General features: G+C 69.5%; 47 protein-coding genes and 1 pseudogene (2 of these 48 cut by a window edge). 21 read left to right on the top strand and 27 right to left on the bottom strand.

Going from position 1 to position 57671, the window contains the following annotated elements:
• Together HWX00_RS12405 and HWX00_RS12410 are read right to left on the bottom strand one after the other, a co-directional pair.
• Positions 1-428 carry the 5' end (the start) of a YadA family autotransporter adhesin gene (locus HWX00_RS12405; RefSeq protein WP_175028281.1) on the bottom strand. 3166 nt of this gene lie to the left of the window's left edge, so 428 of the gene's 3594 nt are visible here — the first part of the coding sequence; it begins with the start codon at positions 426-428; its stop codon lies beyond the left edge, outside the window.
• A 663-nt stretch (positions 429-1091) separates the two neighbouring features.
• Entirely contained in the window at positions 1092-1490 is a 399-nt protein-coding gene (locus tag HWX00_RS12410) for a hypothetical protein (RefSeq protein WP_175028282.1), read from the bottom strand.
• Between the two features lie 70 nt (positions 1491-1560).
• Between HWX00_RS12410 and HWX00_RS12415 the strand changes: the two genes are divergently transcribed.
• Complete coding sequence (locus tag HWX00_RS12415) at positions 1561-2376, top strand: response regulator transcription factor (RefSeq protein WP_034192077.1); 816 nt, start codon at positions 1561-1563, stop codon at positions 2374-2376.
• A 21-nt stretch (positions 2377-2397) separates the two neighbouring features.
• Here the strand turns inward: HWX00_RS12415 and HWX00_RS12420 are convergent, their stop codons facing one another.
• The gene (locus HWX00_RS12420) at positions 2398-4587 is read right to left on the bottom strand and encodes a TonB-dependent siderophore receptor (protein WP_175028283.1); all 2190 of its coding nucleotides are present in this window, start codon (positions 4585-4587) and stop codon (positions 2398-2400) included.
• Positions 4588-4902: 315 nt separating this feature from the next.
• Positions 4903-5808, bottom strand: a complete 906-nt coding sequence (locus tag HWX00_RS12425; RefSeq protein ID WP_059560878.1) for a helix-turn-helix transcriptional regulator — start codon at positions 5806-5808, stop codon at positions 4903-4905.
• Positions 5809-5926: 118 nt separating this feature from the next.
• Here HWX00_RS12425 and HWX00_RS12430 point away from each other — a divergent pair, with 118 nt between their 5' ends.
• From HWX00_RS12430 to HWX00_RS12440, 3 genes are all read left to right on the top strand, one after another.
• Entirely contained in the window at positions 5927-6847 is a 921-nt protein-coding gene (locus HWX00_RS12430; RefSeq protein WP_049033807.1) for a LysR family transcriptional regulator, read from the top strand.
• A gap of 275 nt (positions 6848-7122) precedes the next feature.
• Positions 7123-8997 (top strand): amidohydrolase, encoded by a 1875-nt coding sequence (locus HWX00_RS12435; RefSeq protein ID WP_175028284.1) that lies wholly within the window; start codon positions 7123-7125, stop codon positions 8995-8997.
• 199 nt (positions 8998-9196) lie between these two features.
• The gene (locus tag HWX00_RS12440; protein WP_034192072.1) at positions 9197-9850 is read left to right on the top strand and encodes a hydrolase; all 654 of its coding nucleotides are present in this window, start codon (positions 9197-9199) and stop codon (positions 9848-9850) included.
• Positions 9851-10344: 494 nt separating this feature from the next.
• Here HWX00_RS12440 and HWX00_RS12445 read toward each other — a convergent pair whose 3' ends face one another.
• The 3 genes from HWX00_RS12445 to HWX00_RS12455 form a co-directional block, all read right to left on the bottom strand.
• Positions 10345-10758, bottom strand: coding sequence for a DoxX family protein (locus tag HWX00_RS12445; RefSeq protein ID WP_034192071.1), 414 nt, complete (start codon positions 10756-10758; stop codon positions 10345-10347).
• 259 nt (positions 10759-11017) lie between these two features.
• Positions 11018-12775, bottom strand: a complete 1758-nt coding sequence (locus HWX00_RS12450; protein ID WP_034192070.1) for an ATP-binding protein — start codon at positions 12773-12775, stop codon at positions 11018-11020.
• A 393-nt stretch (positions 12776-13168) separates the two neighbouring features.
• On the bottom strand, positions 13169-13570 hold the full coding sequence (locus HWX00_RS12455; protein ID WP_049028920.1) for a DUF3331 domain-containing protein: 402 nt from the start codon (positions 13568-13570) through the stop codon (positions 13169-13171).
• Positions 13571-13989: 419 nt separating this feature from the next.
• On the opposite strand from HWX00_RS12455, the gene HWX00_RS12460 reads away from it, so the two are divergent.
• Complete coding sequence (locus HWX00_RS12460; RefSeq protein WP_069706162.1) at positions 13990-14970, top strand: alpha/beta fold hydrolase; 981 nt, start codon at positions 13990-13992, stop codon at positions 14968-14970.
• Between the two features lie 100 nt (positions 14971-15070).
• On the opposite strand, the gene HWX00_RS12465 is transcribed toward HWX00_RS12460, so the two are convergent.
• Entirely contained in the window at positions 15071-16651 is a 1581-nt protein-coding gene (locus tag HWX00_RS12465; protein ID WP_175028285.1) for an MFS transporter, read from the bottom strand.
• A gap of 83 nt (positions 16652-16734) precedes the next feature.
• Here HWX00_RS12465 and HWX00_RS12470 point away from each other — a divergent pair, with 83 nt between their 5' ends.
• A complete protein-coding gene (locus tag HWX00_RS12470) occupies positions 16735-17769 on the top strand; it encodes an HlyD family secretion protein (protein ID WP_034192067.1) in 1035 nt (344 codons plus the stop codon).
• The gene (locus HWX00_RS12475; RefSeq protein WP_175028286.1) at positions 17766-19202 is read left to right on the top strand and encodes an efflux transporter outer membrane subunit; all 1437 of its coding nucleotides are present in this window, start codon (positions 17766-17768) and stop codon (positions 19200-19202) included. Before HWX00_RS12470 ends, HWX00_RS12475 begins: the two co-directional genes overlap by 4 nt.
• A gap of 25 nt (positions 19203-19227) precedes the next feature.
• On the opposite strand, the gene HWX00_RS12480 is transcribed toward HWX00_RS12475, so the two are convergent.
• Entirely contained in the window at positions 19228-20499 is a 1272-nt protein-coding gene (locus HWX00_RS12480; RefSeq protein ID WP_034192065.1) for an NAD(P)/FAD-dependent oxidoreductase, read from the bottom strand.
• 232 nt (positions 20500-20731) lie between these two features.
• On the opposite strand from HWX00_RS12480, the gene HWX00_RS12485 reads away from it, so the two are divergent.
• The 7 genes from HWX00_RS12485 (at position 20732) to HWX00_RS12515 (ending at position 28889) form a co-directional block, all read left to right on the top strand.
• Positions 20732-21004, top strand: coding sequence for a UBP-type zinc finger domain-containing protein (locus HWX00_RS12485; RefSeq protein ID WP_175028287.1), 273 nt, complete (start codon positions 20732-20734; stop codon positions 21002-21004).
• 288 nt (positions 21005-21292) lie between these two features.
• The gene (locus HWX00_RS12490) at positions 21293-22573 is read left to right on the top strand and encodes a c-type cytochrome (RefSeq protein WP_175028288.1); all 1281 of its coding nucleotides are present in this window, start codon (positions 21293-21295) and stop codon (positions 22571-22573) included.
• Complete coding sequence (locus HWX00_RS12495; protein WP_034192062.1) at positions 22570-23070, top strand: (2Fe-2S)-binding protein; 501 nt, start codon at positions 22570-22572, stop codon at positions 23068-23070. Before HWX00_RS12490 ends, HWX00_RS12495 begins: the two co-directional genes overlap by 4 nt.
• Positions 23070-25331 carry a xanthine dehydrogenase family protein molybdopterin-binding subunit gene (locus tag HWX00_RS12500; protein ID WP_175028289.1) on the top strand — a complete coding sequence of 754 codons (2262 nt, stop codon included), beginning with the start codon at positions 23070-23072 and terminating at the stop codon, positions 25329-25331. Before HWX00_RS12495 ends, HWX00_RS12500 begins: the two co-directional genes overlap by 1 nt.
• A 69-nt stretch (positions 25332-25400) precedes the next feature.
• On the top strand, positions 25401-26318 hold the full coding sequence (locus HWX00_RS12505) for a LysR family transcriptional regulator (protein WP_034192060.1): 918 nt from the start codon (positions 25401-25403) through the stop codon (positions 26316-26318).
• 141 nt (positions 26319-26459) lie between these two features.
• Positions 26460-27677, top strand: coding sequence for an MFS transporter (locus HWX00_RS12510; RefSeq protein ID WP_175028290.1), 1218 nt, complete (start codon positions 26460-26462; stop codon positions 27675-27677).
• 99 nt (positions 27678-27776) lie between these two features.
• Positions 27777-28889, top strand: a complete 1113-nt coding sequence (locus HWX00_RS12515; protein ID WP_175028291.1) for an alkene reductase — start codon at positions 27777-27779, stop codon at positions 28887-28889.
• 70 nt (positions 28890-28959) lie between these two features.
• On the opposite strand, the gene HWX00_RS12520 is transcribed toward HWX00_RS12515, so the two are convergent.
• The 3 genes from HWX00_RS12520 to HWX00_RS12530 form a co-directional block, all read right to left on the bottom strand.
• Positions 28960-29634: a hypothetical protein gene (locus HWX00_RS12520; protein ID WP_059560844.1), complete on the bottom strand. Its 675-nt coding sequence runs from the start codon at positions 29632-29634 to the stop codon at positions 28960-28962.
• A gap of 94 nt (positions 29635-29728) precedes the next feature.
• Entirely contained in the window at positions 29729-31609 is a 1881-nt protein-coding gene (locus HWX00_RS12525) for an amidohydrolase (protein ID WP_069706153.1), read from the bottom strand.
• A 186-nt stretch (positions 31610-31795) separates the two neighbouring features.
• The gene (locus HWX00_RS12530; protein WP_175868113.1) at positions 31796-34693 is read right to left on the bottom strand and encodes an ATP-binding protein; all 2898 of its coding nucleotides are present in this window, start codon (positions 34691-34693) and stop codon (positions 31796-31798) included.
• Positions 34694-35075: 382 nt separating this feature from the next.
• On the opposite strand from HWX00_RS12530, the pseudogene HWX00_RS12535 reads away from it, so the two are divergent.
• Together HWX00_RS12535 and HWX00_RS12540 are read left to right on the top strand one after the other, a co-directional pair.
• Positions 35076-35994: pseudogene (locus tag HWX00_RS12535) on the top strand (helix-turn-helix domain-containing protein).
• 147 nt (positions 35995-36141) lie between these two features.
• A complete protein-coding gene (locus HWX00_RS12540) occupies positions 36142-37047 on the top strand; it encodes a LysR family transcriptional regulator (protein ID WP_175029199.1) in 906 nt (301 codons plus the stop codon).
• A 23-nt stretch (positions 37048-37070) separates the two neighbouring features.
• On the opposite strand, the gene HWX00_RS12545 is transcribed toward HWX00_RS12540, so the two are convergent.
• From HWX00_RS12545 to HWX00_RS12565, 5 genes are all read right to left on the bottom strand, one after another.
• A complete protein-coding gene (locus HWX00_RS12545) occupies positions 37071-38528 on the bottom strand; it encodes an alginate export family protein (RefSeq protein WP_175029200.1) in 1458 nt (485 codons plus the stop codon).
• On the bottom strand, positions 38525-39478 hold the full coding sequence (locus HWX00_RS12550; RefSeq protein WP_175029201.1) for a VOC family protein: 954 nt from the start codon (positions 39476-39478) through the stop codon (positions 38525-38527). The genes HWX00_RS12545 and HWX00_RS12550 overlap by 4 nt, the downstream gene beginning before the upstream one ends.
• Before the next feature lie 65 nt (positions 39479-39543).
• On the bottom strand, positions 39544-40275 hold the full coding sequence (locus tag HWX00_RS12555; protein WP_069245800.1) for a YoaK family protein: 732 nt from the start codon (positions 40273-40275) through the stop codon (positions 39544-39546).
• Entirely contained in the window at positions 40257-40493 is a 237-nt protein-coding gene (locus HWX00_RS12560) for a DUF1427 family protein (RefSeq protein WP_034191750.1), read from the bottom strand. The genes HWX00_RS12555 and HWX00_RS12560 overlap by 19 nt, the downstream gene beginning before the upstream one ends.
• Before the next feature lie 530 nt (positions 40494-41023).
• Positions 41024-42049, bottom strand: a complete 1026-nt coding sequence (locus HWX00_RS12565; protein ID WP_059560825.1) for an AraC family transcriptional regulator — start codon at positions 42047-42049, stop codon at positions 41024-41026.
• 352 nt (positions 42050-42401) lie between these two features.
• On the opposite strand from HWX00_RS12565, the gene HWX00_RS12570 reads away from it, so the two are divergent.
• From HWX00_RS12570 to HWX00_RS12590, 5 genes are all read left to right on the top strand, one after another.
• The gene (locus HWX00_RS12570; protein WP_175029202.1) at positions 42402-43649 is read left to right on the top strand and encodes a dienelactone hydrolase family protein; all 1248 of its coding nucleotides are present in this window, start codon (positions 42402-42404) and stop codon (positions 43647-43649) included.
• Between the two features lie 44 nt (positions 43650-43693).
• Positions 43694-44482, top strand: coding sequence for an SDR family oxidoreductase (locus tag HWX00_RS12575; RefSeq protein WP_059560820.1), 789 nt, complete (start codon positions 43694-43696; stop codon positions 44480-44482).
• A gap of 62 nt (positions 44483-44544) precedes the next feature.
• Positions 44545-45783 (top strand): styrene monooxygenase/indole monooxygenase family protein, encoded by a 1239-nt coding sequence (locus tag HWX00_RS12580; protein ID WP_059560817.1) that lies wholly within the window; start codon positions 44545-44547, stop codon positions 45781-45783.
• Between the two features lie 5 nt (positions 45784-45788).
• The gene (locus HWX00_RS12585; protein WP_175029204.1) at positions 45789-46316 is read left to right on the top strand and encodes a flavin reductase family protein; all 528 of its coding nucleotides are present in this window, start codon (positions 45789-45791) and stop codon (positions 46314-46316) included.
• Between the two features lie 36 nt (positions 46317-46352).
• Positions 46353-47309 carry a SphA family protein gene (locus tag HWX00_RS12590; RefSeq protein WP_124669437.1) on the top strand — a complete coding sequence of 319 codons (957 nt, stop codon included), beginning with the start codon at positions 46353-46355 and terminating at the stop codon, positions 47307-47309.
• Positions 47310-47572: 263 nt separating this feature from the next.
• Here HWX00_RS12590 and HWX00_RS12595 read toward each other — a convergent pair whose 3' ends face one another.
• From HWX00_RS12595 to cpaB, 10 genes are all read right to left on the bottom strand, one after another.
• Positions 47573-48559: a type II secretion system F family protein gene (locus HWX00_RS12595; RefSeq protein WP_034191755.1), complete on the bottom strand. Its 987-nt coding sequence runs from the start codon at positions 48557-48559 to the stop codon at positions 47573-47575.
• Positions 48560-48595: 36 nt separating this feature from the next.
• Entirely contained in the window at positions 48596-49573 is a 978-nt protein-coding gene (locus HWX00_RS12600; protein WP_175029203.1) for a type II secretion system F family protein, read from the bottom strand.
• A 33-nt stretch (positions 49574-49606) separates the two neighbouring features.
• Positions 49607-50974, bottom strand: a complete 1368-nt coding sequence (locus HWX00_RS12605) for a TadA family conjugal transfer-associated ATPase (RefSeq protein ID WP_034191757.1) — start codon at positions 50972-50974, stop codon at positions 49607-49609.
• Between the two features lie 18 nt (positions 50975-50992).
• Positions 50993-52201 (bottom strand): CpaE/TadZ family protein, encoded by a 1209-nt coding sequence (locus tag HWX00_RS12610; protein ID WP_059560805.1) that lies wholly within the window; start codon positions 52199-52201, stop codon positions 50993-50995.
• A gap of 22 nt (positions 52202-52223) precedes the next feature.
• Positions 52224-52667, bottom strand: a complete 444-nt coding sequence (locus tag HWX00_RS12615) for a TadE/TadG family type IV pilus assembly protein (RefSeq protein ID WP_069245796.1) — start codon at positions 52665-52667, stop codon at positions 52224-52226.
• Entirely contained in the window at positions 52664-53197 is a 534-nt protein-coding gene (locus tag HWX00_RS12620) for a TadE/TadG family type IV pilus assembly protein (protein ID WP_059560799.1), read from the bottom strand. Before HWX00_RS12620 ends, HWX00_RS12615 begins: the two co-directional genes overlap by 4 nt.
• 10 nt (positions 53198-53207) lie before the next feature.
• On the bottom strand, positions 53208-54479 hold the full coding sequence (locus HWX00_RS12625; RefSeq protein ID WP_059560796.1) for a pilus assembly protein TadG-related protein: 1272 nt from the start codon (positions 54477-54479) through the stop codon (positions 53208-53210).
• 25 nt (positions 54480-54504) lie between these two features.
• Positions 54505-54801: a hypothetical protein gene (locus tag HWX00_RS12630; RefSeq protein WP_034191762.1), complete on the bottom strand. Its 297-nt coding sequence runs from the start codon at positions 54799-54801 to the stop codon at positions 54505-54507.
• A 20-nt stretch (positions 54802-54821) separates the two neighbouring features.
• Positions 54822-56750, bottom strand: coding sequence for a type II and III secretion system protein family protein (locus HWX00_RS12635; protein WP_059560793.1), 1929 nt, complete (start codon positions 56748-56750; stop codon positions 54822-54824).
• Between the two features lie 104 nt (positions 56751-56854).
• Positions 56855-57671, bottom strand: partial view of a Flp pilus assembly protein CpaB gene (gene cpaB / locus HWX00_RS12640; RefSeq protein WP_034191764.1) — the 3' portion only. The gene runs 23 nt beyond the window's last position; only the last 817 of its 840 coding nucleotides appear in the window; the start codon falls outside the window, past its right edge; its stop codon occupies positions 56855-56857.

Here is a 57671-nt window from a genome sequence, read left to right on the forward strand (position 1 = left end):
ATCGAGAAATCGCCGATCGCGGCCGACTGGCGGCCGATCGCCAGCGCCGTGTTGCCTTGCGCGACGGCCACCGTGCCGATCGCGGTGGACGAGTTCGCCAGCGCCTGCGAGCCGACGCCGATCGCGATCGCGCCGCCGCTGCTGCCGCCGCCGTTGCTGCTCGCGTTCGACTGGTCGCCGATCGCGATGCCGCTGGTGCCGGCCTTCGCATTCGTGCCCTGCGTCACGTTCGCGGTACTCACCGCCACGTAGTTCCCGCTCTTCGTCGCCACGCACAGCGGGTTGGTTCCGTCGATGCACTGCCCGGTCAGTGCGTTGTCCGGATTGCCGCGGTCGACGAAATTGTCGGCATGCGCGGTGCCGGCGATCAGCATCCCCGCGCCCGTGAACATCGCGGCGGCCAGCGCCGAAATCTGCTTCTTCTTCATGGTCTTCTGCTCCGTTGTGTAGCGTCTGGTTTGAATACGGACTACTTACTTTTATGAAAGCTTCGACTTCGATTGCGACTTCAGTGCGGAACCCGATTCCGATATCCGGTCCGGCCATGCCGGAGGCGCGTTGCGTCGACCGTCCGTTTCGACAGGACGATCGAAGCCCCCGGGCACGCCGCACGTTCTACGGCCCGTTCCGTCAATCCGGAAACTGAATTAGGAATACGTAATGCGCTTTATGGACGAGTCTTTCCCCGGATGAATCCGGAGATTCAACCTGCCGTTACCCACACCTCTGATGTGATGTCGCGCCGACCGCGATCAACCCCGTTTCTTTTATTTCATCTTCGACTACCGGCGTTTCGCCTCCGTGCCGCGAGCCTTCGCCCGGACGCGCGTCGATTGCCGCCTCGGATCCGAATCACACAACTTCCGTCACCACTTGCGGTGCCTTCCGTTGCGCTGTGCCACCCGGCGTTCAAAGTTCGGACGAATTATGAGACACGATCTAGAATTATTAAAGGCGACATTCTTTATAGATTGTGAAATTCAATTCATTCAATGACTTGCGCAAAATACGGACATCTCGCAAACGATTTCTCGCCACCGGGATTAATCGAAATGTTTTATGGAGAGGACAAATGCTTTGCCGAAGCGGATTTAAATTCGATTCGACCTCGAAACGATAATCCCGCGACCGACCAATGGAATGGTTAAGCGGAGGATATTCGCGTAAACCATGAGCGGCGACGCATGTCGAAGCGCGGCATTCCTGTCGTAATCCGCCATTTTAAAAATCGGGAAAGCGGAATGGCGCGAATATTCCGGACACGTCTGGCGGGATTCGAAATAAGCTCCTACAATTCCGCTCGCATTGATTTCCGCAGTCGCGATCCTCACGATGCGCGCCCGGCAATCGTCCGTGTCTTTACCGGCCAGGTGATCAAAAAAAAGGAACGCCGTGCCATCGGGCGGCCGGTTGCTGCCGCGCCGTGCCGTCAACCTCCGGAACCGATGCGAGCGTGCGATGCGCTGATGCATCGTCATAGAGCGGCGCATGACGTTTCTCCCGAACCGGGCAGGCCACCCGCGGAAACGCATCCAACCGCCTTTCCAGAACAGGTGCACGATGCCTTCATCGACCTCCGCATTGCGCGACGCCCATATCCTGGTCGTCGACGATCAACCCGACCAGCTGCGTTTGCTGACCGACATCCTGCGCGGCACGGGCTGCCGGATCAGCATCGCGTCCGATGGCATGCAGGCATGCCAGCGCGCGCAGGCACTGTTGCCCGACCTGATCCTGATGGATGTCCGCATGCCGCGGATGGATGGTTTCACCGCGTGCAGGCTGCTCGCCGCCGATCCGGCCACGCGTGCGATTCCGGTCATTTTCCTGACCGTGGCCGGCGCATTGCACGAACGCCTCGAAGGGCTGGAAATCGGCGGCGTCGACTATGTCGTGAAGCCGTTCGAGCCGGCGGAAGTGGTCGCGCGCATTCGCGTGCAGCTCGCGCGGACGACGCGCGAACGACCGGCCGACACGGCGCCGGCGGACGGCCCGTTCGCGGCCGGCGACGACGACGGCATCATCGTGCGCGCGGCGATCCGCCACCTGTCGCGCACGCTGAACGACCCGCCGACGGTGGAGCAACTGGCGCGCGCGGTCGGCACGCATGAAAAGCGGTTGTCGCGCGCGTTTCGCGACAATCTCGGGCAGACGGTGTTCGAGTATCTGCGGCACGAGCGGCTGCGGATCGCGCAGGATCTGCTGGGTTCGACGTCGCTCAGCATTGCGAGCATCGCGAAGGAAATCGGTTTTTCCACGCCGGCCAATTTCGCGACGGCCTTTCGCGAACGCTTCGGCGTCACGCCGACCGAGTGGCGGCGCCAGCGCCGGGCCCGCTCGCGCGCCGCGCCCCGCGAGCCGCAGCGCGGCACTTAGCGGCGTTCGGCCCGCTCGCGGTCACCAGTCGTATTTCGCGCTGGCCAGCACGGTCCGCTCGTTGCCGAACACGCAGACGGCATATGATTGACAGCCGCTGACGTAGCGCCGGTCGAACAGGTTCGCGACGTTCAGCGCGAAACGCCAGTGCGGCAGGTCGTAATGCAACGCGAGGTCATACAAGGTCGCGCTCGGCACCGTGAGCGAATTGTCGGGCGCGCCGGCCGACGCGCTCTGGTAGCGCACGCCGCCGCCGATCCCGAGCCCGGACAGCGCCCCCGTACGCCAGGTCCAGTCGGCCCACATCGACGCCATCTGCCGCGGCAGCGGCACGGACACCGGCCAGTGGTTCAGCGACGCATCGTTCGCCTGCACGTTCTTGACGTCCTGGTACGCATACGACGCGACGATCGACAGCTCGCGCGTCACCTTGCCGACCGCGCTCAGCTCGATGCCGCGCGAGCGCACCTTGCCGGTCTGCACGGACGTCGTGCCGGTCGGGTCGAGATTCACCGGCGTCGGCGTCACGACGTTGGTCTGGTCGATCTGGTAGACGGCCGCGCTCAGCATCAGGTTCCTGCCGGGCGGCTGCCAGCGCAGCCCGGCTTCGGCCTGCGCGCCGCGCGTCGGTTTCGGCAAGCCGCCGCCGAACATCCGCACGCCGACGACCGGATCGAACGACGTCGAATAGCTCACGTACGGCGACACCCCCGCGTCGCCCTGATAGGTCAGTCCGACGCGCCCGGAAAACGCACTGACGTCCTGCCGCGCCTGCGTGCCGGCCGTCCGGTCGTCGAAACGCGCATTCACGACGTCCTCGCGGCCGCCGAGCGTCAGCGTCCAGCGCCGCCAGCGGATCTGGTCCTGCGCGTACACGCCGATCGCATTCATCGCCGTGTACTGGTCGACATGACCGAGCGACGTCGGGCCGGCGAAGATCGCGGCCGTCACCGGCCGGTAGACGGGGTGGTACAGGTTGAGCGACGGCGCCAGCGCAAGCCACACGCTGTTGGTCGTCGTCTGCCGGTCGAATTGCAGGCCGAACAGCAGCGTATGATCGAGCGGCCCCGTGCCGAAGCGCGCCTGCGCGTGATGGTCGACGTCGAGCCGGCTGTAGTTGAGCTGGAACAGCCCCGCGAAACGCATCATGTTCGTCGTGCTGCGCGGCGCGAGGCCGTTGCCGAACACCGTCGCATCGTCCAGCGACAGGTGCGACCAGCGCACGTCCTGGTGCAGCGTCCAGATCGCATTCACGCGGTGTTCCAGCGTGTAGCCGAGCGACCATTGCTTCTTGCGGTAGTCGTTGAACGACGGGTCGCCCATGTAGATGTCCTGCGACAGGCGGCCGTTCGGGTTCGGCAGTACGGTGCCCGACGCGGGCAGGAAGTTCGACGAAATGTCGCCGCTGTCCTGCAGGAACGTCGCGGCAACCGTCAGCGACGTATCGGCGTCCGGCCGCCAGCGGAACGACGGCGCGAGCGCGACGCGGCGATCGCCGTTCGGGCCCGTCACCGCGTTGCCGTCGCGCGCGACGCCGACGAAGCGGTACGCATACTTGCCGTCCGGATCGAGCGTGTCGCCGACATCGAGCATGACCTGCTTGCGCGCATCGTTGCCGATCTGCACGCCGGCCTCGCGCACGCGTTCGCCATCGGCACGCTTCGTGTGCGCGTCGACGATCGCGCCGGGCTCGCCCGCGCCGTACAGCACCGACGTCGGGCCGCGCAGGATCGCGATCGAATCGATCGTGTACGGATCGACGCGCCAGTTCGCGATCACGGCCGTATTCGGCGCCGCCACGCCGTCGACGTACAGCGTCGGCGTGAATCCGCGCAGCGCCGCATACCAGTCGGTCCGGCTGTCGGCGCCGAACGTCGAGAAACCCGGCACGTAGCGCAGCGCCTGGTTCAGGTCGGCCGCGCCGGTCATCTCGATCTGCCGCGCGGTGACGATATTGACCGTTTGCGGGATCTCGGCCACCGGCGTGTCGGTCTTCGTGCCGGCCGTGGTTCGCCGCCCGACGAGCCCGGCGGACGCGGCATCGGCGGTTCCTTGCACGTCGATTGCCGGCAGCACGGCCGCGGCGGCGCCTGCCTTCGCCGCCGCCGTGCCCGATGCCTGCGCCTGCGCGCCGCCCGCGACCACCGCGCACAACGTCCCGCCCGCAACGATCGTCATGGTGCGCCGTATCGCGCCTGTCTGCGTCCGCATCGCTTCAATACTCCGTCGTGCTGTCCTGGCCCGTTCGGCCGGATCGACCGGCGCCGTGCGCCAGCGCCCGTCCCGGGGTGTCGTGATGGTCGTGCCGGCGAAGTCGATCGCGCGCGCACCGGCATGCGCCGGCCCGCCGCGGCGCGCGCGGGCGCAGCGATCATACCGGGTGGATGTGACGCGGTGTTCGGGAAAATTCGTAGGCGTCGCCGGCAGGCACGACGCGAAGGGCGGCGCGCGCGTCCGGGCGCGTCGCAGACGACGGGCCGCGCCGGCATACGCGCTGCCCGCGGCGCCGGTATCGTCAGCGGCGACTCAGATATTGTCCATGCGCCACCGGCGCGGGCTGACGCCGGTCAGGCGCGTGAAGGTGCGCGAGAAGTGACTCTGGTCGGCGAACCCGCACGCCGCCGAGATCATGCTCAGCGGCATCTGCGGGTTGCGCAACCACGTCTTTGCCCGCTCGACGCGCTGCACGATCAGCCAGCGATGCGGCGGCATCCCGGCCGTCTGGTGAAACGCCTTGACGAAATGGCCGCGCGACAGGCCGCAGGCGCTCGCCACATCGGCGAGTCCGATTTTCCCGTCGAGGTGTTCGAGCAGCAGTTCCTTCGCCCGCTGCTCCTGCGACGGCGTGAGCTTGCCGGCCGACTTTTCCCGCCGCTCGCCGACGCCGCCGTACCGATGGGCGACGTGTGCCTGAAACGCCAGCCCCACATGATCGATGAAGAGCTGCGACGCCTGGTCGGGGCTAGACAGCGCCGGCAGCAACGCGCGGCCGAGCGCATGGATGATCGGGTCGTTCGCGCTGAGGTGAGGCGGCAGGTAGAGTTGCGGGCGTTGCCGGCCGCCGAGGTCGTCCACCGTCTCCTCCAGCGTATGGCGCGGCAGGTGGAAATGGAGGCAATCGAACGCGCCCTTGAGATCCGCCACCCAGTTGCGGTCGAGGTCGTGGATCGTCACGGTCCCCGCGTCGTACGGGACGAACGGCGCGCGGCGGCCGTCGAGCCACAGCTCCTGTTCGCCGAACGGGCGCAACTGCAGGACGATGAGATCCGAGTGCTCGGGCGTGTAGGGGGCGGTCAGCCCCATGTTCCTGCGCAGCGTCTTCAGCCGGCTGATGCCGACCTGCCCTTTCGGCAACGTCTGGGTAACGACGGTCTGCCGCACGTCGGCCGGCATGAAATCGGAGGTGGCGGTGTCTGACTGAGGCGCAGTCATCGGTTGACGCGAGCGGCGAATGACGAGGCTCGCCAGTCTAGCAAATCGCGGTGGGACGCGCTGCCCGTACCGCGCATGCGCTGGTATGATGCGCGAGCCCCTCCTCCCGGAACCCGCGATGAAGCTGTCATTCGAAGCGCTCGAGGCGCTGGACGCGATCGACCGCACCGGCACCTTTGCCGAAGCCGCGGAACTGCTGCATCGCGTGCCGTCCTCGCTGACCTACCTGGTGCAGAAACTCGAAAGCGATCTCGGCGTGGTGCTGTTCGACCGCAGCGGGCGGCGCGCGAAGCTCACGCATGCGGGACGCATCGTGGTCGAGGAAGGCCGACGCCTGCTGCGTGCGGCCGAGCAGCTCGAAATCAAGGCGCAGCGTGCGCAGCAAGGGTGGGAAACCGAAGTCCGCGTCTGCATCGACGAAATCCTGCCATTCGACGCGCTGTGGCCGTACGTGCACCGGTTCTACGCGCTCGGGATGGACACGCGGCTGCGACTGTCGACCGAAGTGCTCGGCGGCGCATGGGACGCGCTGATTTCGCGCCGCGCCGATCTGGTCGTCGGCGCGGCGGGCGACCCGCCGGAGCTGCCGGGCATCGTCGCGCGGCCGATCGGCTCGCTCAGGCACGTCTTCGCCGTCGCGCCGACGCATCCGCTCGCGTCGCTGCCCGAGCCGCTGCCGATGGCGTCGGTCGTCCAGTATCGCGGCGCGGTGATCAGCGATACGTCGCGCGAACTGCAACCGCAGTCGGTCGCGATCGACGCCGGCCAGCCGTATCTCGCGGTGCCGACGCTCGCGGCAAAGCTCGATGCGCAGTGCGAAGGGCTCGCGGTCGGCACGCTGCCGGAATGCATCGCCGCGCGCGCGATCGCCGACGGCAGGCTCGTCGCCCGCCAGGTGACCGGCATGCGCGACACCACGCACTGCTATCTCGCGTGGCGCGGCGACGAAGCAGGCCGCGCGCTGCACTGGTGGGTCGAGCAGCTCGACCGTCCCGACCTGGTCGAGCGCTTCACGGCGCCCGACAAATCGACCGGCTGATTCGTCCATTCACGGCCGGGGCTGGCGCGGGCAGCCAACCGTCCGACGCTTGACCGCGCACCCGTCATGCACGCCGCCGACCCGGCCTGCGCGCAACCGCACCATCCGCCTCACACCGCCCCCACCCGCCTCGATCGTTTCCTTTCAGATCGTTTAAGACGCCGCTCAGGACTTTCATCCGCGCGTCCCTTAACGTTGGAGTACGACGCCGACACGCGACAGCGCGCCGGCACGCCTCCACGACTCGCCGCGCGAGTACTCAAGGGAAACGCCAGATGACAGCCCAGACGAACGACGTGCCGATCGCGGACACGATCTTTTTCAACGGCAAGATTGCGACACAGGACGACAAGCGCTCGTTCGTCACCGCGCTCGCGGTGAAGGACGGCCGCGTGCTCGCCGCCGGCAACGAACACGACGTGATGCGCCACGCACGCGGCGACACGCCGCGCGTCGACCTCAACGGCCGCACCGCGATCCCGGGCCTGAACGATTCGCACCTGCACGTGATTCGCGGTGGCCTGAACTTCAACATGGAGCTGCGCTGGGACGGCGTGCCGTCCCTCGCGGACGCGCTCGACATGCTGCGCCGCCAGGTGCAGCGCACGCCCGCGCCGCAGTGGGTGCGCGTGGTCGGCGGCTGGAACGAGCTGCAGTTCGCCGAACGCCGTCTGCCGACGCTCGACGAAATCAACGCGATCGCGCCCGATACGCCGGTGTTCATCCTGCACCTGTACGACAGCGCGCTGCTCAACGGCGCGGCGCTGCGCGCGGTGGGCTACACGAAGGACACACCGAACCCGCCGGGCGGCGAGATCCGGCGCGATCGCCACGGCAACCCGACCGGGATGCTGATCGCGCGGCCGAACGCCGGCATCCTGTATTCGACGCTCGCGAAAGGCCCGAAGCTCGGCTACGACGACCAGGTGAATTCGACGCGGCACTTCATGCGCGAACTGAACCGTCTCGGCGTGACGAGCGCGATCGACGCGGGCGGCGGTTACCAGGCCTACCCGGACGACTACGCGGTCATCGTGGATCTCGCGAAACGCGGCGAGCTGACGATGCGCATCGCCTACAACCTGTTCACGCAGAACGCGAAGCAGGAGATCGAGGATTTCGCGAAGTGGGTGAAGATGACGAAGCCCGGCGACGGCGACGAATTCCTGCGCGTGAACGGCGCGGGCGAGATGCTCGTGTTCTCCGCCGCCGACTTCGAGGATTTCCTGGAGCCGCGCCCCGACCTGCCCGACACGCTCGAAGCCGAGCTGACGGCGGTGGTCCGCCTGCTCGTGCAGAACCGCTGGCCGTTCCGGCTGCATGCGACCTACGACGAATCGATCAGCCGCTTCCTGAACGTGTTCGAAGCCGTGAACCGCGAGATCCCGTTCAACGGGCTGCGCTGGTTCTTCGACCACTGCGAGACGATCTCGGACGCGAACATCGCGCGGATCGCCGCGCTCGGCGGCGGCATCGCGGTCCAGCACCGGATGGCGTTCCAGGGCGAGTACTTCATCGCGCGCTACGGCGCCGACGCGGCCACGCGCACGCCGCCGATCCGCGCGATGCTGGACGCCGGCCTGCCGGTCGGCGCCGGCACCGATGCGACGCGCGTCGCGAGCTACAACCCGTTCGTGTCGTTGTACTGGATGGTGTCCGGGCGCACCGTCGGCGGCACCGCGCTGTACGGCGAGCGCAACCGGCTCGACCGCATGGAAGCGCTGCGCCGCTATACCGTCGGCAGCGCCTGGTTCTCGAACGAGGACGATCGCAAGGGCGCGCTGGTGCCCGGCCAGTACGCGGATTTCGCGGTGCTTACCGACGACTACTTCACGGTCGACGAGCCGCAGATCAAATACCTGTCGTCGGTGCTGACGGTCGTGAACGGCAAGGTCGTGCACGCGGACGAGGAATTCGCGCCGCTCGCGCCGCCGCCGCTGCCGGTCAGCCCCGCGTGGTCGCCGGTGGCCGAGTTCGGCGGCTACAGCCGCTATCGCCCGGTCGCGGCTGCCCGCGCCTGCATCGACAGTTGCGCGAACCAGTGCGGCGTGCACGGGCACGGCCATCTGGCCGCGTGGCGCAACGACGTGCCCGTGAGCGACCACAACGGTTTCTGGGGCGCGCTCGGCTGCAGCTGCTTCGCGTTCTGAGCGCCGGCCACCCGGCCGGTTTCCTTCGCCGAAACGCGACGGGCGGCGCCGCCGCTCGTCCGCCGTGCACCCATGTGTCGCGCGCGCCGCGCGCACCGCATGGATGCGCACCCTTCCAGGCTGTGCCGATCCGATATCGGCGCGGCCCAACCCGTGCGTCGATCGTCTTCGGCGCCCGACCTACTCTTGGAGAATTGCAATGCCCACCGCTTCGGCCCAACCCGGCAAGTCGCTGATCAACCCGACCAATCACACGCTGATCATGATCGACTTCCAGTCGCAGATGTCGTTCGCGACCAAGTCGATCGATCCGAACCTGCTGCGCAACAACACGTCGCTCGTGTCGAAGGCCGCGAAGGAATTCAACGTGCCGACGATCCTCACGACGGTCGCCGAGAAGACCTTCTCCGGTCCGATGTACGAGGAAATCACGTCGGTCTTCCCCGAGGAAAAGCTGATCGACCGCACGTCGATGAACACCTGGGAAGATCCGCGCATCGCCGAACGCGTGAACGCGATCGGCAAGAGCAAGATCGTGCTCGCCGGGCTGTGGACGTCGGTCTGCATCGTCGGCCCGTCGCTGTCGGCGATCGATCAGGGCTTCGAAGTGTATGTGATCGCCGATGCATGCGGCGACGTATCCGACGAAGCGCACGAGCGCGCGATGCAGCGCATGATCCAGGCCGGCGCGCGTCCGATGACGTCGCTGCAATACCTGCTCGAGCTGCAGCGCGACTGGGCGCGTACCGAGACGTACGCGCAGACCACGAAGACCGCCGCGCAACATGGCGGCGCATACGGCCTCGGCATCACCTACGCGAAGTCGATGTTCGGCGCGAGCGAAGGTCACTGACCGGTGTCGCGGGCGGCATGCCGCCCGCGAACGCCGCATGCTGCCGGCGGCGCCTGCGTCGCCGGCAGTGCCCTTGCCGGGCATCGCGTCAGCCGGTCGAACCGGGCGGACGCTTCATCTCCTTCCTGATCCGTACGATCGGGCCGAGCGGGCATGCCCCTTCCCGGCCGGCGGGATCATCCTCCTTTCTTCCATCGCGCCCCGTTCGATCGCGAACCCGCTCGTCGCCCGCGCCGGTTCGGGTTTGCCGCCGACGACCGGGCACACGTCATCGCTTCGACGCCGACGGACGCTCGGCACGGCCACCGCACGGACGGCCGTATGAAGCCGCGTGCCGACGAATCCCGCTCGTCCGGCCGACGCACCATAGCGGGCCACGCGCGGGAAATCCGCTACATCGATACGAAAACCGGACGCTCGCGGCACCGGAGCCGGCTGGCTTCGTCCGGCCGCGAACGGCGCACGGGTATGCGCCGACGCAGGCCGCCAACGCGCTATTCCTGCCGGCGAATGACGGCGGGCAGCGCATAACGGCCGGCGCCCGCGATGGCGATCGTGCCGAACAGGATCAGCAGCATCCATGCGAATTGCCCGTCGCGCAGCGACCAGTCCGGATGGACGAACACCAGCGCGACGAGCGTGACGATCAACACCGGCAGCGCTGCAAGCCTCGTCCACACGCCGACGATCATGAAGACCGGGCAGACGACTTCGGCGAAGATCGCGAACAGGATCGACAGCGTCCGGCCGAGATGAAACGGATCCTCGATGGCGGCGGCTTCCGCCGTGTAGTGGATGAGCTTCGGCAGGCCGTGAACGGCGATCAGCAACAGACTGGCGGCGACCCGCAGGAACAGCAGGCCGAGATCGACGGCGTGGCGGGAAAGATTCGATTGGGCAGGATTCATGCGACGGGAAAAGGATGAGGTTCGGTTCGGCGCAAGGCCGCGGCGACACGCGTACCCGGCGTCGGGCGCGTGTTGCCGCGCTTGCGATCGGCGGCGTCGCGCGACCCCGGCGCACGCGCGCGGCGGCCGCCGCACGCGCGCCGCCGGGTCGCCGGCGCGTTCATGCAATCTACGCGGGCAGCCCGCCGCTGTCCCGCTGTTGCCCCGCCGATTGCCTGAAACGTTCTGAAGCGCGATACCGCCGCCCGCGACCGTGTCGTTACGACCCGCCCGAACGCGGTTCGGCTTCGGCCGCATCGAGTCCGATCGCGTGCGCGTCGGGCCACGTTTCCTGCACGGCCGTCTGCGCGGTTGCCGCGGCATGGACGGCCAGCAGCCGTGTGCGCGTGTCGACGGACACCGGCGGCGCATCCGGATCGCGCATCGCGTCGAGCGCCGCGCGCGCCCGTTCGCGGCACTCGTCGACGAGCGACAGCTCGAACAGGCAGGGTACCGCGACGGCCGCGAGCGCCATGCCGAGCGCGGTGTCGCCGTGCGCGGAGAACGCCCAGTCGAGCGCCTCGCGCAGATTGTCGAGTTCGCGCCGCACCGCATCGAGCCGCGTGCCGCCGTCGTCCGGCGCATCCGTGAACGACGTCAGGAAATAGTGTGCGTGCGCGCGTGCCGCCGCCTCGCACTCGCCGTGCGCGTCGAGCTGCTGCTGCGCATACGCGCGCGTGGTCGCGAGCAGCCGGTAGCGCGGCACCTCCTGCGCGGCGTCGAGGATCAGCAGCGACTTCGACACCAGGCCGGCGATCGTGTCGAGCAGCCGCGTGCCGGTCAGGCCGCGAGTCCCGACAACGCCGCGCACGGCCTCGATCGAAAACCCGCCGCGGAACACGCCGAGCCAGCGCAACAGCAGGCGCTCGTCGTCGTGGAGCAAGCGGTCGCTCCAGTCGTACATCGCACGCAGCGTCCGGTGGCGCGGCAACGCAGTGCGAAAGCCGCCGGTCAGCAGCCGGAAATGGTCGTCGAGGTGCGCGGCCAGCACGTCGATGCCGAGCACGGCGGCACGCGCCGCGGCCAGTTCGATCGCGAGCGGCAAGCCGTCGAGCCGGCGACAGACCGATGCCATCAGCGACACGCTGCGCGCATCGAGCGGGAAACGCGGGTCGGCCGCGCAGGCGCGCGCCGCGAACAGTTGCACCGCGCTCGCGCGCATCGCGTCGTCATCGTCTTCGCCCGGCACGTCGAGCGGCGGAACCGGGCAGACGCGCTCGCCGTTGATGCGCAACGCCTCGCGACTGGTCGCGAGCACGCATGCCCCGCCGGCCGCATCGGTCAGCGCGCTGGCGAGCTGCGCCGCCGAATCGAGCAGATGCTCGCAGTCATCCAGCACGAGCAGCATCCGGCGATGCGCGACGCGGGCGAGCACGGTCTCGAGCGTCGGCGATCCGGCCGGCTGCGCGACACCCAACGCAGCGGCCAGCGCCTCGGGAACGAAACGCGGGCACGCGACTGTCGCCAGCGACACGACGACCGTGCCGTCGGGAAACCGCGCACCGGCACGCGCGGCCGCCTCGACCGCGATGCGCGTCTTGCCGATGCCGCCCGCGCCGACCAGCGTCACGACGCGGGCAGCCTGCAGCGCGGCCAGGACGTCGGCCACCGCCTGTTCGCGGCCGAACAGCACGCTCGACACACTCGTGGCGCGCACCGCTGCGGTACGCACGGGCACCTCGCCGTCATCCTGTCGTGCGACGAGGCGATAACCGCGGCCCGGCACCGTCACGATCAGGTTGCGATCGTCGGCCAGCGCCTTGCGCAGCGACGCGATGTGCACCTGCAGGTTGTTTTCCTCCACGACCGTGTGCGGCCAGACGCGCTGCATGATTTCGTCTTTCGAGACCAGTGCGCCGTTCGCCCGAATCAGCAACTCGAGAATGTCGAATGCGCGACTGCCGATACGCAGCAGCTTGCCGTTCGAACGGATTTCACGTCTGTCTAGAAAAACGTGAAGTGTTCCAATCCGGATCATGGGAATTTCTTGTGGATGACATTCAACGGCGCACAGTCGAAATCGCGCGCCGGTTTCGACTTCAATGCTACGGCATTTGCATGAATGAAAGATTCAAATTATTGAAATGAAGCGATCGAATTTTTTGAAATGACGCGCATCGGTCCGGATGGCAGCCTGCCGCGGCGGGGCCGGCCCCGCCCCGCACACGCCGGCCTGCGTCATGCGCGAATGCCTCATTCATTCGTGAATGCATTTCCAATTCCCTGATGAAATGCATTTCAGGATGTTTTCAGGAAAATACAGCTTTTCGTCGTATCGAAACGAACGGCCGTGGTTAATGGGTGGCCTGAATCGGCCCGCCAATTCTTTCAAATTCATTTCACCGCAGTCGGTATGTCGACAGGCAGCGCGTCACGCCCGCACCTGGCGCGACACGAACTGGTCGACCGCGGACGCGAGAACCATCTCGCGGCAATTCGCCGGACGTTTCGCGCCGCGCCACTGCGGCTTGTAGATCGCGTCGCCATGACGGATCTCGTGGCCGGTGAGCGCGCAGCGCCCGCGGGCGCGCGCCTTCGCGCTGATCCAGCGCTGCTCGTCGTAGCGGCAGTGCGTCGGGTCGCTCCACGACACCAGCACGGACGAATCGGTCTGCCGCTCGACGGCGACGATCGCGCTGTGGCGCCGCACGCTGCCGCTCGACGGTATCGAGACGTCGCCATGGCGACGGCTGCGCGGCGCGATCCAGCGGCCCGCATCGAGCGGCGGGCCCAGCAGCGTCATCGTGTGTGCCCAGCGGTTGAAGGCATCCATGTCGGCATCTCCAGGCAAATGTCGGGCGGTCCGGCGCGATCGGACCCGTTTGTGCCGCGACACGCGTCGTGCGCCGGCGCGCATCGGCGCGAATCGGCGCGCCCCGTGCGATCCACGGCAAGCGGACGGATCCCACGATAGCCACGCGCGGCTGAATAGTCCCGGTCGCGCGCTTAATCGATCTGCCGTGCGGTCGTCGCGGCCGGCCAACCGGCCGTGTTCATAACAATTCAGCCGTAATTCAGTACGGCGCGCAGTCCGCCGGGATAGGCTCCGGTCGGCATGCATTCGTCGGCATTGCGCGCCCTGCCGGGTGCGCAACGACCGGCGCGGGCCTGCTGCCAGGCGCCACGGCTGCGGCCGCCGCCTCGCCCGCCATTTCCCGCGGCGCCCCGGCGCCGCACCTATCAGGAGTTTCGATGGATTCCGTCAAGAACGACGTGGTGCCGTCGGCCCGCCGCCGCGACATGCTCGTGGCCGGCGCGACCGCCGTCGCCGCAGCCGCCCTGCCGGCCGCGGCTGCCGCGGCCGCCACGCCCGCCCGCGCCGCCTCTTCCACCCACGCTGGAGCACACACGATGAACACGATCGTCACGAAGGACGGCACGCAGATCTACTTCAAGGACTGGGGCACCGGCCGCCCGGTCGTGTTCTCGCACGGCTGGCCGCTGTGCGCGGATGCCTGGGACGCGCAGATGCTGTTCCTCGTGCAGCACGGTTATCGCGTGATCGCGCACGACCGCCGCGGCCACGGCCGTTCGAGCCAGCCGTCGCGCGGCAACGACATGAACACGTACGCGGACGATCTCGCCGCGCTGCTCGACGCACTCGACGTGCGCGACGCAACGCTCGTCGGCCACTCCACCGGCGGCGGCGAAGTCGCGCGCTACATCGGCCGTCATGGCACGAAGCGCGTGGCGAAGGCCGTGCTGATCGGCGCCGTGCCGCCGCAGATGGTGAAGTCGCCGACCAATCCGGGCGGCCTGCCGATGGACGTGTTCGACGGCATCCGCAAGAACGTCGCGGAGAACCGTTCGCAGTTCTACAAGGATCTCGCGGTGCCGTTCTTCGGTTTCAATCGCCCGAACGCAAAGGTGTCGCAGGGCACGATCGACGCGTTCTGGTCGCAGGGGATGATGGGCGGCATTCACGGCCAGTACCTGTGCGTGAAGGAGTTCTCGGAAGTCGACTACACCGAGGACCTGAAGAAGTTCGACGTGCCGACGCTCGTGCTGCACGGCGACGACGACCAGATCGTGCCGATCGACGATTCGGCCCGGCTGTCGTCGAAGATCGTCAAGCATGCGGTGTTGAAGGTGATCGAGGGCGGCTCGCACGGCATGTGCGTCGTGAGCGCCGATCGCATCAACGCCGAGCTGCTCGCGTTCCTGCAGGCGTAAGCGCGCCGTCCGTCGCGGCGGCGCGCATGCCGCCGCGGCGGACGCCGCCCGTGCGCCGTTCAGGACTTTTCAGGAAATTTCAGATCGCCCGGTGCGGCGCTCACGGCGTCCGCACCGGGCGCAGCAGGATGCCGAGCAGCGCGCCGGCGAGCGCGAACGCCATCGCCACGCGGAAGTTGTCGGCCAGCGCGAGCGTCGTGGCCTGCACGCGCACCGCGCGATCGACGAGCGCATAGGCCGCCTGGTTGCCCGTCGCGAACGTGGCGCCATGCGCGACCAGCGACGCCGCGCCGGCCCGCAGCCGTTCGAGCGTTTCCGGATCCGACAGCGACACATGCAGACCGACGAGATTCGAATGGGTAGCCTCCCTGATCCGCTGAACCACCGCGATCGCCGTCGTACCGAGCTGCCCGCTCAGCAGGCGCGTCGCCTGCACGACCGCGCCGAACGTCAGCGCATGCTCGGCCGTCACGTGCTTGCCGAAGAAGAAGATGACCGACGTGAGCGCCATCGTCTGACCGAGCGCCTGCAACAGTTGCGACGGAATGAAGTCGGGCTCGGCCCAGACCGGCGTGAGCCGCGACCCGAGCGCGAACGCGATCGCCACCATCGCGAAGCCGGCGACGATCAGCCGGCGCGGATCGACCCGTTGCAGCAACAGCGCGACGCACGGCGCGAACAGCAGTTGCGGGATCGCGATCCAGCGCAGCGTATCGCCGATCTGCAACGGCCGCAGGCCGTACGTGCTGGCGAGGAACAGCGACGGGATGAAGCTCGTGTTGAGCACGGTGAAGCGCACGAGGCCGACGAGCACGATCAGCAGCGCGATGTTGGGCCGCGTGAGGTAGCCGAGGTCGAGCCCCGCCCGCGGCGAAGCGAGTTCATGGATCAGGAACGCGGCGATCATCAGGATGCCGGCAGCCAGCAGCGCGACGATCAGCGGCGACTGCAGCCAGAACAGCCGCTCGCCCTGGTCGAGCGCGATGCACAGGCACGCGAAGCCGCCCGCGCCGAGCAGCATCCCGCGCGCGTCGACGCCGGACACGAAGCGCTTGATCGGCTCGTCGCCGAGCGACAGCATCAGGCACGCGATGAACGGCACGGTCAGCGCCGCGTTCTGCCAGAACAGCCAGCGCCAGCTCAGGTGTTCGCTGTACCAGCCTTCGGGCGTGGCCGACAGGTTCAGCGACATCTCCAGATTCATCGCATACGCGGCGATGCCGAACGGAATCAGCCGCGGCGGCAGCGTGCGCACGACGAAGCCGACCGTCAGCGGCACGAACACGCCGGACGCGAGCCCCGCGACCGCCTGGCACACGATGAACGCGCCGAACCGCGTGCAGAGCGGCAGCATGCTTTCCGCGCCGAGAAACACGACGGCGCCCGCGACCAGCACGCGGCGCGTGCCGAACATGAAGGCCGCCGCGATCGCGAGCGGCCCGACGAACATCTGCGACGCGGTAAACGCGGTGTTGATCCACGCGCCTTCGTCGACGCCCACGCCCAGCGCGCCGCGCACGTCGGCCAGCCCGAGCGACGTGATGCGCGACGTCAGCGTCGCGATGATCGCGCCCAGCAGCACGGCCGCGATCGCGGCGATCGACCGAAACGTCGGAATGTCGGAGGCCGGCCCCGCGGCCGGCGCCGGCACGGCACGGCCGGTGGTGAACGTCGTGTTCATCGTCGAGCGGCTCCCGCCTGTCAAGCTGGCGCAAGCATAACGCGGTGCGTCGAATCCTGCCCGTACGATGGAGTTGGCCGATCATGACCCCACCCCCACCCACCCCCGCGCCGTCGCCCGCCGGGCCCGCGCGTTCCCGAAAGCCGGCCATCGTCGCGATCGCCGCGATCGCGCTGCTGCTCGTCGCCTTGCTCGTGTACGAGTTCGACGCACGCGATCGCGGCACCGACGACGCGTACGTGACCGGCCACCTGCACGTGATCTCGCCGCGCGTCGCCGGCACGGTCGAACGTGTGCTCGTCGACGACAACCAGTTCGTGCACGCGGGCGACGCGCTCGTGCAGATCGACCGGCGCGACTTCGACGTGCGCGTCGCCGCGCAGCGCGCACGCGTCGCCCAGGCGCATGCCGATGCGAGCCGCGCACACGCGCTGATCGAGCAGGCGGACGCGGCGCTTGTATCGGCGCACGCCGATGCCGACAAGGCCGAGCTCGACTACGCACGTGCACGCGAACTGACCCGCGAGACGCCGCGCGGCCTGTCGAGGCAGGAGTTCGATGCGGCCGATGCCGCACGCAAGTCCGCCCGCGCGCGCGTCGCGGCGGCCGACGCGCAACGGCGCAGCGCCATCGCCGCTGCTCAGGCCGCCGACGCGGCGTCGAGCCAGAACGACGCCGAGTTGCGCGACGCGCTGCTGCAGCTCGGCTACACGGCGGTCGTCGCGCCGTCGGATGGCTACGTCGGCAAGAAGACCGTCGAGACCGGCGAGCATGTCGCGCCCGGCCAGGCGCTGCTCACGCTGGTCGAGCCGCATCCGTGGATCGTCGCCAATTTCCGCGAGACGCAGCTGCGACACGTGCGCGTCGGCGACGCCGTGCAACTGCGCTTCGATGCGCTGCCGGCGCGCGCGTTCAGCGGCCGCATCGACAGCCTGTCGCCCGCGACCGGCGCGCAGTTCGCGCTGCTGCCGCCCGACAACGCGACCGGCAATTTCACGAAGGTCACGCAGCGCGTACCGGTGAAGATCCTGCTCGACGGCCCGGCCGCGACGGAGCCGCGCATCCGGCCCGGGCTGTCGGTCGTCGTCACGCTGCAACCCGCCCGCGAATCGCGATGAAGCGCGCCTTCGCCCTGCTCGCCGCGAGCCTGCTGGCCGCATGCTCGATTGCGCCGCAACCGCTCGCCCCCGTGCCGGTCGGACACGACGGGTTCCGCCATGTCGACCCGTCGACCGATGCGCGTGCGCCATCGCTCGATACGTGGCCCGCCTGGTTCGGCGACCCGCGGCTCGGCCGCCTCGTTGACGCCGCGCTCGCGCACAATCTCGATATCCGCGCGGCGGCCGCGCGCGTCGACCAGGCGCAGGCGCTGCTCGGCGTGCGCGAGGCCGCGCTGGCGCCGACCGTGCGCGTCGACCCGTCGTTCAGCCGTACGCGCGTATCCGGCACGGTCGACAACGCGCTGCCGAAGCGCACGATGCACAACTGGTCGGTTCCGCTCGCCGCGCGCTACGAAGTCGATCTATGGGGCCGCTTGCGCGGCGATGCCGATATCGGCGAACAGAACGTGCTGCAGGCGGCGGCCGACCGCGATGCGGTGCGTCTGCGGGTGGCGACCGAAGTCGCGGCCGACTACCTGACGCTGCGCTACGTCGACGACGATCTCGTGACGCTCACCCGCGCGATCGGGCTGCGGCGCACCGCGCTCGACGTGATCGCCGCCCGCGTGCGGGCCGGCGCGGCGAGCGATCTCGACGGGCTGCGCGCGTCGGCCGATCTCGATACCGCGCATGCCGATCTCGCGGAGAGCCGCCGGCTGCGCGAGAACCTCGTCGACGCCATCGCGGTGCTGACCGGCGTGTCGCCGACCGCGTTCGACATCGACACGGCCGCCGTGCCCGTGCAGGTGCCCGATGTGCCGGCCGTGCTGCCGTCCGCGCTGCTTGCCCAACGCCCGGACGTATTCGCGGCGGCACGGCGTGCCGACGCGGCGTCGCTCGAGCTGGGCATCGCGCGCACCGCGTGGCTGCCGACGCTCACGCTGACCGCCGACGGCGGTTTCGCCACCCGCGACCTGCGGTCGTTTCTCGACCGCAACAGCTCGCTGTGGAGTCTCGGCGCGAACGTCGCGCTGACGGTGTTCGACGGCGGCAAGCGCGACGCCGCGGTGGCTGCCGCGCGAGCCGGCACGGACGTCGCCGACGCCAACTATCGCGCGGCCGCGATCGGCGCGTTGCGCGACGTGCAGGATGCGCTCAACGACATCGCCGCGCAGAAGGAACGGATCGCGCGCTACGACCACGCGGCGCACGCGACGGACGCCGCGGCGCGGCTGTCGCTGAGCCGTTACGCGCACGGTTACGTCAGCTATCTGGAAGTCATCGACGCCGATCGCGATGCGCTGAATGCGCGACGCCAGCTGATTCACAGCCGGCAGGCGCTGGCCGTCGCGACGGTGACCCTCGTCCGCGCGCTGGGCGGCGGGTGGACGCCGCCGGCGCGCGCCGGCCGGGACGGGTGGCACGACGCGACGCGGGCCGACGCGCGATGAATGCATCGAACGGCCCGCGCGCGCGTCACGCGCCCGCGAGCCGATGCGCATCCTCGCCGAGAAACCGGTGCACGAAGGTCACGGCCATCGCGCCTTCGCCGACCGCCGACGCGACGCGCTTGACCGATCCCGATCGCACGTCGCCGGCCGCGAACGATCCCGGCACGCTGGTTTCCAGGTGGTACGGCCGCCGCTCGAGCGGCCACACGCGCTCGAACGCCGGACAGTCGTATAGGTCGCCGCCGGTGACGAGATAACCGCCCGGATTGCGGATGATGTCGGTGTCCTTCGCCCAGTCGGTATTCGGCGCGCCGCCGATGCACACGAACAGGCGCGTGGCCGGCAGCCGTTCGAGCGTGCCGTCCGCCGAGCGAAGCTCGATCGCGTCGAGCCAGCCGTCGCCGTGCAGCGCGGCGACGCTCGACCGGTAGCGGACCTCGATGTTCGGCGTGCGCTCGATCCGGTCGATCAGGTAGCGCGACAGCGTGTCGGCGAGCGACGCGCCGCGCACGAGCATCGTCACCTGGCGCGCATGCCGCGCGAAATTCATCGCGGCCTGGCCGGCCGAATTGCCGCCGCCGACGATGAACACCTGCTCGCCCGCGCACATCGGCGCTTCGCTCGACCCGGCGCCGTAGAACAGCCCCGCATTGAGAAACGCCGGCTCCTCCGGCAGCCCGAGGCTGCGATATTCGATGCCGGTCGCGCAGATGTTCGCGCGCGCGACCAGGATCGACCCGTCGGCGAGCTCGACGCGAATCTTGCCGTCCACGAACGTCGCATGCACGCCCTCGCGCATCGTCAGCAGCTCGACGCCGAACTTCACCGCCTGCTCGCGCGCGCGTTCCGCGAGCTCCGCGCCCGGGATGCCGTCGGGGAAGCCCATGTAGTTCTCGATCAGCGAACTCGTGCCGGCCTGCCCGCCGATCGCGCCGCGCTCGATCACGACCGCGCGCAGCCCTTCGGACGCCGCGTAGACCGCCGCCGACAGCCCGGCCGGCCCCGCGCCGTAGATCGACACGTCGTATTCGACGAAGCGCGGGCGCGCGACCCAGCCGAGCCGTGCGGCGATTTCGGCCAGGGTCGGCTGGTACAGGCGCGACCCGTCCGGAAAGATCACGACCGGCAGCCGGATGTCGCGCAGCGGCGCGATGCCGAGCACCTGCGCGCAGTCGGCGTCGGATGTCAGCTCGCACCAGTCGTACGCAATCATGCGCCGCTGCAGGAAATCGCGGATCGCATACGCGTCCCTGCTGCGCGGCAGGCCGACGATCCGCACGTGTTGCGGTTGATCCATGAGCACCTCCCGATGATGTCGATGTCGATGTCGATGTCGGATGCGGCCCGGCCGGTGCCGCGGCCGGACGCATTCGCGACTGTACGCCGCCGGCGCGGGCCGCGCGGGCCGCTTCATGACAATTAAGGTCCGGCCGCGACGCGACGCTGCACAATGCCGCATCCCCTCCCGCTTGCGGCCTCGTGCCGGCCGCGCCGCAAGCGTCGCTCCCGCGCCGGCATCGGAGCGCAAGATGGCCAACGCCTGTACGCATCTCGACGAAGCACGCGTGTTCGACACCGACAAGGACGACTGTGAGGCATGCGTCCGATCGGGCAGCCGCTGGGTGCATTTGCGGATGTGCCTGATCTGCGGGCACGTCGGCTGCTGCGACTCGTCGCCGAATCGCCACGCGAGCCGGCATTTCCGTGAAACCGGCCACCAGCTCGTCCGCTCGATCGAGCCCGGCGAGCGCTGGATCTGGTGCTACGCGGACGAAGTCGTCGCCGGCGAGGTTCCGTCATGACGCGGCGCATTCCGGCCGAGCCAGGGCCGGACACCGTTCAGAACGTTTCAGCGCCGCTTAAGGCAATGGTCGCGGCCTCTGCGTAGACTGCGTTCATGAGCTGCCGCGCAGGACGGCGCTTGCGCCCGTTATCGACTGCTGGAGTGACACCATGATCCCCGTCGCCAATCACCGCCGCGCCGCAACCCGGTCGCGGCCGCATCGGGCGGCCGCGCACGGCCGACCCGCATCGTCCGGCGTTGCCGCGCACCGCATCGCTTGCGGCGCACCGCGTCGCGTGGAGCGCGCATGAAGCACAAACGACTCTGGTTCGGCGCGGCCGGCGTGGCGATCGCGGGCATCGCGGTCGCGATCGGCATCATGGTGCGGCCGTCGATCGCGCCGATCGATCCGCCCGCCCCCGCTTCGTTCGATCCGCAGCTGGTGCGCGCCGGCGCGCGCGTCGTCGCGCTCGGCGACTGCATCGTGTGCCACACCGCGAAGGACGGCAAGCCGTTCGCGGGCGGGCTGCCGCTCGCGACGCCGTTCGGCACGATCTACGCGACCAACATCACGCCGGATGCCGAAACGGGGATCGGCCGCTGGTCGCGCGACGCATTCGCCCGTGCGTTGCGCACCGGCATCGGACGCAACGGCCAGCCGCTGTACCCGGCGTTTCCGTACATTCATTTCACGCGGATGTCGGACGACGACATCGCCGCCGCGTACGCGTACCTGATGACGCGTGAGCCGGTACGTGCGACGGCGCCCGCGAACGACCTGATATTTCCGCTGAACTTCCGGCCGCTGGTCGCGTTCTGGAACGTGCTGTTCTTGCGCGAGGGCGCGTATCGACCGGACCCCGCGCAGTCCGCGCAATGGAATCGCGGCAGGATGCTCGTCGACGGGCTCGGCCACTGCGCGTCGTGCCATTCGCCGCTGAACGCGATCGGCGGCGAGCAGCGCGGCCGCGCGTTCGACGGCGGTATCGTCGACGGCTGGGAAGCGCCGCCGCTCAATGCGCTCGGCCAGGCCGCACGGCCGTGGACGCAGGCGCAGCTCGTCACCTACCTGCGTACCGGCCGCGCGAGCGAGCATGGCGCGGCGGCCGGGCCGATGCTGCCGGTCACGCGCGACCTCGCGCGGGTGCCGGTGGAGGACGTGGAGGCGATCGCCGCGTACATCCTGTCGATCCAGAAGCCGGCGAATGCGCGCGCGGCCGCGAACCCGGTCGAACGCGCCGCGACGACGCCGGCCGCGCGACGCGGCGCGGTACTGTTCCAGGCGTCGTGCGCGCAGTGTCACGGGCCGGCCGCGCCGATGCAGTCGATCGGCGAGCGGCCGACGCTCGCGTTCAGCACGGCCGTCAACGCCGATACGCCGCGCAACGCGATCCAGATGATGTTCAACGGGATCGGCTGGCACGGCGAGGACACGCTGAACTACATGCCGTCGTTCATCGACCAGTACGACGACGCGCAGATCGCCGATCTCGCCGCGTACGTGCGCGAGACCTATACCGACCGTCCCGCCTGGCCGGGCGTCGACGCGATGGCCGCGAAGCTCAGAAAAGAGGACACCGCACGATGATTACCCTCACCGTCAACGGCGTGCGGCACACGCTGGACATCGATCCGTCCACCCCGCTGCTGTACGCGCTGCGCAACGACCTGCACCTGCACGGCGCGAAATTCGGCTGCGGCCTCGGACAATGCGGCGCCTGCACCGTGATCGTCGACGGCAAGCCGACCTTCTCGTGCCTGATGCCGGTGGCCGCGGTCGGCGCGCGCGGCGTGCGCACCATCGAAAGCCTCGGCACCGCCGAGCATCCGGGCCCGCTGCAACGCGCGTTCATCGAGCACCAGGCCGCGCAGTGCGGCTACTGCATCGCCGGGATGATCATGCGCGCGCAGGCACTGCTCGAACGCAATCCGAAGCCGACCGAACAGGAACTGCGCACGCACATGGAACCGAACCTGTGCCGCTGCGGCACGCACATGCGGATTCTCGCGGCGGTGCGCTCGGTCGCGGGGCTGCCGGCCCCCGAACCCGCGTCCGCTCCCGTCACGATCAGCAAGGGGCTGTGATGAATTCCCACGACGACATCGACGAAGGCCGCCGGCACTTCATCGTCTCCGGCGCGCTGTTCGTCGCGTTCAGTCTCGCACCCGCGTCGCGCGCGGCCGCGCAGTTGGTGATCGCCGACGAAGGCGCGGCCGTCCACGTGGCGAAAGCCACCCAGGCGCTCGCCGGCAGCCTGAAGACCAATCCGCTGCTCGACGCGTGGGTCAAGATCGCGCCCGACGGCAAGGTCACCGTGTTTACCGGCAAGGTCGAGCTCGGCACCGGCGTGCGCACCGCGTTGCTGCAGGTGGCCGCCGAGGAACTCGACATGAAGCCGTCGCTGATCACGTTCCTGACGGCCGACACCGGCGCGTCGCCGGACGAAGGACTGACCGCCGGCAGCCATACCATGGCCGACAGCGGTTCAGCGCTGCTGAACGCGACCGCGCAGGTGCGCGCGCTGCTGGTGGAAGGCGCCGCGAAACGCTTCGGCGTCGATCCGCGCGTGCTGACGACCGCCGACGCGGTGATCAAGGCGCCCGACGGCCGCACGATGACCTACGGCGACGCGATCCGCACGGTCGACCTGCACCGCAACGCGGCCCCCACGTCGCCGCTGAAGAACCCGGCGACGTTCGCCGTGATCGGCACGTCGCTGCCGCGCGTCGACATCCCGAACAAGGTCACGGGCGGCATCAGCTACGTGCAGGACATGCAGTTGCCCGGCATGCTGCATGCGCGCGTCGTGATGCCGCCGGTGTACGACGCGAAGCTGCTGTCGTTCGACGAAGCCGCGATCCTGAAGCTGCCCGGCGTCGTGCGCATCGTGCGCAACGGCAGCATGCTTGCGGTGGTCGCACAAGGCGAGTGGCAGGCGGTGGTCGCGCAGCGCGCGCTCGCGGCCGGCTGCCGCTGGTCGCCGGGCCGCCAGCTGCCCGAACGCGCCACCGTCCATCAGGATCTCAAACGGATTTCGACGCAGCGTATCGAAATCGCGAACACGCATGCGCCAACCGCGCCGGCCGTGAAGACGCTGAACGCGACGTTCCTCAAGAATTACCTGATGCACGGGTCGATCGGACCGTCGTGTTCGGTCGCGCATCTCGATAACGGGATGATGACGGTGTGGACCCACTCGCAGGGCGTCTATCCGCTGCGCGACGCACTCGCCGAGATGCTGTCGATGCCGAAGGCGAGCGTGCGCTGCATTCACACCGAAGGGTCCGGCTGCTACGGGCACAACGGCGCGGACGACGCGGCGGCGCACGCCGCGCTGATCGCGGCCGCGATGCCGGGCAAGCCGATTCGCGTGCAATGGATGCGCGAACAGGAACACACGTGGGACCACTTCACGCCGGCGATGGTGACGGAGGTCAGTGCATCGCTCGATGCGGGCGGCCGCATCGTCGACTGGAACTATGCGTTGTGGAGCAGCTCGCACAACGAACGGATCGTCAACGCGGGCCGGCTGCTGCCCGCGCGCATGCTCGAGCCGCCGTTCGTGCCGGCGCCGTCGACGCCGATGCTGCAACCGGAGGGCGGCGGCGACCGCAACGCGATCCCGCTGTATGCGCTGCCGAACCAGCACATCGTCAACAATTTCTCGCCGACGATGCCGCTGCAGACGTCCGCGATGCGTTCGCTCGGCGCGCACACCAATGTCTGGGCGATCGAAAGCTTCATGGACGAACTCGCGCACGCGGCCGGCGCCGATCCGGTCGAATTCCGGCTTCGTCACATGGAAGACCATCGCGCGCGACAAGTGATCCAGCTCGCCGCGAAGCACTTCGGCTGGCCCAGGCCGCCGCGTGCGCGCAATCGCGGCGTCGGCTTCGCGTTCGGCAAGTACAAGAACCTGATGGCATACGTCGCGATCGCGGTCGAGGTGTCGGTCGTCCCGGAAACGGGCCAGGTGACGCTCGAACACGCGGAAGCGGCCGTCGATGCAGGCCAGATCGTATCGCCGGACGGCATCCGCAACCAGATCGAGGGCGGCATCGTGCAGGCCGCGAGCTGGACGCTGTACGAGGCGCTGAAGTACGACACCGAGCGCATCCGCAGCTTCGACTGGAGCAGCTACCCGATCCTGCGCTTTTCGGCCGCGCCGCAAAGCATGAAGGTTCACCTGGTCAATCGTCCCGGCGCGCCGTTTCTCGGCGCGGCCGAGGCGTCGATGGGGCCGACCGCCGGCGCACTGGCCAACGCGATCTTCGACGCGACCGGCCAGCGCCTGCGGGAAATGCCGTTTGCCGGCGACGCGCTGCGCAAGCGCATCGACGCCTGACGGCCCGATCAACGACACGGCGCCGGCACGCCCCGGCGCCGCAAGCCGACAGGCTGGAGAACCCCGACGATGGACACCTTGCTTTCGATGCGCGTCTTCACGCGCATCGTCGAAACCGGCAGCTTCACGCGCGCATCCGACACCACCGGCCTCACGACGCCGCGCGTGTCCGCCCTGCTGAGCGGGCTCGAGCAGCATCTCGGCTGCCGGCTGCTGAACCGCACCACGCGCCGGATCTCGCTGACCGAGGACGGCCAGGCGTACTACGAACGCTCGGTCGCGGTGCTCCGCGAGATCGACGACATGGAGGCCTCGGTATCGCAGGCCCGCAACGTGCCGCGCGGCCGGCTGAAGGTGAACCTGCCGCCGGCCATGGCCAAGCAGATCATGGTGCCCGCGCTGCCGGCGTTTCTCGCCGCCCATCCGGGCATCATGATCGAACTCGGCGTGACCGATCGCCAGATCGATCTCGTCGGCGAAGGCGTCGACTGCGTGGTGCGCATCGGCGCGCTCGACGATTCGGGGATGATCGCCCGGCGGATCGGCAGCCTGACCACCTGCACGTGCGCGTCGCCCGCCTATCTCGCGCAGTTCGGCGAGCCCGCCACCGTCGACGATCTCGCGCAGCACGTCGCGGTCAGCCACATCTCGGCCGACACCGGGCGGCCGCGCCCGTGGGACTACGTCGTCGACGGCGAGCCGCGTGTCATGCAGATGTGCGGCACGGTCGCGGTCAACGATGCGGACAACTACATCGCGTGCGGCGTCGCGGGCATCGGGCTGATCAAGACGTCGCTGTACCTGGTCGAGCCGTACCTGCAGTCGGGACGGCTGCGCGAAGTGCTGACCGACTTCAACGCGCCGCCGCGCCCGATCTCGGTGCTGTATCCGCCCAACCGGCACGTCCCGGTCAAGCTCAAGGTGTTCGTCGACTGGCTGGCCGGCCTGTTCGCGCAGATTCCGACGCTGCAGGGCCAGCGCGGCTGAACGCACGCGTTCCGGCACCTTTGCGCGGCACGCAATGCTCGATTGCGTGCCGGACCCATTCCGCGCCGGCCGCCCGGTCAATAGCATTCACGGTATCGCGGCCGGTTACGTCGCCGCCCTGTTTCCTTCCCGGAGCCGACCATGTCAACGGATACCCCCCCGCTCGCCTCGCCCGCACCCGCGGTCAAGCTCACGCAGGCGCTCATCCTGCTGTTCGCGTTCAGTTGCGGCGCGATCGTCGCGAACCTGTACTACGCGCAACCGATCACCGAACTCATCGCCCCCGGCCTGCACATGTCGAGCGGCGCGGCGAGCCTGATCGTGTCGCTGACGCAGATCGGCTACGCGTTCGGGCTGTTCTTCATCGTGCCGCTCGGCGATCTGCTCGAAAACCGCAAGCTGATGATCGTCACGGCCGTCGTGTCGATCGCGAGCCTCGCGGCCGCCGCGGTCGTCCGCACGCCGGGGCTGTTCCTCGCGGTCTCGCTGCTGATCGGCTTCAGCTCGGTGGCGGTGCAGATCCTCGTGCCGCTCGCCGCGCATCTGGCACCGGACCACTCGCGCGGCCGCGTCGTCGGCACGATCATGAGCGGGCTGCTGCTCGGCATCCTGCTCGCCCGGCCGCTGTCGAGCATCGTGGCCGACGCGTTCGGCTGGCGTGTCGTGTTCGCGGGCGCCGCCGTGGTGATGACGCTCGTCACGGCCGTGCTCGCGCTGACGATTCCGTCGCGTCAGCCCGACCATCGCGCCACCTATTTCGCGCTGATCGGCTCGCTGCTGCATCTCGTGCGCACGATGCCGGTGCTGCGCCATCGCGCGTTCTACCAGGGCCTGATGTTCGCGTCGTTCAGCCTGTTCTGGACCGCCGTGCCGGTCGAGCTGACGCGTCACTACGGACTGTCGCAATCCGCGATCGGCCTGTTCGCGCTCGTCGGCGCGATCGGCGCGACGTCGGCGCCCGTCGCGGGCCGTCTCGCGGATGCCGGCCACACCGTGCGCGCCACGCTGATCGCGCTGGTCGCCGGCACGCTGGCGTATGCGAGCGCGCCGGTTCACGGCGCCGGCGTGTACGGCCTCGTCGTCACCGGCATCGTGCTCGACTTCGCGGTGCAGATGAACATGGTGCTCGGCCAGCGCGAGATCTACGCACTGCACGCGGCGAGCCGCAACCGGCTGAACGCGCTCTACATGACGAGCATCTTCGTCGGCGGCGCGGCCGGCTCCGCGCTCGCGAGCCCGCTGTACGAGCATGGCGGCTGGCCGCTCGTCGCGGCCGTCGCGGCGGCGTTCCCGCTCGTCGCGCTCGCCCATTACGTCGCGATCGGCCGCCCGCACGCGCGACGTCACGCGCACGCGTGAACCGCCGCCGACGGCGCGGCACCGCGCGGTCGGCCTGTCACACGGCATCGTTGCCGCGCGGTCCTGACCGCGCCCATCCTCACCCATGAAGGAGTCCTCATGTCTTCCCTGCTCGCTCCGTACGACCTGCGCGGCCTCGCGCTGCCCAACCGCGTCGTGATGGGCCCGATGACGCGCTCGCGCGCGCCGTCGCGCGGCCTGCCGACCGAACTGATGGCCGAGTACTACGCGCAGCGCGCGTCCGCCGGCCTGATCGTGACCGAGGCGACCAACGTCAGCGCCGCGTCCGCGGCATTCGAGCTGACGCCGGGGCTCGTCGACGACGCGCAGGCCGCGGGCTGGAAAAAGATCACCGACGCGGTCCATGCGAACGGCGGGCGCATCTTCGCGCAGCTGTGGCACGGCGGCCGGGTCAGCTCGCTGACTCTGCTCGGCGGTGCCGCGCCGTTGTCGCCGTCCGGCGTCAACGACGATCTCGAACAGTTGCAGGTCTGGGCGCAGTTGCAGAACGGCTATTACACGAAGATTCACGCGACGCCGTCGCGCGCGATGACGACCGCCGAGGTCGTCGACGCCGTGGACGAATTCCGCCGCGCGGCGGCGCGTGCGATGGCGGCCGGCTTCGACGGCGTCGAGATCCATGCGGCGAACGGTTATCTGCCGCACCAGTTCCTGTCGTCGACGCTGAACCGCCGCGACGATCGTTACGGCGGGTCGGTCGCGAACCGCGCGCGCTTTCTGGAGGAAATCGTCGCGGCGGTCGGCGGCGTGATGCCGCTCGCGCGTGTCGGCGTGCGCATCTCGCCGTACGCGAAGTACAACAACGTGCGCGATGCCGACCCGGATGCGACGCTGGCCTACGTCGGCCGCATGCTCGACGAAGCCGGCGTGGCCTATCTGCACGCGGCCGACACCAACGGCTGGAGCGGCGAGCCCGACCTGCCGCGGATCGTCGAGCATGCGCGCCGGTCGTTCGGCGGCACGTTGATCGTCAACGGCGGCATTGCGCCCGATGCCGCGCAGGCGCTGATCGACGCGGGCGACGCCGATCTCGTCGCGTTCGCGCGTGCCTACATCGCGAATCCGGATCTCGTCGAACGCATTGCCGCGCGCGCACCGCTCGCCGAGCCGAAGACGGCCGGCTGGTACGGCGGCGATCGCGCCGGATATGTCGATTACGCACGGTACGACGCGGCAGGCGCGCACGCATGAGCGGCGTATCGGCCGCCGCGCCCGCACCGCGGCCCGCGCAGGCGGCCGGCGCGGCGCCGGCCGCCCGCCGTCAACCGTCGTTCCAGCGCGCGCCGAGCACACGCCCGCAGAAATTCGGCCGGTAAAATTCCGCATCGAAGCGTTCGAGCACGTCCGCGCTCCATGTGCCGAACGTCGACGGCGCCCGATGTTCGACGCCGCGCGCGACCGCTTCGAGGAAGGCTTCCGCGAAACCGCCGTCGCGCGGGTAAGCGGCGAGCAGCGCGTCGCGCTCCTGCAGCGTGTACGCGTCGAAATCGGTTGCCATCAGGTCCGTCGAGACGGCCGCCGCCAGCGCGCGAGAGAGCGGCGATACGCGGGCGGCCACGCCCGGCGTGGTATGCAGCGCGATCGCATACCACACGTCGTCGCGCATGCGCCGCGGCCGGCGATGCCGAAGCAGCAGCGCGCGCGCCGCATCCGCGCCGTCGACTTCGTATCGCGCGGTCGAACGGCAGTACGCGTAACTCAACCCCATGTTGGCGTACATCGCGGCCACGAACAGCGCATCGGCGTCGCACGGTTCGCCCGCGCGACGCGCGGCGAGCGACGCGAGGACGAACACGCGTCCGGCATGATCGGCGAGCGCGGCCGGCAACGCGGCGCGTGCCGCATCGGCCGCCTCGATCGCAACCGGCGTGCGCGGAATGCCGACGCCCGCCACTTCGTCGCCCGCTGCCTGAGCGCGCGTACGCGCAACCTTCATCCTGCCTCCTCCAGGCCCCGCGCCGGGGGCCGAAAAACGATCGTTTCGCGCGGCGCCTGCGCGTCGGCGTTTCCTGCGCACCGGCACGCGCAGGCTAGAAAACGACGCAGCGGCGCCCAAACGCCGCGCAGCGATCGACCGCGCCGGACGCCGCCGGATAACGCGACCGCGCGAAGCGCCGCGCGGCGCCGCGTGCGCGGCACGCATCCGCGCCGACGTCGGCGCACGCTTCGCCGCAGCCCGCCGCCCCCGTACGGTCGCGGCTGCCCGCCGCGGCTCCGGCCACCGGCGACCATCCCGGGCTGACCGGCAGCGGCGGCGGCGCGAGCGACAGGAATTCCGCATCCGCATGCACGATCCGGCCGTCGACGACCGTCAGCACCGACGCAAGCGACGGGATGCGCGGCGCATCGATCGTGAAGTAATCGTCGGTGAGCACCGCGAAATCCGCGTACTGGCCGGGCATCAGCGCGCCCTTGCACGCGTCTTCGTTCGAGAACCATGCACTGCCCACCGTAAAGCGGCGCAGCGCCTCCATCCGGCCGAGCCGGTTGCGCGCCGGATAGAGCGCGGTGCCGCCGACGGTACGCCCCGATACCATCCAGTACAGCGCCACGAACGGGTTGTAGCTCGCCGCGCACGTCGCGCCGGTCCCCGCGCCGACCGGCAGGCCGGCGTCCAGCATCGCGCGGATCGGCGGCGCGCGCGTGGCGGCGCCGGCGCCGTAGCGGGCCACGAAGGCCTCGCCCTGGAACGCCATCCGCGGCTGAATCGTCACGCCGCCGCCCAGCGCCGCGATCCGCGCGATGTTCGCGTCCGCGATCCGCTCGCAGCGGTCGAAGCACCAGCGCAGCCCGTCGAACGGCGTCTCGCGATCGACGGCCTCGAACACGTCCAGGAAGCGGCCGATCGACTCGTCGTGGATCGCATGCAGGCGGAACGGCCAGCGGTGACGCACGAGCAGCCGGACGACCGGGGCGAGTTCGGCTTCGAGCGACGCCGGCAGATCGCGGCGCAGGTCGAGGAAATTGCCCAGATCCACGGCCGAGAATACGAGCCGCGCACCCGCGCCGTTCGTGCGCAGGAACGCGTCGCCGCCGCCGGGCGTCATCTGCGCGATCCACTGCGCGAAGTCGTCGAGCTCCCGTCCCGCGCGTTGCGCGCCGACGCTGTAGGCGATGCGCGCCGTCAGTTCGCCGCGCCGCGCGAGCTCGACGATCGCCGCGTAGTCGTCCGGATAGGCCAGCCCGTCGCCGCCGGCATCGATCACGCTCGTCACGCCGACGCGATTCAGCGCATGCAAGAGCTGCCGCGTGGAATTCAGCCGGTCGCCGCCGCCGAGCGTCGGGCCTTGTGCGAGCGCCGCCTGCAGCACGGCCGGGTCCGGGCGTGCCAGCAGCAGGCCGGTCGGCCGCCCGTGGCGGTCGCGCCGAAGCTCGCCGCCGGGCGGATCGGGCGTGTCGCGCCCGTAGCCGAGCGCGCGCACCGCGGCCGCATTCAGCCACGCGCTGTCGTCCAGATGCTGGATGAACACCGGCGTATCGGGCGCGATCGCGTTCAGTTCGGCCACCGTCGGGCCGCGCTTTTCCGCGAACTGGAAGGCGGTCCAGCCCGCCGCGACGCGCGCCCACTGCGGCGCGGGCGTGCGCTGCACCTGGCGGCGCAGCAGGTCGAGCGCATCGGCGAGCGACGTCACGCCGTCCCAGCGCAATTCCATGTTGAAGCTCAGGCCGCCGCCGATCGCGCCCAGATGCGCGTCGTTCAGGCCGGGGATCGCGGTGCGCCCGTTCAGGTCGATGCGGGTCGTGCCGGCACCCGCGTGACGCAACACGTCGCGATCGCTGCCGGTCGCGACGATGCGCCCGCCCGCGACCGCGATCGCGCTGACGAACGAACGCGTGTCGTCCTGGGTCGCGATCTTGCCGTTGAAGACGACGAGGTCCGCCGCACGTGCAGAGTCCACGGCCCTAAGCACCCTGCGCCCTCCCGAGCGGCTCGGCGGGCGCGCGGCGGCCGCCTCCCGGCATGCCGTCCGGCGGCACGCGGCGAGCCCGACGTCGCGCGTCCGTATGCCGGCACGCGGGCGCCGCGCCCCCGTCGAATGCGCCGTTGCGTGCCGCGTGCGTGCGCGGCCTGTCCGACCTGCCGTTCTCGCGCATCGTCATGCCACCGGCTGCGCCGCGTCGACGGCATCGCGCCGCACGCGCGCCCGGCTTGCCGCGGGCATCGCGTCCGGGCGGACGAAATTCTGCACGCGCAGCAAGCGGCGCACGTCATTCGCGCGCGAATGCGGATCGAAGTGCCGCGTGAGGCCCGCGACCAGCGTCGATGCCTGCCCGGTACGTCCGCGCTCGATCAGGTGATCGGCGAGATCGAGCGTGCTGCGCAGCGCCCACATCGCGGCGCCCTGCGCGTTCGCGGTCTGGATGGCCAGCTGCAGATGACGATGGCCGTCCGCTTCGTATGCCGCCGCGAGACTCGCGGTGGCGGTGCGCGCCTGTTCGAGCGTCGCCACGCCCCTGACGCGCAGCAGTTCGGGCACGAACAGATGTTCGCCGTGCGCGCGGCAGCGCGCGAGCGTCGCGTCGAGCCGGGTGCGCGCCTCGGCCGCGCGGCCGGTGCGCGCGAGTCCTTCCGCATGCGCGGCGGTCAACGGCGCGAGCAGGCGCCGGAAGCCGCTTGCCTCGAGGCGCCGCAACGCGGGTTCGAGCCGCGCGAGCCCCGCGCCCGGATGGCCGGTCTGAATATCGAACTGTCCCGTCAGGCATTCCGCATGGGTACGCCAGATGTCGAACCCGTGCGTGTCGGATACCGATCGCAGCGTCGCGAGATAGTCGGTCGTCGCGTCGTGGTCGCCGTAGCGCATGGCGATCGGCACGGCAGCCGTGCCGAGCACGAAGCACAGCGCCAGGGCCGACGGGCCGCGGCGCGCGCCCTCCACCGCTTGCGCGGCCAGCCGCATCGCGTGCTCGGGGTCGCCCTGCAGCCACGCGAGCCGCGTGAGCATCGTGCCGCCGAACGTCGCCATGTCGACACCCAGCGCCACCTGCGCGCACGGCGGCTCGCCCGCGCCGGCCAGTTCGGCCGTCGCGGCCTCGAGCCGCTCGCGCGCCTGCGCGTGCTCGCCGAAGTAATGCAGCGACGTCGCGACCATCGCGTTCGCCAGCAGGCACTGCGCGCGGTCGCCGCGCCGCTCGGCGGCCCGCTCGAAGCGCGTCGCGTAGCGCAGCGATTCGTGAATGTCGGACAGCGCCAGCATCGTGTGCCACAGCCCCATCAGCGCGCGCGCGTCGTACGCGTCGTCGCCGGCGCGCGCCGCGAGGTCGAGCGTCCGGTCCCACATCGCGGCGGCGGCGAGCGCGTCGCCGTCCGTGTGCAGCAGCGCGGACGCATACGCCGAGCGCAGCCGCATCTCGCCGCCCGCATCGACCGGCCCGGCCGTCCCGGCGTCGATGTCGCCGAGCATCCGTCGCGCCTGCACGGTACTTTCGCGCATCCGCGCCGGCTCGAGCAGCGCGCGCGCCAGCGCGTCCGGCCCGGCCACGTCCGGCGTGGTGCCCGCCGGCTCGCCGGCGGCCGGCGGACTCACCGCGACCGCCGCCGGCGACGCGGCCGGCACGTGGGCTTGCGCTTGCGTCTGCGCGCGTTCGTAGTGCGCGTGGCGTTCGGCGACGAGGTCGAACTCGCCCTCGTTGCGGAGTTTTTCGAGCGCATACGCGCGTGTCGATTCGGTCAGCCGGTAGCGCGCGGAAGCGCCGTGGAATTCGACCGTCACGAGCGATTTCGCGACCAGTTCTCCGAGCACGGCGATCATGTCGGCGGCCGACGAACCGGGCTCGGCCGCGACGGCGCGCGCCGCATCGAACGTGAACGGGCCGACGAAGCACCCCATGCGCCGAAACAGTGCGCGTGCCGCCGGCTCCAGCAGCACGTAGCTCCAGTCGAACGTCGCGCGCAGCGTCTGGTGACGCGGCAGCGCCGACCGCAGCCCGCCCGTCAGCAGGTTCAGGCGGTCGTCGAGGCGCGACGCGACGACCGCGAGGCCGAGCGTCGCCACCCGCGCGGCCGCCAGCTCGATCGCGAGCGGCAGCCCGTCGAGGCGCCGGCAGATGTCGGCGATCAGCCGCATGCCGGCGGCGTCGATCCGGCAATTGGGCGCGGCCGCGCGCACCCGTTCCAGAAACAGTTCGACCGCTGGGCTGCGGACGATCGCGTCGTCCGCCGCGCCGCTGTCCGGCACCGCGAGCGGGCTCACGCGCACCACGGCTTCGGCCGAAATATGCAGCGGCTCGCGGCTGGTCGCCAGCACCCGCAGCGAACCCGCGCCCGCGGTCAGCGTGTCGGCGAGATCCGCGACCACGTCGACGATATGTTCGGCGTTGTCGAGCACGAGCAGGCAGCGCGCATCGGCGAGCGCTTCGCCGATGCGCTCGACGGCGGGCGCCCGGTACGTGTCGACGCCGGGCGCGATCCCGAGCCCGGCGGCGAGCGCGGCGAGCACGTCGCCGCGCGTCGACGTGCGCGCCAGCTCGACGAACAGGACACGCTCGCGCGACCGGCTGCGGACGTCGTGCGCGACCCGCGCGGCGAGACTCGTCTTGCCGATGCCGCCGGCGCCGACGAGCGTGACGACCGCCGTCCCGTCGAGCATGTCGACGATCTGCGCGATGTCGGCCTCGCGCCCGATCAGGCGGGCCGGCAGGGACGCCGCGGCCGCCCCTGCGTCGGGTGCCGCCGCGGCGGGCGGCGGCTCGGCCGCCGGCGCGTGCGCCGCGCCCGCCACCAGCAGATAACCGCGGCCGGGGACCGTCTTGATCAGGTCGCGACTCGCGCCGAGCGCCTTGCGCAGCGTCGCCACATGCACCTGAAGGCGGTTCTCCTCCACGATCAGGCCCGGCCAGACCGCGTCCATGATGTCGTCTTTCGACACGACCGAACCGCCCGCGCGATGCAGGACCTCCAGAATGTCGAGCGCACGCGCGCCGATGCGCAGCGACGCGCCCTGGCTGCGTATGTCGCGCTGCTCGAAATCCACCGACAACGTTCCGATCTGGATCATGGCCGCCTCCGGGTACCTCGGGATGACAGCCCGGTGAACGCGGCAGCTCACCGGGCAGGAAGTCCGCGTCCGGCCCGCTGGGCGCGCCGGACGAAAAATGTCGAATTCGGGATCGAGTGTAGACACACGTGTCACGAAAATCTTGAAAGATAATGCGCTGTCCGGCGACTGCCGCCGGACCCCGTGCGGCCGGCCGCCGGCGACGCGCTATACTCCGCCGGGCCGCGTGTACAGGCGTTGCAACGGGGCGTGCAACGACCGCGTGCGGTCGCTTCGCCCCCGGGCGGCAGCGGACGTTTGTGCAAAATCATTTTTGAACGATCGCGCGCCCCTCTAAACTGGACCCGACATCTCGCGTGCCGAGTCCCTCCAGGAAAGCTTCATGCCAGAGCCCGCCCTCGCGCCGCCCGCCCCGTCGCCGGCGCCCATCCCGAAAGACACGCTCGGATGCGTGTCGAGCCTGCTGTCGAAGGATATCGAGCAGACCGTCGGCGGCCTGCGGCTGCATCGCAAGTGCATGCGCGACGCGTTCGTCGAGCGCATCGACATGCCCGCGTGCGACCGCGGCTTCCTGGTCGGCGTCTCGCTGAACGGCGGGCACTCGCGCACCATCTACAGCCGCACGGGCGCCTCCGAGCGCCGGTTCCAGCCCCATTCGATCTACATCCGCGATTTCTCGCGGAATTTCCGGGCGGACCTGCACGGCCGGTTCGACTTCCTGCTGGTCGAGCTGCCGCACACGTATCTCGCCGGCCTCGGCCCCGAGCACGACGGCAGCGCGACCGGCGGCCTGCGCTGCCGCCCGGACGCGTGCGACCCGGTGCTCGGCCACCTCGCGCTCGCGGTGGCCGAGGGCCTCGACGCGACGGGGCCGTTGAACACGCTGTTCGTCGAGCAGGTCGGGCTCGCGATCGGCACCCACGTCGTGCGCCGCTACGGCAATCTGCGCGCACGCGACCTGCAGCGCACGGGGAACCTGTCGCCGGCGAAAGTCGCGCGCGCAGGAACTCCTGATGGAAAAGGCCGATCTCGGCGTGTCGATCGAGGAAGTGGCGGCCGAGTGCGAGCTGTCGCGCGGGTATTTCATCCGCGCGTTCTCGCGCACCACCGGCCGCACGCCGCACCAGTGGCTGCTCGAACAGCGCGTGATGCGCGCGCGGGACCTGATCGAAACGTCCGACATGACGCTCGCCGACATCGCGATGGCGTGCGGTTTCTCGGACCAAAGCCATCTCAGCCGCGTCTTCGTCAGGATCGTCGGCCATCCGCCCGGCGCCTGGCGGCGCGCACGGTCGCGCTGACGGGTGAAGCCGCGCTCGCGGCGCACCGCCTGAATCGTTCTGAAATCGTCCTGAAAGCCCGGCCCGCGCGCCGGCGGGCGCGCCGCCCGGCGCTAGAATGCGCACGGCATGCAACGCGACGTTGCATCCCGCATACGAGGCGATGACATGGACAAGCTCTCCGCGCTGCGCGCGTTCGTGGAAGTGGCGGAAGCCGGCGGCTTCTCGAGCGCCGGGCGGCGCCTGTCGCTCGCGGCGTCGTCCGTCGTGCGCGCCGTGGACGCGCTCGAGGCGTCGCTCGGCACCGTGCTGCTGAACCGCACGACGCGGCAGGTGACGCTGTCCGACGCGGGAGCCGTGTACTACGCGCGCGCCCGGCGCGTGCTCGAGGAACTCGCCGAGGCCGACGCGCTCGTCGCCGATCGCGGCGACACGCCGTCCGGGCCGTTGCGCGTGTCGGTCCCGGTCGCCTACGGGCTGCGCTGCATTGCGCCGCACATCGCCGCGTTCGTCGCGGCCCACCCGAAACTCGACGTCGACCTGCAACTGACCGACGAGCGGGTCGACCTCGTCGCGAACCGGATCGACGTGGCGATCCGCCTCGGCGACGCGGCGCCGTCCGCGGACGTCGTCGCGCGGCCGCTCGGCACGTTCCGCCGCTACGTCGTCGCGAGCCGCGCCTACCTCGAGGCGCACGGCACGCCGTCGACGCCGGGCGAGCTCGTCGACCATGCGTGCCTGCGCTTTCACTTCGGCGTCGACCAGCAGACCTGGACGTTTGCCGACGCGCAGCGCACGACGCGGGTGATCGTCACCGGGCGGCTGAAATCGAATCACAGCGAGGTGCTGCGCGAGGCCGCGCTGGACGGCGCCGGCATCGCGCTGCTGCCCGACTGGCTGATCGGCGCGGATATCGAGTCGGGCCGGCTGTGCCGGCTGTTCGATCGCCACGACGTCACGCCGGGCACGGCCCGCTCGGTCGTCACCGCGCTTTACCTGCCGAACCAGCGCGGCTCGAAACGCGTGGCCGCGTTCATCGATTTCGTCGCCGCGCTGGCGCGCGAACCGCGCTGACACGCGCGGCCGCACCCGGCGCGTCACCACCCGAACTTCGCCTCCATCCCGACGTAGTCGGCATTGCGGCCGCCGAGCGCACGGATCGAGCGACCGAGCTGGAAATGCACGGCTTCCACCGCCAGCGCGACGTTCGCGTTGACGAGCCAGTCCACGCGCGCCTGCGCGTACATGCCGGTCCACGCGTCGCCGCGGCCGGCCGTGCCCGGCACCGCGGCCATGCCCTGCCCGTAGATCGCGTCGGCCGTCGTCGCGCGCCACTGGAAGCCGAGCGCCGTCAGCACCGTGACGCTGCTGGCCGGCTTGAACGTCAGCGACGGCTTCACGTGAATCAGGTTGCTGTACCCGGTATAACCGGCCAGCGTGAAGTAGTACCCGTTCGGAAACAGCGGGTTGAAGGTGCCCACGCGGCCGTCGCCGGGGTGCGTGTCGCCCGACGCGCCGTCGATCTGGATGCCGATGCGCGGCGTGCCCGCCGTCTTCGCGAACGTATAGCCGCCGAGCATGCCGAACGCCCACGCGCCGATCGTGGCCTGCCCGACGTGCCCGGTCTGCAGCATCGCCTCGGCGTCCCAGTCGAATCCGGCGGCCTTGCCCGCGTAGCGCATGTCGAACACGTCGCGCCGCTCGGTGCCGGACGCGCCGGGATAACGCGCGTTGTCGCGCGTATAGCGCGACCAGTACGCGGACAGATCGCCGGGCCCGGTGCCGTTGCGCTCGATGCGCACGCCGTCGAATCGCAGGTGCCGGTTCGACACGTCGTCGAACACTGCGTCGTCGCGGTATTGCACCGGGCGCGTCGCATAGCCGATCAGCCGCCACGGGCCGATTTCATAATCGGCCCATACCGCATCGAATGCCTGGCGCACGTTCGGGCCGTCGCGCACCGACACGAAGCGCTGCAGGTCGAACGCCATCTCCTGCCGGCCGACCCGCGCCTTGAACGTGCCGGTGCCGAACTGGCCGACGTACGCGACGAACGCCTGCTCGATATCGAGCAGGTTGCGGTCGACCGTGCCGACCGTGTCCTTGCCGAACGGACGCGCATCCGCGAACTGCACGAATGCCTGCAGATGCTCGCGATAACGCAGGTCCGCATGCACCGTCGCGCGCTCGATCACGTAGTGGTCGTCGTGCGCGGCGCCGAGGCCGAACAGCGGCGCGTTGTTCAGCTCGAAACGCTCGCGCAGGTTCGCGCCGAGCGACAGATAGGTCGACGGGTCGCCGCCGATCGGCAGGTACTTCAGCGCGTCGAACGGCTTGCGCGGCACGCACGGCGCGGCGAGTGCCGACCAGTCCTCCTGCCAGCGGTTGAACAGCACGGCCGGCCGCTTCGCGCCGCACGACGTGCCGGCGGCGTCCGTCGTCGCGGGCGCCTGAGCGCCGGACGCCGCGCCCGCGCACGTCGCGATGCCGCCGGCGAGCACGACGGACGGCAACGCGTTGCGCCACGATCGACCGATCGATCGCCGCACGCTCATTTCGACCGCGCGTGGATCTCGGCGACGTAGCCGCCCGGGAACTGCACGAGCGCCGCATCGCGGCCGTCCGACGCGAACGGCGGCACGAGCACGGTCACGCCCGCGGCCTCTGCCTGCTTCAGCGTCGCGGCGAGGTCGGCCACTTCATAGCCGGTCATCTCACGGCCGAACGGGTAAGGCAAATGGCCGTCGGTGGCGAGCACCGTCATCTTGCCGAAGCCCGATTCGATGCGGATGCGCCGGTACGTGTCGTTCGGCCGGCCGATCTCGATGCCCGGCGCGCGGCGCACGTCGGACACGATCTTGCCGTGCGAGAACGCGACGAAGTCGCGCGCGAGCTTGCTCGCGCTTTGCGGCGACACGTACACGCGGTTTTCCGGCACCGTCTGCAGCGCGTCGTAGTGCGGCGGCTCGTTGTGCCAGTACAGCTGCATGTTCACGCCGCCCGGCCAGCGGACGATCGCGTCGCGGCCGATCGGGTCGGGGAACGTGTCGACCACCACGTCCGCGCCGTGCGCGCGCGCCGACTTCATCGCGACGTCGAGATCGGTGACGAGATAACCGGTGCGCTCCGCGCAGAACGGATACGGGATCGGCGTCTTGAAGCCGAACACCGAGATCGTGCCGACCGGCGTGAGCACGAGCTGCGACATCGTCTGGCTCGGCGTGGGCGTGACCTGGAACACGCCCTGCTTCGACTTCTTGCCGCCGAAGGTCGCGACGAAGCTGTCGGTGAAGCGGTCGAAGTCCTCGGGTGCCACGCATACGTGCGTCGTGTCGTACTGCGGGCCGACCGAGGCGTTCGGCGAGCGCGCGGCGGCGGTCTGGCGCGCCGTATCGTCCAGATGGGTCTCGTCGGCGCGCGACGGCGCGGCGGCCAGCAGCGCGGCCAGCACGGCCGTCGACGCGGCCGTCATGCGCAGCACCTGGCGCAGGTTCAATGCATTCATCGGATTCTCCTTCATTGAGGGTGGCGGGCACGGCGGCACGCCGCGCCCGGATGCAGCGTTCGGCGTCAGGCCGGTTGCCCGGCGCGGCGGCCGGAGCGAAACGCGAGGAAGCCCAGCACCGCGAGCGGCAGCGCCAGCGCCCAGAACGCGGCGTACAGATAGGCGGTCGCGCCGGCGCCCGCCCCGAGCGCGAAACTCGCGACCGGCGGCAGCGTGCGGCGCAGCCGCGCACGCGCGGCTTCCCGTTCGGCGGGTGCGGCGATCGGCACGAGCCAGTCGAACGCGTCGATCACGGCCTGCGTGACGTTGCCGGTCATGACCGTGTTCGCGACGACCGCGCGTGCCGTCAGGCGCCCGTGCGCGTTCTGAACGCCCATCGCCGCGGCGCCGAGCAGCCCGCAGACGATCGTCGCCGGCGCATCGGCGTCGGCGATCGGCGACGCGATCACGCCGGCGAGCATGAATCCGCCCAGCAGCACCGCCTGCAGCGCATACAGCGAACACGCCCGCGTGCCGTGCCCGTATGCACGGATCCGGTGATCCAGCACGCGCGCCGCCACGATCCCCGCAATGAACGCCGGAAACGCGAGCAACTTGATCGCGAGCCCTTGCCCGACCCCGGCCAGGCCGGAGCCGATCAGGATGAAGTTGCCGGTGACGTGCGCGGTGAACAGGCCGAACAGCGCGACGAAGCCGAGCGTGTCGACGTAGCCGGCGATCGATGCGAGCAGTACGTCCTCGCTCCACGCGGCGCCGGGCGCGGCCGCGCCGCTCCCCGTTACTTGCCCCGGTTGCATGACGCGGGGTCCTGCGCGGGGTTGGCGGCGCTCGCGTCCTGCACCTGCGCGGCGGGCGGGCGCATCTGCGCCTGCACGAACGGGATCGCGTGCTCGCCGACGACGATGCCGAGCAGCCCCGCCAGCGCGATCAGCGGCGGCGCGGGCGACTGCACGCGCACGAGGTAGTACAGCAGGCCGACGGCGATGCCGGCCCCCATCGAGATCAGATAAGGCATGGTCCGTTCCGGTTGCGCCGCGCGGCCCGGCGCGGCCGAATGGCGCCCGGCCCGTGCGGCGGTTCGGAAGCAAGACTAGGGAACGGGGATCTGAAAGTCATGGCGGCGAACTGAATTGTTCTGAACGCGCCGCACGGGACTGCTTTCGAACCACGGATCATGCGCGCATCGCTCGCCGACCATGGCGTCGATATTCGTCAGGGGGAAAGAGGAACGAATGATGAGAACGCCGGGCTGCTTGCGGAACGGAAGCACCCGCGCCCGCGATGCCGGCGGCCTCCGCGGCGGCCGTCGACGAGTCGCATGGCGATCTGCCTGCCGGCGGTTGCCGGATGCCGCGCAACGCGCGGCCCGTCGCGGCGAAGCCCCGGCTCGACCCGAGTCAGGCCGGTGTCGGGCAGGCGCCCGCCGCGCCGACATTCCTGCGGCCGAAACGGCGTGCCGGCATCCCCTGCATCGACGCGCCGAAGAAAGGCTCGGTGACGGAACGCGAATCGACGCAACGGCGGGCGCGCGTCCCGCCGTTTTCGTCACCCCCGCACGCGCCGCATCCTGAGCGTCGCCGACGGCGATTCGCCGAACGCCCGCTTGTACTCGATCGCGAACCGCCCGAGATGCGCGAAACCCCATTTCAGCGCGATGTCCGTCACCGACGCGAGCCCCGGCGTCTCGTCGGCCAGCAGTTCCTCGCGCACATGCTGCAGCCGCAACTGCCGCACGAAGCCCATCGGCGTGATCCCGTGGCGATTCCGGAACCCGGCGAACAGCGTGCTCGGGCTGACGCCGGCGAGTTCGGCGAGCCGCTCGATCGTCAGCGGCTCGTCGAGATGCGCGCGGATGTATTCCTCGACGCGCCGCACGTAGAACGGCGCGAGCACCACCGGCACGTGCCGCGTGCCGGCGCGCGCGCTGTTCGGGTGGCCGTGCAGCAGCAGGTTGAGCAGCGTCGATTCGAGCTGCTCGAACGCGAGCGGATGACGCAGCGGATGCGCGTCGGTCGAGATCGCGCCGGCGAGGATCGGCAGCAACTGCGCGAGGCACGTCCCCTGTGACGACGACAGGCTGAACGCCGGCTCGAATTCGACCGGCGCACGCCGGTCGTCGCCGAAATGCCGCTGCGCATGACGCTCCATCACTTCGCGCTCGATGCGCAGGATCACCTGCGGACAGGCATCGCCCCACCGCATCTTCAGCGGCAGCGTCGGCGAGATCAGCGACGCGATGCCGGGCGCCGACACGAAGCGCGTCGAACCGCATTCGATCTCGGCGTCGCCGCGCAGCGGGATCTGCAACAGGAAGAAGTGTTCGAGCGGCCCGGGCTCGATGCTGACGCCGCCGCCATAATCGAGCAGGTTCAGCGACAGGTTGCCCCAGCGCGCGTGATGCATGCAGCTGTGCAGCGCACGCGATTCGCCGGTCGGCGTGAGCCGGTGCGGCTTGAACACGTCGGCGACGCGTGCGCGCACCTCGTCGACGTCGTTCGACTGCAGCATCAGGTTGTCGTGATTGAAACAGGCGGCGTCGGCCAGCCAGCCGGTTTCGGAAAATTGCGCCATCGAAGTTCTCCCGTCATGCTCGATCGCACTCGCGCCGTGCATGCGTTCCCCGGATCGGGGAATCCGCCGCACGATCCGGACAGCGCCCGGAGTATCCGGACAGTCCGGCCGTCAAGACACGCAAGTCCCGCGCAAACGACGCAAGAAGCGGACCGTCCGCGCATCGTAGAAAACTGTGCGGGGATTCCGCATCCGCACATACCCGCAGTCAGCCGCGCGCCTGCCCACGCGCGGCGGCCGGTGCAACAGGTTTCCGGAATTCGCGGATACCGGCCGAAGAAAGCGGATAGAAGCGCCCGTTTCGTCCGCCAATACTGGGCCCGTCACCGAGATGAACCGAATGGAGGGACACATGAAAGGACGTCACATCGAGATTCCGTCGCCGGACGGCGGCGCGTTTCGCGCGTACCTGAGCACGCCGGCCGGCGGCGCGGGGCCGGGCATCGTGCTGTGCCACGAGATCTTCGGCGCGAACGCGACGATGCGCGAAACCGCCGACTACTACGCGGAGGAAGGCTATACGGTGCTCGTGCCCGACCTGTTCTGGCGCCAGGCGCCGGGGCTCGAGCTCGGTTACGCGGCGGCCGATGTCGAGCGTGCGATGGCGCTGTATCGCGAATACGACGAGGACAAGGGCGTCGAGGACGTCGGCGTCGCGCTGGACGCGCTCCGGCAACGGCCGGAATGCACGGGCGAGGCCGGCGTGCTCGGCTACTGCCTCGGCGGCAAGCTCGCGTACCTCGCCGCGTGCCGGCTGCCGGGCGTGGCCGCGGCGGTCAGCTACTACGGCGTCGGCATCGAACACGCGCTGGACGAGGCCGCGGCGCTGCGCGGGCGGCTCGTGCTGCAGATCGCGGGGCAGGATCGCTTCTGTCCGCCCGACGCGCAGCAGCGCATCGCCGACGCGCTGTCCGCGCGCGACGGCGTCGAGGTCTACGTGTATCCGGGTGTCGATCACGCGTTCGCCCGCCCCGGCGGCGATCATTTCGACAAGGCCGCCGCGATCATGGCCCACCAGCGCGCGATCGCCGCGTTCCGCGCCGCGCTCGGCCCGCACTACGACCTGTCCACCCTGTGGGAAACCCATCTGAAGCACGAATTCGACACGCGCAACGTCGACGCGACGATGGCCACGATGGTCGCCGAGCCGTACGTCAACCATATCCCGACGCTGACGGGCGGCGTCGGCCACGACGAGCTGAAGCGCTTCTACACCCACCATTTCGTGCATGCGAATCCGCCCGACACGACGATCACGCCGATCTCGCGCACGATCGGCGCGAGCCAGATCGTCGACGAGCTGCTGTTCTGCTTCACGCACACGACCGAGATCGACTGGATGCTGCCGGGCGTCGCGCCGACCGGCAGGCGCGTCGAGATCCCGCTCGTCGCGATCGTCAAGTTCCGCGGCGACAAGCTGTATCACGAACACATCTACTGGGACCAAGCGAGCGTGCTCGTGCAGGTCGGCCTGCTCGAACCGGCCGGACTGCCGGTGGCCGGCGTCGAAACGGCCCGCAAGCTGCTCGACGAAACCGTGCCGTCGAACGACCTGATGCGCCGCTGGCAGGACAGCGAACCATCGGCGGGTGCGCGCTGACGCGGCCCGTCCCCCACTCACTCAACGATTCCGGGAGACACCCCATGACCGCCCTTGCAGGCAAAGTCGCGATCGTCACCGGCGGCGCCACGCTGATCGGCGCTGCGGTCGCGCAGGACCTGATCCGCGCCGGCGCGCACGTCGCGATCCTCGATCTCGATGCGCGGAACGGCGCGCGCGTGGCCGATTCGCTCGGCGAGCAGGCGCTGTTCGTCGCGCTCGACATCACCGACGACCGCGCGATCGCGCATGCGGTATCGGCCATCGTCGAACGGTTCGGCGCGATCGACGTGCTCGTCAACCTCGCATGTAGCTACGTCGACAACGGCATCCAGGCGACCCGCAACGACTGGCTGGCCGCGATGGACGTCAACGTCGTGTCGGCCGCGATGCTGGCGAAGGCCGTCCATCCGCACATGGCCCGGCGCGGCGGCGGCGCGATCGTGAACTTCAGCTCGATCTCGGCGCAGTGCGCGCAGACGGGCCGCTGGCTGTATCCGACCTCCAAGGCGGCGATCCGCCAGCTCACGCGCAGCATGGCGATGGATCTCGCGCCCGACCGCATTCGCGTCAACTCGGTGTCGCCGGGGTGGACGTGGTCGCGCGTGATGGACGAGATGACGCACGGCGACCGCGCGAAGACCGACCGCGTCGCCGCGCCGTTCCACCTGCTCGGCCGCGTCGGCGATCCGTCCGAGGTCGCGCAGGTCGTCACGTTCCTGTGCAGCGACGCGGCGAGCTTCGTCACTGGCGCCGACTACGCGGTGGACGGCGGCTACGCCGCGATGGGCCCCGAACAGGCGGTGCCGGCCATTCCACGCCTGGCGGAGTGACCACGCGTCGCCACCGCTTCCCGCAACCTTCCGGCCGTCACCCGGCCAACCAAGGACATTCCATGAGACGCATCGCTATCGTCGGCGCCGGCCAGTCCGGCCTGCAACTCGCTTTCGCCCTGCTCGACCAGGGCTATCACGTCACGCTCTCGACCAACCGCGACGCCGAGCAGATCCGCACGGGCAAGGTCATGTCGAGCCAGTGCATGTTCCACACGTCGCTGCAGATCGAGCGCGACCTCGGTCTGAATGCATGGGAGGAAGCCTGCCCGGCCGTCGAAGGCATCGGCATCGCGGTGCCGCATCCGGACGGCAACGGCCGCAAGGCGATCGACTGGTCGTCGCGGCTGACGCGTTATGCGCAGTCGGTCGATCAGCGCGTGAAGATGGCCGACTGGCTCGACGGCGTCCGGCGCCGCGGCGCGGACGTGCGGATCGGCGACGTCGGTGTACCCGAGCTCGAGGCACTCGCGCGCAGCCACGATCTCGTGCTGCTCGCGGCCGGCAAGGGCGACATCGTCAACCTGCTGGGCCGCGACGACGCGCGCAGCGCGTTCGACCGCCCGCAACGCGCGCTGGCGCTCACCTACGTGAAGGGCATGGCGCCGAGCCAGCCGTATTCGCGCGTGCGCTTCAACCTGCTGCCCGGCATCGGCGAGTATTTCGTGTTTCCCGCGCTGACCACGACGGGCCCGTGCGAAATCATGGTGTTCGAAGGGATTCCGGGCGGCCCGCTCGACTGCTGGGCGGACGTGAAGACGCCCGAGCAGCATCTCGACCGGAGCCTGTCGTTCCTGCGGCAATACGTGCCGTGGGAATTCGAGCGCTGCCGCGACGTCGAGCTGACCGATCCGAACGGCACGCTGGCCGGGCGCTTCGCGCCGACGGTGCGCAAGCCGTTCTTCCGGCTGCCGTCGGGCCGCACGGTGTTCGGGATGGCCGATGCGGTGGTCGTCAACGATCCGATCACGGGCCAGGGATCGAACAACGCCGCGAAGTGCGCGCACGCGTATGCCGGCGCGATCGTCGCGCGCGGCGCCGCGCCGTTCGGCGAAGACTGGATGCAGCAGACGTTCGACGGCTACTGGGCGTACGCGCAGCATGTGGTGCGCTGGACCAACTCGCTGCTCACGCCGCCGCCGCCACACATCCTCGAACTGCTCGGCGCGGCCGGCCAGCTGCCGTCGCTCGCCAAGGCGATCGTCGACGGCTTCGACGACCCGCGCCGGTTCTCGCCGTGGTGGTTCGAGCCATCGGCCTGCGCGGCGACGATCCGCGAACACAGCGTGCGGGCGGCATGAACGACATGGAAACGATCATGACCGACCGTCCCGTCCTCGACCCGATGCAACTGCGCGCCGCGTTCGGGCAATTCCCGACCGGCGTCACCGTGATCACCACCTGCGGGCCCGACGGGCGCAAGGTGGGCCTCACCGCCAATTCGTTCTCGTCGCTGTCGCTCGATCCGCCGCTCGTGCTGTGGAGTCTTCGCAAGGTCGCGCCGAGCCGGCCGGATTTCGTCGCGGCCACCCACTTCGCGATCAACGTCCTCGCGCACGACCAGATCGACCTGTCGCGCCGCTTCGCGACACCGAGCGCCGACAAGTTCGACGGCGTGCCGCATGCCGAATCGGACAGCGGCGGCGTGCCCTGCCTCGACGGCGCGAGCGCGCGCTTCGTGTGCCGCAACGTCGGCCACTACGAAGGCGGCGATCACCTGCTCTTCATCGGCGAGATCGAGCAGTTCGACGCATTCGGCAAGGCGCCGCTCGTGTTCCATGCGGGCCAGTATCGCGCGATCGCCGATCATCCCGATCTTTTACGCACTATTTGATTAGTCATCCATAAAAATACCCAGGAGGTGGTGAACATGAAACTCGGCTCTCGCCTGCTCGTCGTCGCAGGCCTCGCGATCGCCGGCATCGCCGGCAGCGCGCCGGCCCACGCGGCCGACCTGCCGTCGGTCAACCTCGGCATGACCAGTTTCCTCGACGGCATGCCGCCGGCCGGCTCCGGCTGGTACGGCACGCAGTACCTGCAGTACTACACGGCCGGCCGCGTCAACGACAATGCGGGCAACAAGGTCGGGCTGCCGAAGCAGGACATCGACCTGTTCGCGGGGCTGAGCCAGCTCGTCTACCAGTCGCCGCTGACGTTCGCGGGCATGCACCCGGGGCTCGACGTGATCCTGCCGTGGATCGCATCCGCGCGGACCGACGACGGCATCGGCAACGTCGCGCTGAATGCGCGCGCCGGGTTCGGCGACCTGCTGATCGGCCCGTTCATCCAGTTCGACCCGGTGATGGGCGCGCAGGGCCCGCGTTTCGCGCAGCGCGTCGAGTTCCAGTTCATCGCGCCGACCGGCGCGTACGATCCGGCGCGCGCGATCAACCCGGGCAGTCATTTCTGGTCGTTCGATCCGTACTGGGCGGCCACGCTGTGGCTCACACCGAAATGGACCGTGTCGTGGCGGCTGCACTATCTGTGGAATGCGACCAACCATCGGCCGGCCGCGTCGCTCGGCCCCGACGTGACGTCGACGCGGGCCGGCCAGGCGATCCACGTGAACTTCGCGACCGAGTATGAAGTGCGTCCGGGCCTGCGACTCGGGCTCAACGGCTACTGGCTGCGCCAGACCACCGACATGCAGGCAAACGGACAGGACGTGCCCGGCACGCGGGAAGCCGTGTTCGCGATCGGGCCGGGCGCGATGTATAGCTTCTCGCCGCACGACCACCTGCTGTTCAACACGTACTTCGAGACCCATGCGCGCAACCGGCCGCAGGGGACGCGGATGGTCCTGCGCTACGTGCATCACTTCCAGTGACGTATCGCGCCCCGGCGCGTCGATGCGCGACACGCCGCTTCAATGGTTAGCAGTAGGGGGCAACCGTGAAGGCGGTGGACTACGGCTTGTTCCATGGCCGACCATGGGTCCAGGATGCGTTGACGCCGCCATGGTCGACCTGTCTCGCGGCGCCGCCTGGGGAGGGAGCCTCCATGAAGCCTGTTGCCGTGCCGGCCGACGGCGGTGTCGGGGCCGGCACGTTCATCCTGTGCAGCGCGGCCGGCGTCATGCCGGCTCGCCGCTCACTGCGCGATGCCCACGAACGTCGGCAGCAGCACGCGATAGACGTGGATCATCGCCGGCCCGAGCAGCACCAGCATCAGCGCGGGGAAGATGCAGAAGATCAGCGGAAACAGCAGCTTCAGCGCGATCTTCGCGGCCCGCTCCTCCGCGCGCATGCGCCGCCGCGTGCGCAGCATGTCCGACAGCACGCGCAGCGATTCGCTGATGCTCGTGCCGAAGCGATCGGCCTGGATCAGCATCGCGCAGAACGACTCGATGTCTTCCACGCCGGTGCGCAGCGCGAGATTGCGCAGCGCGGTTTCCTTCGTGAATCCGGAGCGCATCTCGAGCAGCAGCAGGTCGAGTTCGCTCGCGACCACCTCGCTGCTGAACCGCAGCTCCTCGCTCACCTTCATCAGCGCCGCGTCGAGCCCAAGCCCCGCTTCGACGCACACGGTCAGCAGGTCGAGCGCATCGGGGAAATCCTCGAAGATCTTCTGCTGGCGCACCTTGATCCGCTGCGACAGCACGATGTTCGGGATGTAGTAGGCGATACAGGCAAGCACCACGAGGATGGCCGACAGCAACGCGCGCTCGTCGCCGAGCGACGTCGTGATCAGCACCGGCAGCACCGCGCACGGCAGCGCGAGCGCCGCCACCGTCTTCGCGGTGAAATACAGCGCGGCCGCACCGGGGTTGCGCCAGCCGGCATTCATGAGCCGAATGCGCAGCGGCGAATTCTCCCAGCCCTCCTTCGGCACCGACAGCTTCGAGATCGGGGTGGACAGCTCGACCAGCTTCGCGACCCAGCGCGACGTCAGGTCGTCGTCGCCGCCCGTGCCTGTACCTGGGCCTGCGACGGCGCCCGCACCGGCGCCGCCGGCCTGCTGGATCCGGCGCTGCAGGTTGCGCGGCGCGAACAGCAGCATCGCGACGAGCACACCGCCGGCTACGAAGATGAACAAGCCGCCCAGCATCACGGCCTGGACCACGCTCAGGTTTTGCATGACAGCCTCGCTACGGTTCGTTATTCGGCTCGCGCGTCAGACGCGAATGCGGACGATGCGGCGAATCCAGAACAGGCCGAACGCCATCGACACCAGCATCGTGCCGACCATCCGGATCCCGGCCGGATCCTCCCAGAGCACCGACAGGAATTCGCGGTTCAGCAGCGCCATCACCGCGGCGGTACCGAACGGCAGCAGCCCGAGAATCCACGCGGACAACCGCCCTTCCGCCGACAGCACCCGCACCTTGTCGAACAGCTTGAAGCGCTCGCGGATCAGCGCGCCGATGCTGTCGAGCAGCTCGGCCAGGTTGCCGCCCGTCTCGCGCTGGATCAGCACCGCGATCACGAAATAGCGCAGGTCCTGCACCGGCACGCGCGTGGCGAGGTTCATCAGCGCGTCGTGCAGCGACACGCCGTAGTTGACCTCGTCGAACGTGACGCGGAATTCGCCGCCCATCGGATCGGGAAACTCGTCGCCGACCATCCCGAGCGTGCTCGTGAACGAGTGGCCGGAACGCAGCGCGCGCGAGATCATGTCGCAGATGTCCGGCAACTGCCGCTCGAGCTTGCGCAACCGGCGCCCGCGGCAGCGCATCACGTACATCAGCGGCAGGCAGCCGGCCAACAGCGCGACCGGCAGCGCGGCGAGCTGCATGCGCGTGGCGACGCTCGTCGTGAACCATGCGAACGCCGCGAACACGGCACTGAGCACGATCAGCTTCGGCAGCGTCCAGTCGAGGCCCGATTGCTGGATCACGAGATCGAGCGCGTGCACGCGCGGCACGCGCAGCAGCATCCGGTCGAACGGCCTCGACTCGTCGAGCATCCGCTTCTTCAGGATCGACAGCCGCTCCTGCTGCACGCTGCCGCCGGCCGACATCGCGCGAATGCGCGATTCGATCCGGCGCGCGGCGGAGCCGTGCCGCGCGTTCCACCATTGATACGCCCCTTCGATGGTCAGCACGACCGCGACGAAGGTGAGAATCACAAAACCGTAAAAGATCGTGTTCATGAAGCCTCCCCGGCAGCAAACGGCGCGCTGTGATCAGTTCGTCTCGTACCGCTGGGACGGGTCGTAAAGCGAATCCGGCAGGTTGATGCCGAACGCCTGCAGCCGCTCGACGAACTTCGGCCGCACCCCGGTCGCGCAGAAGTGGCCGCGTACCGAACCGTCGCGGTCCACGCCCGTGCGCTTGAACGTGAAAATCTCCTGCATGTTGATGATGTCGCCTTCCATCCCGGTCAGTTCCTGGATGCTGACGATCTTGCGCTTGCCGTCGGTCAGCCGCGCGGCCTGCACGACCACCGAGATCGCCGACGCGATCTGCTGGCGCATCGTCTTCGGCGGCAGCGACAGCCCCGCGACGCTGATCATGTTCTCGAGCCGCGTCAGCGCGTCGCGCGGCGTGTTCGCGTGGATCGTCGCGAGTGAACCTTCGTGGCCGGTGTTCATCGCGTTGAGCATGTCGAGCGCTTCGGCGCCGCGCACTTCGCCGAGGATGATCCGGTCGGGCCGCATCCGCAGCGCGTTGCGCACCAGCGTGCGCTGCGTGATCTCGCCCTTGCCCTCGATGTTCGGCGGGCGCGTTTCGAGCCGCAGCACGTGCGGCTGCTGGAGTTGCAGCTCGGCCGCGTCCTCGATCGTCACGATGCGCTCGTTGCGCGGAATGTAGCCGGACAGGATGTTGAGCAGCGTCGTCTTGCCGCTGCCGGTGCCGCCCGATACGAGCACGTTCACCTTCGCGCGCGACAGCGCGTCGAGCAGCTCGGCCATCGGCGGCGTCAGGCTGTGGAAGCGCACCAGATCGTCCATCTTCAGCGGATTGACCGCGAAGCGCCGGATCGACATCAGCGGCCCGTCGATCGCGGACGGCGGGATGATCGCGTTCACGCGCGAGCCGTCGGGCAGCCGCGCGTCGACCATCGGGCTCGATTCGTCGATGCGGCGCCCGACGCGCGACACGATCTTCTCGATCACCTTCATCAGGTGCGCGTCGTCGTAGAACGTCACGTCGGTCAGCTCGAGCTGGCCGCAGCGCTCGACATACACCTGGCGGTACGTGTTCACGAGGATGTCGGAGATCCCGGGGTCGCGCAGCAGCGCTTCGAGCGGGCCGAAACCGAACATTTCGTCGTACACGTCGATCGCGAGCTGCCGGCGCTCGATGTCGTTCGCGGGCAGCCGCTCCTCGTCGAGGATGCGCGCGATCAGCGCGCCGATCTCCATGCGGACCTGATCCTGCGGCATCCGCGACAGGCGTTCGAGTTCGACGCGCTCGAGCACGGTCAGGTGAATTTCGCGGCGCAGCTTCTGGTAGGCGTCGCGTACCGACGAATGAGCCGGACCGGCCGGTTCGCTGCCTGCCGACAGCGGCTGGGCCCGGTGCAAGGACATCTGTTCGCGCAATGACATGATGGTTCCCCGGAAGAATTACATGGACTTGAGCTTCGGCGTGGCCTTGCGGCCGAACAGCCGGGACATCAGCGGTTCGCTGGGCGCCACGCTGCGTCCCGCGCGCGTTTCGCCGTCGACGAGTTGTTTCGCGCAGGCCTGCAACGCGCGCGCGACCGCCGTGCCGCGCGCGAGCCGCGACACCGGATGGCCCTGGTTGATCGCTTCGAGCACGGTATCGGCGTCGTCCGGAATCGTGCAGGCGGCATGCAGGCCGAGCACTTCCTCGAGCGCCGTGCGGGTCCGGTCGCTCGCGCGCGTCGCGCGGTTCACGATCAGGCGCAACTGGTCGGTCGAGTAGCCGAGCGACACGAGGATCTCCAGCAGCCGGCGGCCGGCGCGCACGTGCGGCATCGCGGGCTGCAGCACGATCTGGATCTGGTCGCTGCGATCCAGCGCGACCATCGACAACGGATTGATGCCGACCCCGACGTCGAAGATCACGAAGTCGTAGCGCGGCGCGGCGACGCCGAGGATCCATTCGAGTGCATCCTCGCGCATCTCGGCGGCCTTGACCGGGTCGCCGGCGCCCGCGAGCACGTGAAAGTTCTCCGTCACGTGCGCGACGCTCGCGTCGAGAAACGCGCTGTCGAGCCGCTCGATCTGCGCGCATAGCTGCGGCAGCGTCGACGGCGGGGTTTCGTCGCTGACGAGGAAAGCCGCATCGGCGAACTGCTGGTTCAGGTCGATCAGCAGCACGCGGCGCTTGAAGCCCTCGGCGATCTCGAACGCGACGTTGCTGGCCGCGAAGCTCGTGCCGGCCCCGCCCTTGCACGACATGAACGACACGATCCGCGTATCGTCGCTGTCGCACCGCGTGCTTTGCGCGGCGGCGCGTTCGAGCGCGTTGCCGAGCGCCTGAGGATCGATCGGCCATTGCAGCACGTCGCGCGCGCCGGCGCGCATCGCGTCGAGCAGCACGTGCGGCGACGCATCGGCCGTCACCAGGATGCAGGTCAGGTTCGCGTGCGCGCGGCAGATCCGCTCGATCGCCGCCAGCTCCGACGGATCGAGCAACGTGCCGTCGACCAGCAGGATGTCGAACGCGTCGAGCCCGTCGGTGCGATGCTCGATCTGGGACGGGCGCCCGGTCGCGCGCGTCGCGCGATAGCGTCCGCAGTCGGCCACGAGACGCGCGATCTGCGTGAGCCGCGCGGTATCGTCGGAAGCTACGAGGATGTTGATCATGTCGTGTGCCTCGTGTGTTCGATCAGTTGCAGGCGGCGCCGCCCGTCGAGGAGGTCAGGCTCTCGCGCGGCAGCGTCGTCGTGAACGGCGGCATCCTGACCGTGACGTTCACGAACGGGATCATGGTCTTGACGGTGACGTTCGTGACGCTGACGGTCACGAACGCGCACGAGTTCACGTCGCAGCTCGCCGGCGAGTAATTCACCGACACGTTCGCGTTCGACAGCAGCGGCATCAACGACCTCACGCGCTTCGTGACGCCGGCCGCGTTCACGTCGCACACCACCGCCGTGCGCGCGCCCAGACGCACGGCCTCGCTCGCGGTGTTCCAGTAGAACAGCACGCGGCCGAATTCGAAGATGCCGATCAGCAGCATGATCAGAACCGACGCGATGAGCCCGAACTCGACGATTGCCGAGCCGCGTTGACCGCGCCGGCGCGACGGCGGAACATGGCGCGCGTTCATGACACTTGCCTCATCACGGTGACGATGTTGTTGAAGGTGATCGACGGCAGCCACGGGTACGCGGGAATCGGCCGGTAACGGTAGCCCTTGATCTTCACTTCGACGACGTTGATCGCGCCCGTCGCCGTCCCGCTTGCCGCGTTGTTGTTCGAGTCGTAGGTCGGCAGGTTCGCGAACTGCGCCGGATCGGACGCGTCGCCGCAGCCGGTCGTGCGCTGCGCGTCGCAGATGGTCACCATCGACGTCGTGAGCCCCGGCACCAGCTCGGTGCCCGACGAACCGCACGTCGTGCTGCCGTAGACGACGAGGCACTGCGCCTGCGACACCGGATACGCGCTGTCGGTCGGCAGCCAGACCGACAGGTAGCGCGCCGCGTCGCGCGTCGCCTTGGTCAGCGTCTCGTACTGGTAGATCGCGCGGCCGAACTCGGCCACGCCGGTCGCGAGCATGACCATCGGCATCAGCACGAGCGCGAACTCGACGGCAACGACGCCACGGGTACGCGAACGGCGCAACGGGAGCTTGTTCATGATCGCCTCGCTATTGAACGAGCATCGGAACCTGGGTACCCGATGCGCTGCCGCTGCCGGGCAATCCGTGCGTCGCGCACGGATTGTTGCCGGACACCGACGAACCGAGGTATTCGAGGTGCGCCACGACCCCGCCTTTGCCGGGACTGAACGGCAGCGGGTCGAGCATCAGCACGCAATCCCATTGCGTGACGTGCACCTTGCCGCTGTTCCCCTTCAGCGTCGAGCAGTCGCCTTCCGGTGCGAGCGCGACGCGGCGGTCGCCCCCGTAGGTCTGGTAGTTGCTCGCCGTGGCCGTGCCGTTGGTGGAAATCCCGCTTCCCGACGGCGGCGCGCCATCGCCCTGGTAGGACTTGAAATTCGTACGGTCGGTGACGAACTGCGTATAGGCGTCACCCTTGATGCCCGCCGTTCCCGGCGGCCCGTAGTTCGGCCCGACGTAGGCGTAGCCGGTGAAGTCCGGCTGGCCGCTCGAGCCGTTCGCGCCGTTCGTGTAGATCCCGAAGCGCGTATTCCACGCGCGCAGCGACGCCGACTTCAGGCCGGTGGTGCTCAGGTCGGGCGGGCTCGTGATGTTGCAGGTGTTGCCCGACAGCTCGCCCGCGAGCGTCGGCTCGTCCGTCGAGCCGTCGAGCGCCGCCCAGCCGAAGTTGCCGGGCCCGTAGGTCGACGACGAACCGGACGGCGACGAGATCCAGTCGCCGACCTTGTAGGCCGGATCGGACGGGCCGCGGCACACGAACACCGGAATCGCGCAGGTGGTCTGCCCGCCGCCGACCGTCGCGATCGCGCTCGCCGAGACTTCCGCCGCGTTCGCGAGCTTCATGCCCGGCAGCACGTTCAGCACCTCGATGAACCAGTGCGCGATGTTGCTCAGCTTGGCAGTGCATTGCACGTACTTCATGTTCGCCGGCGTCGTGACGGCGTTCTTCGTCAGGAACGGGTTGGTCAGCGAATCGCTGAACGTGACGTTCGCGTTCGTCGACATCTGCACCGCGTTGTTCTGGAAGAACACCAGATTGAGGTGGCCGGCGGCGATGCCGTCGGCCTCGGCCACCGACAGGCTGATGGCCGACGTCAGGTCACGCGCAGCCGACAGCGCGCACGCATCGGCGCTGTTCTGCAGCTCGCTGCGCGTGACGTACAGCTTGCCGAGATCCAGCGCGAGACCGACGAACCCGATCATCACCGCCAGCGCGAGACCGACGATGATCGCGACGGCACCGCGCTGGCGATGCGGGCCGCGACGCGTGACTTTCGGATGACGTGCTGCGCTGTTCATGGCGTTCTCCCTGAGCATGCCGTCGTTACTGGGTGGCCTTGCCGATGCCGATCACGAACGCATTGGCGGGCGGCACGGTCTGCTTGAACGACCTGTCGTAGTTGTCGAGCGCGGCCGCGGCGGCGCTGCCGTCGACGCCCGACGCCGAGGCCGCGTGTTCGGCGGCATGCGGATCGATGATCTGGGCCTGCATCACGGTGCGGACCGAGTCGCCGAAGCGGCTGTCCCACACCGGTGTCGACGACATGCAGCCGGCAAGCGCGAACGCGAGCGGGACGGCGAGCGCCGCGCGGCGCACGAATACGAGGTAGGCGGTTTTCATGAGTGTCCCCTTGACGGGTTTCAACGATCGGTGGACTCGGGTGCCGCGCTCACGCGCGCAACCTGCGCCCGCGCTGCGGCCGGGATCCGGTGCCTGGGCCGCGCCGCCGGCTGGGCCGGCGTGTCGGGGCCGGCCGTCGCGAGACGCGCGGCGGCGGCCTCGATGCGCGCGATGCGCGCGGCGTCCGACGTGCCGGACAACGGTGCGGCGGCCACCACCGGCGCGGGCACCTGCTGCGGCTCGGCCAGCACCGGCTGCTGCGCATCGGCGCCTTGCGGCGCGCGCGGTGCGGGCAGCGCGGCGGCCGGACCGGCGGGCGCTTCCGATTGCGGCGCCGGTGCGGGTGCCGGCGCCTGGGCCGGTGACTGCGGTGCGGCGGCTGCGCCGTTCGCGGGTGGCGTGCCTGCCTTGCGAACCCCGCCGCGGCCTTCCATGTTGCCGGTCGCATAGACGTCGGCTTCGTTCGGCTTCGAGAAGCTGTCGGTCGGCAGCGCGACGTCCGCGGTCTGCAGCGGCTTCACCAGGTGCGGCGTGATCAGGAAGATCAGCTCGGTGCGATCCTGCTGGAACGACGTGCTGCGGAACAGCGCGCCGAGCACCGGCACTTCGCCGACACCCGGGATCGCCTTCAGCGCACCGGTCGCGTTGTCCTTGATCAGCCCGCCGATCGCGAACGATTCGCCGTCGCTCATCTGCACCGTCGTCGACGCGCGCCGCGTCGTGATCAGCGGCAGGATCGACGTGCCGCCGATGTTGGTCGCGCTCAGCGTGACGCCCGTCTGCGACAGCTCCGACACTTCCGGCGCGACCTTCAGGCTGATCCGGCCGTTCGCGAGCACCGTCGGCGTGAACTTCAGCGCGACGCCGAACTCCTCTTCCTGCAGCGTGATCGACGACGTGCCGTTGCCGCTGCTTTGCGGGATCGGGATGAAGATCTTGCCGCCCGCGAGGAACGTCGCTTCCTGGCCGCTGATCGTCACGAGATTCGGCTCCGCGAGGATCTTGACGAGGTTGTCGGTGTTCTGCGCGTCGGCCGCGATGCTGAACGGCTTGTTGTTCGCCTTGTTGAAGACGGCCCCGCTGGCGACGCCCGCGAGCAGGTTGCTGACCAGCGCGCCGCTCCACGAACCGAACCCGCCCTGGATGTTGAACGCGCTGCCCATCTGGTTGATCAGCGTCTTCGACACCTCGGCTACCTTCACCTCGAGCATCACCTGCTGCGGGGACGTGACGTTCAGCATGTTCAGCACGCCGCCGCCGCCCTTGCCGCCCGCGGCGGGATCGCCGGCGCTGTCGCCGTAGGCGCGGGCAATCTGCACGGCCTGCTGCGCGGCCTGCGAGCTCGACACGGTGCCCGCCAGCACGATCGTGCCGGCCGCGGTCGAGACGTGGATGTCGCGCTCGCCCGGCATCAGTTGCAGCAGCGACGCCTGCAGGCCGCCCGCATCCGCGCCGACCGCGACGTCGATCACGCGGCACGCGCCGCTCTTGCCCTGCACGATCATGTTGGTCGTGCCGACCGCAAGCCCGAGGATGTACAGCGTCTGCGGCGACACCATGGTGGCCTGCGCAACGGCCGGATTGCCGATCGTCCGATTGCGGACCGGCTCCGGCATCGGCACCAGCAGCGACTTGCCGAGCGGCACGCTGACGCTGGTCGACTCGCGCACGGCGCCGACGCAGTTCGGCCCGCGCAGCGGCCCTGCCGATGCGGCGGGCGCGGCGGCCGGCACCGGCCCCATGCTGATCGTCATCTGCATCGGCCCCTTGCCGACCGCGGCCGGCGCGCTGGCGCCGCCCTTCGTCAGCGCGGCCGACTCGACGCCTTCCTGCGCGAGTGCGCCATAAACGGTCAGCCATCCCGAACAGAGGATCGCGGCCATCATCGTGCCCCGTGCGACGCGCGTCCGCAGTGGGCCGGTACCTGTGCATTGCGGTTTGATCTTCATTTCGTCTGATCCCCCGAGAGACCGGCGCCGTGCCGGTTATCGACTTCCCAGGCCGCCGCGCGTGGCCGGCGGCCAATCTGTTGGTCTGGCTGGTTTGATCTGCTTCAGAAACACTCGACGCTGCCCTTCACGCCCGTCAGCACGCCGACGCAGTCGCGCCGTGCTTCCGGCGCCGCGTGCGATGCGACGTGCACGCGCACCGGCCGCACGTGGGCGGGAGGCGGCGGCGCGTCGGGCACGGGTTCCTTGCCCAGCAGCGTCAGCTTGGTCGCGCCGCCGGTGTTCAGCGTCTTCTGGTCGACCTGGTTGCGCAGCACGAGCGACAGCGTGCCGACGCTGCGCGCGAGGTCGAGCCGTTCGGCCTGGTCGGGCGTGACTTCCAGCGTCACCGCGTTGACGACCTTCGGTGCGGTGTCGTCGCGGCTGACCTGCTGCGCGACGGCCAGCACGAGGATGTGTTCGAGCACGATCTTGGAGATGCTCTGCCCGTCGGTCTTGCCCTGTTGTTCCTGCGTGTTGACGATCACGTCGACGTAGTTGCCCGGCAGCGCGAAGCCCGCGACGCCGACCACGTCGTTCACACGCACCGTGATCGCGCGGCTGCCGTCGGCGATCACCGCGGACAGGCCGCCCTTGGTGCCGACGGGCGCGAGCTTCGACTCGATCACCGGCTCGCCGCGCGCGAGGCTGGTGCGCACGACGCGCCCTTCGAGCGCCTTCGTGTCGGTGAACGCGCCGGTCGGCACGCTGCCCGCCGGCCAGCTGACCATGTGGATCTGGTTCGGCCCGAGCGGTTCGCCCAGGTTCAGGTCGGTGGTGGCCACCGCGACCGGCGTGACCGAACTCGTGGATGTCTGCACCAGCCAGTGGGACGCGAAGACGACCGCGGCAAGACCCGCGACCATCGCGACGACCAGCATC

Origin of the sequence: Burkholderia seminalis DSM 23518, from assembly GCF_902832885.1 — a bacterium.
GTDB classification, from domain to species: domain Bacteria; phylum Pseudomonadota; class Gammaproteobacteria; order Burkholderiales; family Burkholderiaceae; genus Burkholderia; species Burkholderia seminalis.

What these genes read in the sequence shown, in the direction of transcription:
- HWX00_RS12505 (WP_034192060.1), top strand. Translation starts at nt 25,401, where the DNA reads ATGGACACCTTGCTTTCGATGCGCGTCTTCACGCGCATCGTCGAAACC.
- HWX00_RS12435 (WP_175028284.1), top strand. Translation starts at nt 7,123, where the DNA reads ATGACAGCCCAGACGAACGACGTGCCGATCGCGGACACGATCTTTTTC.
- HWX00_RS12565 (WP_059560825.1), bottom strand. Translation starts at nt 42,049, where the DNA reads ATGGCGCAATTTTCCGAAACCGGCTGGCTGGCCGACGCCGCCTGTTTC.
- HWX00_RS12440 (WP_034192072.1), top strand. Translation starts at nt 9,197, where the DNA reads ATGCCCACCGCTTCGGCCCAACCCGGCAAGTCGCTGATCAACCCGACC.
- HWX00_RS12600 (WP_175029203.1), bottom strand. Translation starts at nt 49,573, where the DNA reads ATGAACACGATCTTTTACGGTTTTGTGATTCTCACCTTCGTCGCGGTC.
- HWX00_RS12495 (WP_034192062.1), top strand. Translation starts at nt 22,570, where the DNA reads ATGATTACCCTCACCGTCAACGGCGTGCGGCACACGCTGGACATCGAT.
- HWX00_RS12470 (WP_034192067.1), top strand. Translation starts at nt 16,735, where the DNA reads ATGACCCCACCCCCACCCACCCCCGCGCCGTCGCCCGCCGGGCCCGCG.
- HWX00_RS12445 (WP_034192071.1), bottom strand. Translation starts at nt 10,758, where the DNA reads ATGAATCCTGCCCAATCGAATCTTTCCCGCCACGCCGTCGATCTCGGC.
- HWX00_RS12545 (WP_175029200.1), bottom strand. Translation starts at nt 38,528, where the DNA reads ATGAGCGTGCGGCGATCGATCGGTCGATCGTGGCGCAACGCGTTGCCG.
- HWX00_RS12550 (WP_175029201.1), bottom strand. Translation starts at nt 39,478, where the DNA reads ATGAATGCATTGAACCTGCGCCAGGTGCTGCGCATGACGGCCGCGTCG.
- HWX00_RS12485 (WP_175028287.1), top strand. Translation starts at nt 20,732, where the DNA reads ATGGCCAACGCCTGTACGCATCTCGACGAAGCACGCGTGTTCGACACC.
- HWX00_RS12420 (WP_175028283.1), bottom strand. Translation starts at nt 4,587, where the DNA reads ATGCGGACGCAGACAGGCGCGATACGGCGCACCATGACGATCGTTGCG.
- HWX00_RS12475 (WP_175028286.1), top strand. Translation starts at nt 17,766, where the DNA reads ATGAAGCGCGCCTTCGCCCTGCTCGCCGCGAGCCTGCTGGCCGCATGC.
- HWX00_RS12555 (WP_069245800.1), bottom strand. Translation starts at nt 40,275, where the DNA reads ATGCAACCGGGGCAAGTAACGGGGAGCGGCGCGGCCGCGCCCGGCGCC.
- HWX00_RS12605 (WP_034191757.1), bottom strand. Translation starts at nt 50,974, where the DNA reads ATGTCATTGCGCGAACAGATGTCCTTGCACCGGGCCCAGCCGCTGTCG.
- HWX00_RS12480 (WP_034192065.1), bottom strand. Translation starts at nt 20,499, where the DNA reads ATGGATCAACCGCAACACGTGCGGATCGTCGGCCTGCCGCGCAGCAGG.
- HWX00_RS12510 (WP_175028290.1), top strand. Translation starts at nt 26,460, where the DNA reads ATGTCAACGGATACCCCCCCGCTCGCCTCGCCCGCACCCGCGGTCAAG.
- HWX00_RS12500 (WP_175028289.1), top strand. Translation starts at nt 23,070, where the DNA reads ATGAATTCCCACGACGACATCGACGAAGGCCGCCGGCACTTCATCGTC.
- HWX00_RS12515 (WP_175028291.1), top strand. Translation starts at nt 27,777, where the DNA reads ATGTCTTCCCTGCTCGCTCCGTACGACCTGCGCGGCCTCGCGCTGCCC.
- HWX00_RS12410 (WP_175028282.1), bottom strand. Translation starts at nt 1,490, where the DNA reads ATGCGCCGCTCTATGACGATGCATCAGCGCATCGCACGCTCGCATCGG.
- HWX00_RS12425 (WP_059560878.1), bottom strand. Translation starts at nt 5,808, where the DNA reads ATGACTGCGCCTCAGTCAGACACCGCCACCTCCGATTTCATGCCGGCC.
- HWX00_RS12450 (WP_034192070.1), bottom strand. Translation starts at nt 12,775, where the DNA reads ATGATCCGGATTGGAACACTTCACGTTTTTCTAGACAGACGTGAAATC.
- HWX00_RS12570 (WP_175029202.1), top strand. Translation starts at nt 42,402, where the DNA reads ATGAAAGGACGTCACATCGAGATTCCGTCGCCGGACGGCGGCGCGTTT.
- HWX00_RS12635 (WP_059560793.1), bottom strand. Translation starts at nt 56,750, where the DNA reads ATGAAGATCAAACCGCAATGCACAGGTACCGGCCCACTGCGGACGCGC.
- HWX00_RS12520 (WP_059560844.1), bottom strand. Translation starts at nt 29,634, where the DNA reads ATGAAGGTTGCGCGTACGCGCGCTCAGGCAGCGGGCGACGAAGTGGCG.
- HWX00_RS12580 (WP_059560817.1), top strand. Translation starts at nt 44,545, where the DNA reads ATGAGACGCATCGCTATCGTCGGCGCCGGCCAGTCCGGCCTGCAACTC.
- HWX00_RS12530 (WP_175868113.1), bottom strand. Translation starts at nt 34,693, where the DNA reads ATGATCCAGATCGGAACGTTGTCGGTGGATTTCGAGCAGCGCGACATA.
- HWX00_RS12430 (WP_049033807.1), top strand. Translation starts at nt 5,927, where the DNA reads ATGAAGCTGTCATTCGAAGCGCTCGAGGCGCTGGACGCGATCGACCGC.
- HWX00_RS12560 (WP_034191750.1), bottom strand. Translation starts at nt 40,493, where the DNA reads ATGCCTTATCTGATCTCGATGGGGGCCGGCATCGCCGTCGGCCTGCTG.
- HWX00_RS12625 (WP_059560796.1), bottom strand. Translation starts at nt 54,479, where the DNA reads ATGAACAGCGCAGCACGTCATCCGAAAGTCACGCGTCGCGGCCCGCAT.
- HWX00_RS12610 (WP_059560805.1), bottom strand. Translation starts at nt 52,201, where the DNA reads ATGATCAACATCCTCGTAGCTTCCGACGATACCGCGCGGCTCACGCAG.
- HWX00_RS12465 (WP_175028285.1), bottom strand. Translation starts at nt 16,651, where the DNA reads ATGAACACGACGTTCACCACCGGCCGTGCCGTGCCGGCGCCGGCCGCG.
- HWX00_RS12540 (WP_175029199.1), top strand. Translation starts at nt 36,142, where the DNA reads ATGGACAAGCTCTCCGCGCTGCGCGCGTTCGTGGAAGTGGCGGAAGCC.
- HWX00_RS12615 (WP_069245796.1), bottom strand. Translation starts at nt 52,667, where the DNA reads ATGAACGCGCGCCATGTTCCGCCGTCGCGCCGGCGCGGTCAACGCGGC.
- HWX00_RS12595 (WP_034191755.1), bottom strand. Translation starts at nt 48,559, where the DNA reads ATGCAAAACCTGAGCGTGGTCCAGGCCGTGATGCTGGGCGGCTTGTTC.
- HWX00_RS12490 (WP_175028288.1), top strand. Translation starts at nt 21,293, where the DNA reads ATGAAGCACAAACGACTCTGGTTCGGCGCGGCCGGCGTGGCGATCGCG.
- HWX00_RS12575 (WP_059560820.1), top strand. Translation starts at nt 43,694, where the DNA reads ATGACCGCCCTTGCAGGCAAAGTCGCGATCGTCACCGGCGGCGCCACG.
- HWX00_RS12590 (WP_124669437.1), top strand. Translation starts at nt 46,353, where the DNA reads ATGAAACTCGGCTCTCGCCTGCTCGTCGTCGCAGGCCTCGCGATCGCC.
- HWX00_RS12585 (WP_175029204.1), top strand. Translation starts at nt 45,789, where the DNA reads ATGGAAACGATCATGACCGACCGTCCCGTCCTCGACCCGATGCAACTG.
- HWX00_RS12460 (WP_069706162.1), top strand. Translation starts at nt 13,990, where the DNA reads ATGGATTCCGTCAAGAACGACGTGGTGCCGTCGGCCCGCCGCCGCGAC.
- HWX00_RS12630 (WP_034191762.1), bottom strand. Translation starts at nt 54,801, where the DNA reads ATGAAAACCGCCTACCTCGTATTCGTGCGCCGCGCGGCGCTCGCCGTC.
- HWX00_RS12415 (WP_034192077.1), top strand. Translation starts at nt 1,561, where the DNA reads ATGCCTTCATCGACCTCCGCATTGCGCGACGCCCATATCCTGGTCGTC.
- HWX00_RS12455 (WP_049028920.1), bottom strand. Translation starts at nt 13,570, where the DNA reads ATGGATGCCTTCAACCGCTGGGCACACACGATGACGCTGCTGGGCCCG.
- HWX00_RS12620 (WP_059560799.1), bottom strand. Translation starts at nt 53,197, where the DNA reads ATGAACAAGCTCCCGTTGCGCCGTTCGCGTACCCGTGGCGTCGTTGCC.